The sequence below is a fragment of the Pseudomonas haemolytica genome, from assembly GCF_009659625.1.
Lineage (GTDB): Bacteria > Pseudomonadota > Gammaproteobacteria > Pseudomonadales > Pseudomonadaceae > Aquipseudomonas > Aquipseudomonas haemolytica.
Genome location: NZ_VOIW01000001.1, coordinates 170,805 through 227,685, shown reverse-complemented (window position 1 = coordinate 227,685; position 56,881 = coordinate 170,805). Strand labels below are relative to the sequence as shown.

Genomic DNA, 56,881 nt, shown 5'->3' with positions numbered 1-56,881 from the left:
CCCAGCAAAACCGCATCGTCCTGATCGACCAGGCCAAGGTCCTCAGTGCTGACGGCAACTCGACCGAAGGCGAGAAAATCGTCTACAACACCCAGACCCAGGTCGCACAGGCGGGTCGTGCCAACGGCAGCAAGGTCACCGCACCTCGCCCACGCATCGACATGGTTATCCAGCCGAAGAAGAAGGCCGAGTAATGGCAACCCTGAAAGCCCAGCATCTGGCCAAGGCCTATAAGAGCCGTCAGGTCGTACGTGATGTCAGCCTGTCGATCGACAGCGGCCAGATCGTCGGCTTGCTCGGCCCCAACGGCGCCGGCAAGACCACTTGCTTCTATATGATTGTCGGGCTGGTCCAGGCGGATCAGGGGCGCGTATTGATCGACGACCTGGACGTCAGCCACCAGCCGATGCACGGTCGTGCGCGCGCAGGTATCGGCTATCTTCCCCAGGAAGCGTCGATCTTCCGCAAACTGTCGGTTGCCGACAACATCATGGCGATTCTCGAGACCCGCAAGGAACTCGACCGCGATGGTCGCCGCAAAGAGCTGGAAAGCCTGCTGCAGGAATTCCATATCAACCATATTCGCGACAACCTCGGCATGAGCCTGTCCGGTGGCGAGCGTCGCCGCGTAGAAATCGCCCGCGCCCTGGCGACTGCGCCGAAGTTCATCTTGCTGGACGAACCGTTTGCAGGCGTCGACCCGATCTCGGTGGGCGACATCAAGCAGATCATCCACCACCTCAAGGCCAAGGGCATTGGTGTTCTGATCACCGACCACAACGTGCGCGAGACCCTCGATATCTGCGAAACCGCTTATATCGTCAATGATGGTCAGTTGATTGCTGAAGGCGATGCCGAGACGATCCTCGCTAACGAACTGGTCAAGGAAGTGTACCTGGGTCACGAGTTCCGCCTGTAGACACAGTGGTATCGCGCCTTTCCCCGGAGCGCGCAGGAGTCAATAGAAACCTTGGTTTTTTTATTGTTACCGCGCTCTAGGCAAAGGCCCCGAGATCAGGCATATAATTTGCTTATGTTTGGCGCTCACGCGCCCTGTCGTGGATGGCGCATTGCGCCGGCGAATAAGGTGTTAAGCCCCTGCCATGAAACCATCGCTAGTCCTGAGAATGGGCCAGCAGCTGACGATGACACCTCAGCTGCAACAGGCCATCCGCCTGCTCCAATTGTCGACCCTGGACCTGCAACAGGAAATCCAGGAGGCCCTGGAGTCCAATCCGATGCTCGAACGCCAGGAAGAAGGCGACGACTTCGATAATGCAGACCCGCTGGCTGACAACATCGAGCAAAAACCTAACCCCGACGTGCAGGAACCCTCCTATCAGGAAACCGCCCCTACGGTGGACAACCTGGAAGACGGCGAATGGAACGATCGCATTCCCAACGAACTCCCCGTGGACACAGCATGGGAGGACGTGTACCAGACCAGCGCCAGCAGCCTGCCAAGCAATGATGATGACGAGTGGGACTTCACCACCCGCACCTCCACGGGTGAGAACCTGCAGAGCCACTTGTTGTGGCAACTGAACCTGGCGCCCATGTCAGACACCGATCGCCTGATCGCAGTGACCCTGATCGATTGCATCAACAACCAGGGTTACCTGGACGAAACACTCGACGAGATCCTTGAAGCCTTCGACCCGGAACTGGATATCGAACTGGACGAAATCGAAGCCGTCCTGCACCGCATCCAGCAGTTCGAGCCCGCCGGGATTGGCGCCCGCACACTGGGTGAGTGCCTGCTGCTGCAACTGCGCCAACTGCCGGCCAAGACACCGTGGCTTATCGAAGCCCAACGCCTGGTCAACGATTACATCGACCTATTGGGCAGTCGCGACTACAGCCAACTGATGCGCCGCATGAAGCTCAAGGAAGACGACTTGCGCCAGGTCATCGAGCTGGTGCAGAGCCTCAACCCGCGTCCGGGTTCGCAGATCGAGTCCAGCGAAGCCGAATACGTGGTCCCCGACGTTATCGTGCGCAAAGACAACGAACGCTGGTTGGTGGAGTTGAACCAGGAATCGATGCCACGCCTGCGCGTCAATCCGCAATACGCCGGTTTTGTGCGCCGCGCCGATACCAGTGCCGACAACACCTTCATGCGCAACCAGTTGCAGGAAGCGCGCTGGTTCATCAAGAGCCTGCAAAGCCGCAACGAAACGCTGATGAAAGTGGCTACCCAGATCGTCGAGCACCAACGTGGCTTCCTGGAGTACGGCGATGAAGCGATGAAACCACTGGTACTGCATGACATCGCCGAAGCAGTCGGTATGCATGAGTCGACAATTTCCCGGGTGACCACGCAGAAATTCATGCATACCCCACGGGGTATTTATGAGCTGAAATACTTTTTCTCCAGCCACGTCAGCACCTCGGAAGGCGGCGAATGCTCGTCCACGGCGATCCGCGCGATCATCAAAAAACTGGTTGCCGCGGAAAATCAGAAAAAGCCGTTGAGTGACAGCAAGATCGCTGGTTTACTGGAAGCACAAGGCATTCAGGTCGCCCGTCGAACCGTCGCCAAGTACCGCGAGTCCCTCGGGATCGCGCCTTCCAGCGAGCGTAAGCGTTTGATGTGACGGGCAGGCCACAGCGTTCCAGTGGCAGGCGTCTTGCCTGCCGCTTTATGCACTGGCAACGAAGGAGAAGCTGTATGCAAGTCAACATCAGTGGACACCAGCTGGAAGTCACCAAACCCCTGCGTGAGTACACCGAGAGCAAGCTGAACAAGCTTGCGGGGCATTTTGACAAGATCACCAACGTGCAGGTCATCATGGAGGTCGATAAGCTCAAGCAGAAAATCGAGGCCACCCTGCACGTACCGAATGCCAAGCTCGTCGCCAATGCGGAACATGAAGACATGTACGCAGCGATTGACTCGCTCTACGACAAGCTCGACCGCCAACTCATAAAGCATAAGGAAAAGAATCTGCACCTGATGCAAGGTACAGGTCGTTAACTCTCCCCCCATGATCCGACTTGAAACCATCCTGACCCCCGGCCGTTCACTTGTGAACGCGCCGGGTGGCAGCAAGAAGAAAGCCCTCGAGCAAATTGCCAACCTGATCAGCAGCCAAGTGCCTGAACTGGAGATGCAAGATGTGTACGAGGCTCTGATTGCCCGTGAAAAACTCGGTTCGACCGGTTTTGGCAACGGCATTGCCATTCCTCACTGCCGCCTGCAAGGTTGCGAAACACCTGTCAGTGCGCTGCTGCACCTTGAAAAACCTATTGATTTCGACGCCATCGACGGTGCCCCGGTCGACCTGCTGTTCGTCCTGCTGGTCCCGCAAGCCGCCACCGATGCGCACCTGGAACTGCTCCGGCAGATCGCCAGCATGCTCGACCGCAAGGAAGTACGCGAAAAGCTGCGCAGCGCCGAGAGTAATGAGGCGCTCTATCAGGTCGTCCTGGATGAACAAAGCGGGCAGTAATCATGCGTTTGATCATCGTCAGCGGCCGTTCCGGCTCAGGTAAAAGCACTGCCCTCAACGTTCTTGAGGACAACGGTTTCTATTGCATCGACAACCTACCCGCCGGCCTGCTGCCCGAACTGGCGGAGCGTGCCCTGATCCACACCGAATTGGCACAACCGCTGGTTGCCGTGTCTATCGATGCCCGCAACCTGCCCAGCCACCTCTCGCGGTTCCCGGAACTGCTCGAAGAAGTGCGCGCCAAGCACATTCATTGCGATGTGCTGTATTTGGATGCCGACGAAGAAACCCTGCTCAAGCGTTTCTCCGAAACCCGTCGGCGTCACCCACTCAGCAGCGCCAACCGCTCCCTCGCCGAAGCCATCGAGGACGAAACCAAACTGCTGGGGCCGATCATTGATTTGGCCGACCTGAAAATCAACACCACCAATCTGAACCTGTATCAACTGCGCGATGCGATCAAGCTGCGCCTGTTGAACCAGCCAGAGCCTGGGACGGCGTTTCTGGTCGAGTCATTTGGCTTCAAGCGTGGCATGCCGGTAGATGCCGACCTGGTGTTCGACGTGCGCTGCCTGCCCAACCCCTATTGGAAGCCGGAGTTGCGCGATCAGTCCGGCCTGGACCAACCAGTGGTCGACTACCTGGCTGCACAAGCGGATGTGGAAGAGATGTTCCAGGACATCTCCAGCTACCTGCTCAAATGGTTGCCACGTTTTGCCGCGAGCAATCGGGCCTATGTCACCATTGCCATTGGCTGCACCGGTGGCCACCACCGCTCCGTCTATTTGACTGAGCGGCTGGGCCAGGTGCTGCAACAAACCCTCAAGAACGTCCAGGTCCGCCACCGCGACCTTAGCTGAAGGAACACCTGCGCGATGCCCGCTCTGGAAATTGAAATCATCAACAAGCTGGGCCTGCACGCCCGCGCCTCGGCCAAATTCGTCGGCGTGGCCGGGCAGTTCCCTTGCCAGATCCGGGCTGGGCGTACACCGGAATCCATGGTCGACGGCAAAAGCATCATGGCGATGATGATGCTGGCGGCGGGCAAAGGCACCACGATTCACCTGAAGACCGAAGGTGAACAAGAGCAAGAGGCGATGGACGCATTGGTTGCGCTGATCAATAACTACTTCGACGAAGGTGAATAACCGCTGGTGTAGGAATGAGCTTCATCCCAGCGCCGTATCCATCACCATCATCAGGCAAAACCCGATACACAGTCCCAGGCTGGCGAGCTTTTCGTGACCATTTCGGCGCGACTCGGGGATCACTTCGTGAGTGACCACCAACAGCATTGCGCCAGCCGCCAGCGCCAGGCCCAAGGGCAATAGAACTTCAGCCAGACTCACCAACCACGCACAAAGCACCGCAAATACTGGCTCGACCAAGCCTGACGCAGCGCCGATCAAGAACGCTTTGACCCGCGACATCCCCGCCCCAGCCAGCACCAACGCAATCACCAGGCCCTCTGGTACGTCCTGCAAGGCAATGCCCATGGCCAGGCTGTCAGCATCCGGCATACCGCCACCTGCGGAGACGCCTACGGCCATCCCTTCAGGAATGTTGTGAGCGATGATGGCAAACACAAATAGCCAAATACGTGGTGGGATTACGGGTTTATCCGGCGTACCCACCAACATTTCCGGGCTGGCACCGGAGACCTTGCGGTCCACAAGGTACAGACCGAACGCCCCCAGCATGATGCCGAAGCTGATCAGCCCCCCCGCGCCCCAGGGCGAAAGACCCAGGCTTTCAGCCGCGGTAATACCTGGCACGACCAGCGAAAAGGCGGTCGCCGCCAGCATCACACCACCGCCGAAGCCCAACAAGGTATCGCTCAACGCTATCGGCATCCGCCGGATCACCAAGACCGGCACGGCGCCCAGCGCCGTGCCGAGCGCGCAGATCGCACCGCCCTGCAAAGCGCGCAGAATGCGTGGCTCAAGGTTCAACCAGGCCAGCCCATGGGCCACCAGCAACGCAGTACCTGCCAATAGCAGCAGCGAACCAAACGCATAACGAAACATTCGCACGCTACTGATCGCCAGTGTTTCAGTGCCCATAGTCGGCCTTAGATCTTGTTATAGAGGAATATCAGGCCAAGGCGGCCTGGTAGCGTGCAGCGACTTCCGGCCAGTTGATGACACTGTAGAAGGCATTGATGTATTCGGGACGGCGGTTCTGGTACAGCAGGTAATAAGCGTGCTCCCAGACGTCCAGGCCGAGGATAGGCGTGTTACCGCTCATCAGTGGGCTGTCCTGGTTGCCGCTGCTTTCCACAACCAGTGTTTTTTGCGGGGTGACGCTCAGCCAGGCCCAGCCGCTGCCGAAACGGGTCAACGCGGCCTTGGTGAAAGCTTCCTTGAAACTGTCATAACCGCCCAGTTGCGCATCGATGGCCTCGCCCAGCGCTCCTTCCGGCTTACCGCCGCCTTTGGGCGACATGACGGCCCAGAACAATGAATGGTTCGCGTGCCCGCCGCCTTGGTTGATCACCGCAGCACGTAGCTTTTCCGGCAGTTGCTGGACGCTGGAAACCAGTTTTTCCACCGGCCAACCGGCGAACTCAGTGCCCTCTACCGCAGCATTGAGGTTGTTGATATAGGTCTGATGGTGCTTGGTGTAGTGAATCTCCATGGTTTGCGCATCGATATGCGGCTCAAGGGCGTCGTAAGCGTAAGGCAAAGCCGGCAAGGTGTAGGTCATATCAATGTGCTCCGTATTGAGACGTGGTCGATTGCGGCGCCGCAGCGCCCAGCAAGCGATGGGTGCGCGGGTACTCGCCGTGATCGCTGATGAAGTTCAACAACTCAACATAGGTCTTGCTGCTCTGACGCAACGCCGCCTCGCGCAGTTGCGGGCTTAGGCGCGGGTCCTGCATGGTCTGCAGCAGGCACTGGTGGATGGCGCAGAGGTATTCCGCGCTTTCCTCAGGCTGGTTCAGACGCAAGTGCAGGTCCGCCAGGTTGTGATGGGAAATGACACAAGCCGCCACTGCTTCGTCGGCATCCGCCCAGCGCTCGAACAACACTTGCGCCAGGGCCAGGGCTTGCAAATAGGCCTCGCGGGCGTCAACCAGCTCACCCGCCATAAAGCAGCGATTGGCCCGTTCGATCGTGCGTTTCCAGTGCTCCATGGTGAGCCTCCAAAGCAGGGTCGTTGATTACACGCCGCCTGCCGTGAGCTTTTCCGGGTCCAGCAGGACTTCCAGTTGGCTGCGCGGCAGGTCGGTGTGCTCGAGGGCGACATCGATTACCGGGCGGCCTTGCTGATAAGCCTTCTTGGCGATTTCAGCGGCCTTTTGGTAACCAATGATCGGGTTAAGTGCGGTGACCAGGATCGGGTTGCGCGAGAGCGCTTCCTTGAGCTTGGCTTCGTTAACCTTGAAGCTGGCAATCGCCTTGTCCGCCAGCAAACGGCTCGAGTTGGCGAGCAATTCAAGGCTACTGAGCAGGTTCTGGGCGATGATCGGCAGCATCACGTTCAACTCGAAGTTGCCTGATTGACCGGCCACGGTGATCACCGTGTCATTGCCGATGACCTGCGCGGCCACCATGGCCGTGGCTTCCGGGATCACCGGATTGACCTTGCCCGGCATGATCGACGAGCCCGGTTGCAAGCCTTCCAACTCGATTTCACCGAGGCCGGCGAGTGGGCCGGAGTTCATCCAGCGCAGGTCGTTGGCGATCTTCATCAGCGACACCGCGGTGGCTTTCAACTGGCCGGAGACTGCGACGGCAGTGTCCTGGGAGCCAATCAGCGCAAACAGATTGCTGCCTGGGGTGAACTTCACCCCGGTCAAGCTGCTCAGTTGCTGGCTGAAACGCCCGGCAAACTCGGGATGCGCGTTGATCCCGGTGCCAACCGCCGTGCCGCCCTGGGCCAGTGCCTGCAAGGCCGGAAGCAAATCTTGCAGATGCCCGATATTGGCCTTGAGCTGCTGCGCCCAGCCATTCAACACCTGGCTCATACGCACCGGCATGGCGTCCATCAGGTGCGTACGGCCGGTCTTGATGAATGGGTGCACCTCTTCGGCCTTCCGCTCGATCACCTGCACCAGGTGCAACAGCGCCGGCAGCGTTTGCTCATGCAGTACCAACGCGGCGCTGACATGAATGGTGGTGGGGATGATGTCATTGCTGCTTTGGCCGCAATTGACGTGATCGTTGGGATTGACGGCCTCGCCGAGCAAACGGCTGGCAAGGGTCGCAATCACTTCGTTGGCATTCATATTGGAGCTGGTGCCGGAGCCGGTCTGGAAGATGTCCACCGGGAAGTGCTGCATGTAGTCGCCTTCCAGCAGGCCTTGGGCGGCATCGACGATGGCTTTGCCCTGCCCTTCGCTGATTTGCTTGAGCTCAATGTTGACCCTGGCGGCGGCGGTCTTGGCCAGGATCAGGGCGCGAATGAATTGCGCCGGCATGCGTTGGCTGCTGATCGGGAAGTTGTTCACCGCACGCTGGGTTTGCGCGCCATACAAAGCGTCTGCGGGGACTTGCAGCTCGCCCATGCTGTCACGTTCGATACGGGTGTTACTCATCGGAAGATCCTTGCACCAAGTCGGAGTGAGAAATTGATGGCAGCAATTGGCAGGTCGCCAATTGCCAGGCAAAGGTCTGCCAGCGCTTGAGGCGGCAGGCACAGTGGGAAAGTTTTTCCAGGTCGCGTAATGGTCGCCAGGCTTGATCCAGGCACATCGAACGCCAATGCCAGGGCAGCGCGATATCGCTGGCGGTGTCGATCAGCAAGCGGAATGAAGTTTCGGCGATCGTCCACGGATGGGTCGCGGTACAACATGCCAGGTATCGACCTTCATTGAGGTAATGCTCGATGAGGCGCGGCTCATTGGGATCGAGGCCGCAGCGAATCTGGCGACTCATCCAACGCCAGCTCTCCAGGTAAGGATCCTCATGCAGGACAGAACTCATGATCCATACTCATTCGGTAATGATATTTATTATTAAATGATATTGAGAATCAAAACAAGTGCGCAGAGTTAATCCGCCTGTGACATGGCCATAAAAAAAGGCGCGCCATCCTGAGGATGGCGCGCCTTTTATTGAGTGCTGGAGAGGTTAGCTACCAGCGACAGTCATCCGCTCGATAAGCACGGAACCTGTACGGATGTTACTGCGCAGCTCCAAGTCATTACCCACGGCAACGATCTGCTTGAACATATCGCGCATATTGCCGGCGATCGTCACTTCCTGGACGGCGAATTGAATTTCGCCGTTTTCCACCCAGAATCCCGCCGCGCCACGGGAGTAATCACCCGTGACCATATTCAGGCCATGGCCCATCAATTCAGTCACCAGCAACCCACGTCCCATACGCCGCAACAACGCAGCCTGGTCTTCATCGCCATGGGTCACGAACAGGTTGTGCACGCCGCCGGAGTTGGCGGTACTTGGCAGGCCAAGCTTGCGACCTGCATAAGTGCCCAATACATAGGAGACCAACTCGCCCTTCTCGACAAACGGCTTGGCATAGGTCGCCAGGCCATCGCCGTCAAACGACGAACTGCCCATGGCACGCATCAGGTGCGGGCGCTCGTCAATGGTCAGCCACTCAGGAAACAGCTTCTGGCCGATTGCGCCTTCAAGGAACGAAGATTTGCGGTACAGGTTGCCACCGGAAATCGCCCCCAGGAAGCTGCCGAACAAACCACCGGCCAACTCTGCGGAAAACAGCACCGGCACTTCGCATGTTGGCACCGGGCGTGCGCCCAGGCGGCTGGCGGCTCGTTGCGCGGCACGCTGGCCAATGCTCACGGGGTCGGCCAACAAATCGCCCTGGCGATTCACGTCATACCAGTAATCACGCTGCATCTGGCCATTCGCCTCGGCGATCATCACGCAACTGAGGCTGTGACGCGTGGACGCAGAGCCGCCGATAAAACCATTGCTGTTGCCGTATACGCGACAACCCTGGTGGGTGCTCAGCGTGGTGCCGTCAGCATTCTTGATCCGGGAGTCGGCATCGAAGGCCGCCGCTTCGCAGATCAGCGCTTGCTCGATGGCTTGCTCAGGGGTGATGTCCCAGGCATGGAACAAATCGAAGTCCTGTACTTCCCTGGCCATCAGTGCCTTGTCGGCCAGCCCCGAACTTTCATCTTCGGAAGTGTGCTTGGCAATCGCCAATGCTGCGGCTACGGTCTCGCGAATGGCCTCCGGACCACTGGCCGAGGTGCTGGCCGAGCCCTTGCGCTGGCCTGCGTACAAGGTGATACCGAACCCCTGGTCGCGATTGAATTCAACCGTTTCCACTTCCCGCTGACGCACCGAAGTCGACAGGCCCTGCTCCAGCGACACCGCCACTTCACAGGCACTGGCTCCCTGGCGCTTGGCCTCGGCAAGGATCTGCTCGACTTGTTCCTGCAGTGCCGGTAACGCTTGCGGACCGACGCTTTGGGCTGCACTCATGGTTTTCTCCACTCAAATTCTGCTTTCGGTTAAGGCCATCGAGCGACCGGGCCGGACAAGCGGCCCCCGACTGGTTATCATGGCGGCGTTTCTTTGCGGACTGCCACCATGGTTGATTCTTACGACGACTCCCTCGATGGGGAGAAAAGCAAAACCCAGGTCAAACGCGAGCTGCATGCGCTGGTTGACCTCGGCGAGCGCCTTACAACGCTCAAGCCCGACTTGATTGCAAAACTGCCACTGACCGACGAAATGCGCCGGGCCCTGGCAGATGCGCCCAAGCACAGCGCGAATATCGCGCGTAAAAGGCACATCATGTTTATCGGCAAACTGATGCGCGATCAGGACACTGACGCCATTCTGGCCTTGCTTGATCAAACCGATGCCTCCACGCGCCAGTACAACGAACGCTTCCATAACCTGGAACGTTGGCGTGACCGCCTGATCGCGGGCGATGACGCCGTGCTGGAGAAATTCGTGATGGACTACCCGGATGCGGACCGCCAGCAACTGCGCTCCCTGATCCGTCAGGCCCAGCACGAACTGGCGCATAACAAAGCGCCGGCCACCAGCCGTAAAATCTTCAAGTACATCCGTGAGCTGGACGAGACTCAACGCGGTCTGCGCTGATCCTCTTCCCCGGGTGGCGGTCTTCGCCACCCGAAGCTCCCGGCCCTACGACCCCGTGCCACCCACGGTGATCGCATCAATTTTCAGGGTTGGCTGGCCTACGCCGACCGGCACCGACTGCCCATCCTTCCCGCACGTGCCTACACCGCTGTCCAGCGACAGGTCGTTACCGACCATCGACACCTTGCTCATGGCTTCCGGCCCGTTACCAATCAACGTCGCCCCTTTGACCGGCGCGGTAATCTTGCCGTCTTCGATCAGGTACGCCTCGCTGGTGGAGAACACGAACTTGCCACTGGTGATGTCCACCTGGCCACCGCCGAGGTTGGCGCAGTAGATGCCGCGCTTCACCGAGGCAATGATTTCCGCCGGATCGCTTTCGCCACCGAGCATGTAGGTGTTGGTCATACGCGGCATCGGCAGGTGCGCGTAGGATTCACGACGGCCGTTACCGGTACGCGCCACGCCCATCAGGCGGGCATTGAGCTTGTCTTGCATATAGCCCTTGAGCACGCCGTTTTCGATCAGGGTGGTGCACTCGGTCGGCGTGCCTTCGTCATCGATGCTCAACGAGCCACGGCGACCGGCCAAGGTGCCGTCATCGACAATGGTGCATAGCTTCGACGCAACCATCTCACCCATACGCCCACTGTAGGCAGAACTGCCCTTGCGGTTGAAGTCGCCTTCCAGACCATGGCCCACGGCTTCGTGGAGCAACACGCCGGACCAACCCGAGCCCAGCACCACCGGCAATGTACCGGCCGGCGCCGGGATCGCTTCCAGGTTGACCAACGCCTGGCGCAACGCCTCACGGGCATAGCCCATGGCACGGTCGTCAGCGAGGAAATAACGATAGTCAGTGCGCCCGCCGCCGCCATGGCCACCGCGCTCGCGGCGACCGTTCTGCTCAACGATCACACTCACATTGAAACGCACCAGCGGCCGCACATCCGCCGCCAGCCCGCCATCGGTTGAGGCAACGAGGATGCGCTCCCACACGCCGGCCATGCTCACGGTCACTTGCTGGATACGCGGGTCCAGGGCGCGGGTAGCCGCGTCGACACGCTTGAGCAGCTCGACCTTTTCGGCACGGCTGATCACTTCCAGCGGGTTATCCGGCGCATACAACTGCGCCACGTCCTGGGTGCTGAATGCCTGCACGGTACCGTTCTGGCCGGCACGGGAAATCGAGCGTGCAGCACGCGACGCCAGGCCCAGGGCTTCCAAGGTGATCGCATTGCTGTAGGCAAAGCCGGTTTTTTCACCGGATTGCGCACGCACGCCTACGCCTTGGTCAAGGTTGAAACTGCCTTCCTTGACGATGCCATCTTCCAGCGCCCAGGACTCGGAAATCTGCCCCTGGAAATACAGGTCGGCCGCGTCGATACCTGGCCCTGCCAGATCGCCCAGCACGGTTTGCAGATTTTCGATGGTCACGCCACCGGGTGCCAGGAGGTGTTCACTGACTGAGGACAACAACTCGCTCATAGGTTTGGCCTTAAATTCATCGTTCTGAAGCAGGCCGCTGCGCGCCCTGCGAGAAAAAGCGCCGATGGTTGACCACCGGCATGCGCGCCCGTATCGACGCCTGTTCACTGCTATCGCGTTCGGCCAGTAACACCGCTTCGCCTTGATCCTGTTGTGCCAGCACCCGACCCCAGGGGTCGACAATCGCCGCGTGGCCATGGGTTTCCCGTGGGCCTGGGTGCACGCCACCTTGAGCGGCCGCCAGCAGGTAGCACTGGGTTTCGATGGCCCGCGCCCGAATCAGCACATCCCAATGGGCGGCCCCGGTCACCGCCGTAAAGGCCGAGGGCGCGGTAATCAATTCAGCCCCCGCCGCGCGCAGTTCGCTGTACAGCTCGGGGAAACGCAAGTCGTAGCACACTGTCAGTCCCAAGCGGCCCACTGGCGTATCCGCCACCACCACATTGCTTCCGAAAGCATAGTCGTCAGATTCGCGATAACGACCACGAGCATCCGCTACGTCCACATCAAACAGGTGGAGTTTGTCGTAGCGAGCGACGATTTCACCCTGATTATTGATCAGCAGCGAGCAAGCGTTGGACTTGGCGTTCGGTTGGTCCCTGGGTGGCAACGGCAACGTGCCGGCCACTATCCATAAGGTGAGGTCGCGGGCGGCCCGTTTCAACCATGGCAGGATCGGACCTTCACCCGATGCCTCGGCGCGGCCGATATCGGCCACGTCACGGCGCCCCATGGCGGCGAAGTTCTCTGGCAGGACCACGAGTTTCGCGCCACCCGCCGCCGCTTGTTCCAGCAGGCGGCGTGCCTGGCTGAGATTAGCCAGCACGTCACTCTGGCTGACCATTTGAATTACCGCAAAGGACATGGGCCGACACTCCATACAGGGCATCGGGCCATGCTACTCCACAGGCTCTCAGTTTGGCTTTTCAAATGGCTTGTCGAAGGTGATTTTCGGATCCTTCCAGGGGCCTTGGACCTTGTATTGCACACTGGCGAAGCGTGAAACCCGGTCACCGATCAGTTTATCGATCAGGAACAGCGCACCACCAATGGCAGGAGCACCGACGATCAGCGCTGCGATCGGCAGGTTGTTGGTCACAGGCAACGTGACCAGCAACTTGGCGTCGACGCGATCAGCCACCAGGTCCAGGGTACCGTTGAGTTCCAGATTGGTGGAGGGCCCGGTCATGGTGATCGGCTCACGGGTCACGAACACCCCATTACTGGCGGCCAGCAAGCCCTTGACCCGGTCATAGCTCAAGCCCTTGCCCAGCAGGTCGGAAAAGTCCAAACGCAAACGCCGGCCAATGGAGTTGAAGTTGAGCAGGCCAAACACCCGCAACGCCTGGGCGCCGCCCTCCACTTCGACGAACTGACCTTTACGGAATGCCGCATCCAGGCTGCCGGAGAAACGCTTGGGTCCGACCCAGGCTGGCGAGCCCGGCCAACGGCCATCCACGTCCAGGTGGAAATCTTCGCTGGTCACCGTAGGCGCAAAGCCCCAACCCTTGAGCACGTCGGCAATGTTCTTGCCGTCCAGGCGGCCCTTGTACCAGCTGCTGCTGGCGCCCGGCGCACCTTCCCAACCGCCGGCGCCCTTGAGCTGCAGGCCCTTGAGGCCCAGGTCGAGGTTGTTGAAGGCCAGGCCCTTGGCGGTCGGACGGATCCTCAGCGACCACGCGCCTATCAGGTCCGGCCCCTGGAACAGTTGATCTACAGCGATATCCAGCGCCGGAATGCTTTTAGGGTCGATATCGGCCAGCGGGTCCGGCGCGTTTTCATCTGCCTGCACCGACGGGTCCACCGCGGGTAGCTTCACATACTTGAGGTTGACGGCTATCGGCGCGCCCTTGGCGTCCGGCAGATTCACCGTGCCCTTGGCTTGCTGGCTGTCCAATTGCAGGCCCCAGGCAGCGGGTTTGCGATTCAACTGCAAGCTGACCTGGTCAAACTGGGTACCAAACCCGGTCAGCTTGCCCACTTTGAAATCCGCACCACTGAGCAGTTGCTTGGCATTGCCGCCCGGGTCATTGCCCGCGTAGCGGTCCACGAGTTTTTTCCAGGGGTCGATATCCAGCTCCGACAGCACGCCACGAATGCGCAAGCCCTTTGCACCAGGCAGCAGGGCGTCACCATCGCCAAGAAACAGCTCGCCGCGGCCATCATTGAACTTGTCCGGCGGCGCAGCAAAGGTGAAGTTTGCCAGCTCACCGTAATCAAACCAGTAACGGCGCTCCGCGCCCTGCAAGGTCATGCGGTAGGTGCTGTCACGCCCCTGGCTGGCCGGCATGCCAAACGGCGCGGGCAGGTCCACCGTGACACCTTTGAGGTTGGAGTTGACCATCAGTTGACTGTCCGCACCGTCCAGGATGACTTGCAACTGATACGGGATATCGCCGGACACCGGCAGCGGCTGGCTGACGTTCAACCAATCCGTGAGGCGCTTGACCGTGACCTGGCCTTTGGCAGTCACGCGGGTGCTGATGTTGCCCGGCCTGCCCTCGGCAAAAATCTGCGCGGTGATCGGCCGGTCGAACGCCTGGGCCGAGATGTTCTGCCCACTCAGGCCCTTGGCGCTGTCAAAGCGGAAATCACCCTTGAGCTGATTCAGGTCCAGGCTCGGTTCGGCCAATTGCAGGCGTGCCTTGTCGGTCTTGAAGTCCACCACGATCTTGGGCTCGGTGCCTTTAGCCAGGGGAACGTCCAGGTCCAGGCTACCTTGCAGGTCGCCCTCGCCTTTCCAGCCGGCGAAAGTGGACGCGGTACCGATGGGCGCTTCCTGAAGGATTTTCAGGCCATCGCCCAAGCCGCCGGAAAACCCGCCGGTGAGCAGCAGGTGGCTGTCCTTGCCGGCCGGTGCGTGGGGAATATTGACGTAGACGTCCTTGACCTGGGTGTCGAGCAATTGCCCCTTGCTCGCCAGGATGCGCACACCGCTTTCCTCGACAAACACTTCGCCATTGACCTTGTTCACATGGGGCCAACCCGGCTGGAAGGCCAGCTCGGCATCATGCACCTTGAAGAACAGGCTGATATTGCGCGACGCCGGCAGCGCGTCGTGGTTCAGGGAACCTTGATACTGGAAGAAACCTTGATCCACCGCGCCTTTGAGAATCGCCGTGCGCAACCATTCATCCAGTGCGGGGCTCAGCACGGCCGGCAAATACTTGGGGGTAAAACGGCCATCGCCATCGACCATGCCGACCCGCAGGTCCATGTAGTCTTCCTGGCTATGATCGAAATGCAGGCGGATCAGGAAGTCCGCAGCCACCTTGCCCTCTTCGCCCAGCACCTTGATATAGGGGGCGATCAGGGTGAAACCTTGTTTATCCAGTTTCCAGGTCAGGCGCGCATTGGCCTGAATGTATTGCCACGGCTTGGCGAAGATCGGGAACAGATGCAGGGAAAAATCCTTGCTGTCCATGCGCAGCTCGCCATGGCCGAGGTCACCACTGATGCTCCCGGACACATTGCGCGCAGCCGGCGCGCCGAAATACGCGTCGAAACCGACACGCTCAAGGTTGGCGGCAAAACTGACTTTCTGGTCGGTAGTGTCCTGGGGCCGAAAGTCCACCAGCACATTGCGCAGCAGGCCAGTGGCCTTAAGGTGCTCGACGGCCTTGGCGAAACCATCCGGCAGCGGCGCCAAGGCGTTGAGCAGCGGTGTGATGGGCGTCAGGTCGAGTCGATCGGCCTGCAGCTTCCACACTTCCTGATCCTTGTCGGTCGCCAGGCTTTGCTGTAGTTGCAGACGAGACTCCCAGCGGGTTTCGCCGATGTTCATCGCCAGCGAATCAAACAGCACCTTAAGACCGCTGTCACTGCGTTGCAGGTAGGCGGTCAGGGCCAGGTTTTCCAGGTGCACGGGCTTGCGGTCGGCGTAGCTGCCCTTCACTTGCGGGGAATTGAGGCGCACCGCAGCGCTTTGCACGGTGCCTTTGGCCCAACTGAGCCAAAACTCGCCGCCGGCCTTGAACTGCGTGAGCTTCCATTGCTGGGTCAGCCTGGCGGGAATCCACTTGGCCCAGTCGCTTTGCGGTAGGCTCAAGTAGGCGTCGAACTCAGCGTCTTTCCACTGGCTGGCGCGAATACGGCTGCGCAGGTTTACCGCCAGCGGCTGGCCGTCGGGCAACGTCAGGCGCGCATCCAGGCGCTGCTGGCTCATGCCGGTGTGCAGGCTCAAGCCCACGTACGTCACGGTCACTGGCGCCTGGTCGAAGGGTTGCAAGGTGACCTGGCTGTCCAGCACCGATACGCGCTTGACCATTTGCATGCGCGTCAGCAGTTGTTGCGGGTCCAGCGGTTGGTCGTCCTGAACTGGCAAGCCTTGCAGCGTCCAGCGGCCGTCCTTGTCCTCCTTGACGCTCAGTTGCAGGCCACTGACTTGCAGGTGGGCGATGCGCACTTCTCGGGCCATCAAGCTGGCCCACATATCCGGCACCACTTCCACCTGGTCCAGGCGCAAGGCACTGCTGCCCTCGCCGACCATGACGTCGTGAGCCAGCAATACCGGGGCAAACCCGCTCCAGCGGCCCTCAAGGCTACCGATATGCAGGGGCGTATCCACAGCGGCCTGGGCCTTGGCTTCGATTTCAGCGCGGTATTCGGCCACCAATGGGGTCAATTCACGCCCCAGGCTCACGTACACTGCCGCCAATACCAGCAACAACGCACACAGGCCCAGGCCCCAACGGGTCAAAGCGGCAAAAAAGCGTATCAGACGCTCCATGTCAGGCGACCCTCAAAAAACAGTTAGCGGACGGCAGATCAAGGTTTGCCGGTCTCGAATACAACAAGCAATTGGGGATCAGAGCAGCACCACGTCGTATTGTTCCTGGGAATACATGGTTTCGACCTGGAAGCGAATCGTGCGACCGATAAAACTTTCCAGCTCGGCGACGTTGCCGGATTCTTCGTCCAGCAGCCGATCGACCACTTTCTGGTTGGCAAGCACTCTATAACCTTCGGCCTGGTAGGCGCGCGCCTCGCGCAGGATTTCGCGGAAAATCTCGTAGCAAACGGTTTCCGGCGTCTTCAATTTACCGCGCCCCTGGCAACTGCTGCACGGCTCGCACAGCACTTGCTCCAGGCTTTCGCGGGTGCGCTTGCGGGTCATCTGCACCAGGCCCAGTTCGGTGATACCGATGATGTTGGTCTTGGCGTGGTCGCGCTCCAGCTGCTTCTCGAGGGTACGCAGGACCTGGCGCTGGTGATCTTCATCCTCCATGTCGATGAAGTCGATGATGATGATGCCGCCGAGGTTGCGCAGGCGCAGTTGGCGGGCGATTGCCGTGGCGGCTTCAAGGTTGGTCTTGAAAATGGTCTCTTCGAGGTTGCGATGGCCCACGAATGCACCGGTGTTGACGTCGATGGTGGTCATGGCTTCCGCCGGATCCACTACCAGGTAGCCGCCGGATTTGAGCGGTACCTTGCGCTCCAGGGCTTTCTGGATTTCGTCTTCGACGCCATACAGGTCGAAGATTGGTCGCTCGCCGGGGTAATGCTCCAGGCGATCGGCAATTTCCGGCATCAACTCGGCAACAAATTGTGTGGTGCGCTGGAAGGTTTCCCGCGAGTCGATGCGAATTTTCTCAATCTTCGGGCTGACCAGGTCACGCAGCGTACGCAGCGCCAGGCCCAGGTCTTCATAGATGACGCTGGGCGCGCCAATGGTCTTGATCTGTGCGTCGATCTGGTCCCATAGGCGCCGCAGGTAGCGGATATCCATGAGGATTTCATCAGCACCAGCGCCCTCCGCAGCGGTACGCAGGATAAACCCGCCAGCCTCCTTGATACCCTCGGCAGCCACGCAGTCGCTGACCACCTTTTTCAGGCGCTCGCGCTCGGCTTCGTCTTCGATCTTCAGGGAAATGCCGACATGGGGGGTACGCGGCATGTACACCAGGTACCGCGAGGGGATCGACAGCTGAGTGGTCAAGCGTGCCCCCTTGGAACCGATGGGGTCCTTGGTGACTTGCACCACCAGGCTCTGCCCTTCGTGCACCAAAGCGCTGATGCTTTCCACCGCAGGCCCCTCACGCAGGGAAATTTCCGAAGCATGGATAAACGCGGCACGGTCCAGGCCGATGTCGACAAAAGCCGCCTGCATGCCCGGCAATACGCGCACCACCTTGCCTTTGTAGATATTGCCGACGATCCCGCGCTTCTGGGTGCGCTCAACATGCACTTCTTGCAGAACACCGTTCTCTACCACCGCCACGCGCGATTCCATCGGCGTGATATTGATCAGAATCTCTTCACTCATGGCTGGGTCTCGTTCAGGCGTTTTCACAATAGTGACCGGTCGCTCAAGGCTTGGCGCTGGAATACGGCGTTCAGCGCACGGTAAGGTTTTGCCAACAGGGTATGCCGAATTGGGCTAGCAGTTGCGCGGTTTCGCACACGGGCAGGCCAACCACGGCGGAATAGCTGCCATTGAGTCCCGCAACGAACACCGAACCCAGCCCCTGGATAGCATAGCCGCCAGCCTTGTCCTGCGGTTCGCCACTGTGCCAGTAGGTTGTAGCCTCTTCGACAGAAACCTGGCGAAAACGTACGCGACTGCTGACATGTCGGCATTCACAGCGTTGGCCGTCGGCAAGGGCGATGGCGGTAAGTACTTCATGCTCTCGACCGGACAGGGCCATCAGCATCGCCAGCGCATCGGCCTGGTCAACGGGCTTGCCAAGAATCTGGCCATCGACAATCACGGCCGTATCGGCACCCAATACGCAGGCGCCCGAGGTCTGGCCAAGCGCAACAAAACCCGCGGTCGCCTTGCCGCGCGCAAGGCGCTCGACATAGGCAACGGCAGGTTCGTGGGGAAGAGGTGTTCCATCAATAGCGGCGCTGACCACGGTGAATGGCACACCGATCTGGGTCAACAGCTCGCGTCGCCGCGGGGAGCCCGAGGCCAGATAAAGCGAATTCATTGCAGCCTCTCCCTGTTGGGTTCGATAACCAGGCAGAGCCTCGCAACCATTCAATTGATTTTATAGCGACGACGCAGCCCACGCAGGCCAAAACTGATCCAGGGCCACAGCAATGCACTGACCAGAGCCGGCAAGACTAACGCCAGGGTCGGCTGGCGATTACCGGTCAGGGCGCTGAGCCATAGCTGCACCAACTGCGCCAGGCCGAAGATCACCAGGATCACCAGGCACTGCTGCCACATCGGGAACATGCGCAAGCGCTGCTGCAACGACAGCACCAGGAAGGTAATCAGGGTCAGGATCAACGCATTCTGGCCTAGCAAGGTGCCATAGAGCACATCTTCCGCCAAGCCCAGGCACATTGCCGTGACCATGCCCACTTTGTGCGGCAGGTTCAACGACCAGAACGCCAACAGCAGGGCCAGCCAGAGCGGGCGCAGGATTTCCATGAATTGCGGCAGTGGCGAAACGCTGAGCAACAGACCAATGGCGAAGGTCAGCCAGACGATCCAGCCATTGCGCGAATAAGTACCGGCCATTATTCCTCCCTCTGCCGTGTGGTGGCCGGAGCGGCGGTCGGCGTCGTGGTCGGCGGTTTGGCCACAGCCGGCTTGGCTGGACGTGCGTTGTGCGCCGCCGGTTTGGCCGGCGTTGCCACAGGCGCCGCCGCTGCCGGTGCGGCCGCCGGTGCAGGCGGACCGACGAAAGCGGGTTTGGGCACCGTGGCCGGCACGACCGGCGCGGTGCCATTCTGCTTATCTTCCGCTTCCTGGGCCTGGGCGGCGTCGTTGGCGCGCTCTTCCGGGGTGCGGTTGTCGCTGAACACCAGCAATAGGTAGCGGCTGCGGTTCAAGGCGGCGGTAGGCACGGCACGGACAATGGCGAACGGCTGGCCGGAGTCGTGGATCACTTCCTTGACCGTCGCGACCGGGTAACCCGCCGGGAACCGCTGACCCAGGCCGGAGCTGACCAGCAGGTCGCCTTCCTTGATATCAGCGGTATCGGCCACATGGCGCAGTTCCAGCCGCTCAGGGTTACCGGTACCGCTGGCAATCGCGCGCAAGCCGTTGCGATTCACCTGCACCGGAATACTGTGGGTGGTGTCCGTCAGCAGCAATACCCGCGAGGTGTAGGGCATCAACTCCACTACCTGGCCCATCAGGCCACGGGCGTCGAGCACCGGCTGGCCAAGGACCACACCGTCACGCTCACCCTTGTTGATGATGATGCGGTGTGTAAAGGGGTTGGGGTCCATGCCGATCAACTCGGCCACTTCGACCTTTTCGTTGACCAGCGCAGAAGAATTGAGCAACTCGCGCAGCCGAACGTTCTGCTCGGTGAGGGCCGCCAGCTTTTGCATGCGCCCCTGCAGCAGCAGGTTTTCAGTCTTGAGTTTTTCGTTCTCGGCGACCAGCTCAGTGCGGCTGCCGAATTGGCTGGCCACGCCCTGGTAGAGCCGTTGCGGCAGGTCGGTGATCCAGTAGGTCTGCATCAACACCAGCGACATCTGGCTACGCACAGGCTTGAGCAGTGCAAAGCGGGCATCCACCACCATCAGCGCGACCGAAAGCACGACCAGCACCAATAAGCGCACGCCCAATGAGGGGCCTTTGGCGAAAAGCGGTTTAATAGGCCGCTCCTCCCAGGCAAATGTTCTCTTTATTCATACGGCATCAAACCGGCCTGGATGCAGATTGAAGAAGATAAACGCCAACAGGCAGCACTGCAAAGTGCTGCCTGCCGACCAAGCACGAACCATCCAGGCGATCTTATTCGCTGGAGAGCAGGTCCATGGTGTGTTTATCCATCATTTCCAGTGCACGACCACCGCCGCGGGCAACGCAGGTCAGCGGGTCTTCGGCGACGATCACCGGCAGGCCGGTTTCCTGGGCCAGCAACTTGTCGAGGTCGCGCAGCAAGGCGCCACCACCGGTCAGCACCAGGCCACGCTCGGCAATATCGGAAGCCAGCTCCGGCGGCGATTGCTCCAGGGCGCTCTTCACGGCCTGAACGATGGTGGCCAGGGACTCCTGCAGAGCCTCCAGCACTTCATTGGAGTTCAGGGTGAAGGCACGTGGAACGCCTTCGGCCAGGTTGCGACCGCGAACATCGACTTCGCGAACTTCGCCGCCCGGGTAAGCGGTGCCGATTTCCTGCTTGATGCGCTCGGCGGTGGATTCGCCGATCAGGCTGCCGTAGTTACGACGCACATACGTGATGATCGCTTCGTCGAAGCGGTCGCCGCCTACACGCACGGATTCGGCATACACCACACCGTTCAGGGAAATCAGGGCGATTTCGGTAGTACCACCACCGATATCCACCACCATCGAGCCGCGGGCTTCTTCCACCGGCAGGCCGGCACCGATCGCAGCCGCCATCGGCTCTTCGATCAGGAACACTTCGCGGGCACCGGCACCCAGGGCCGACTCACGTATGGCACGACGCTCCACCTGGGTGGACTTGCACGGAACGCAGATCAGCACACGAGGGCTGGGCTGCAGAAAACTGTTTTCGTGAACCTTGTTGATGAAGTACTGCAGCATCTTCTCGCAGACGCTGAAATCGGCGATCACGCCATCCTTCATCGGACGAATGGCAGCAATATTGCCTGGTGTACGGCCGAGCATGCGCTTGGCCTCGGTGCCAACGGCAACGACACTTTTCTGATTACCATGGGTCCGAATGGCCACAACCGATGGCTCATTCAGGACGATACCGCGCTCGCGCACGTAAATAAGGGTGTTGGCAGTGCCCAGGTCAATGGAAAGATCGCTGGAAAACATGCCACGCAGTTTCTTGAACATGGGAAAGGGACCCTAGGCAACGCGTGGGTAAAAAAGTGCGGCAAACTCTAACAACGACAGGGATTTTGGGCAAGGCGCCAATGTGCTAAATTGGCCGACTTTCTGTGCACCAACCCCCACAATCGCGGCCTTATGACCGTAGAAATGCGGTAGTGTTCCGACAATCTAACACACGGACGCCCTCCGTTCTGTTTTCCACTGGAGAATCCCATGGCGCTTGAACGCTCCGACGTGGAAAAAATCGCGCATCTGGCCTCGCTTGGCCTCAATGATGCCGATCTTCCACAGACCACCGCAGCCCTGAACAGCATTCTCGGGCTCGTTGACCAAATGCAGGCCGTGAATACCGACGGCATCGAGCCTCTGGCTCACCCACTGGAAGCCAGCCAGCGCCTGCGCGCAGACGTTGTGACCGAGCGAAATAACCGCGAGGCCTACCAGTCCATCGCGCCAGCGGTCGAAAACGGCCTGTACCTGGTTCCGAAAGTCATCGACTAAAGGGAAAGAGCCTTTCATGCATCACATGACTCTGGCCGAGATCGCCCGCGGTCTCGCCGACAAAACGTTTTCTTCCGAAGAGCTGACCCAGACCCTGCTGGCGCGTATCGCCGAGCACGATCCCAAGGTCAACAGCTTCATCAGCCTCACCGAAGAGCTGGCCCTGAGCCAGGCCAGGGCCGCCGACGCACGTCGCGCCAACGGTGAAAATGGCGCACTGCTGGGCGCACCGATTGCCCACAAAGACCTGTTCTGCACCCAGGGCATACGCACCAGTTGCGGCTCGAAGATGCTCGACAACTTCAAGGCGCCCTACGACGCCACCGTAGTGGCCAAGCTGGCTGCCGCCGGGGCCGTGACCCTGGGCAAGACCAACATGGACGAATTCGCCATGGGTTCGGCCAACGAATCGAGCTACTACGGCGCGGTAAAAAACCCGTGGAACCTGGAACACGTGCCCGGAGGTTCGTCCGGTGGCTCGGCCGCCGCCGTGGCCGCGCGTTTCCTGCCGGCCGCCACCGCCACCGACACCGGTGGTTCAATCCGCCAGCCAGCCGCCTTCACCAACCTTACCGGCCTGAAGCCGACCTACGGTCGTGTTTCCCGTTGGGGCATGATCGCCTACGCCTCCAGCCTGGATCAGGGCGGCCCATTGGCACGCACTGCCGAAGACTGCGCAATATTGTTACAAGGCATGGCAGGCTTCGATACACAGGACTCCACCAGCATCGATGAGCCGGTTCCGGACTACAGCGCCAGCCTGAATACGTCGATCAAGGGCTTGCGCATCGGCGTGCCAAAAGAGTATTTCAGCGCCGGCCTCGACCCGCGTATCGCCGACTTGGTGCAAAACAGCATTAAAGCGCTGGAAAAGCTGGGCGCCGTGATCAAGGAAATCAGCCTGCCGAACAACCAGCACGCGATTCCTGCGTACTACGTGATCGCTCCGGCAGAAGCCTCCTCCAACCTGTCGCGTTTCGACGGCGTACGCTTCGGCTATCGCTGCGAAAACCCGAAAGACCTGACCGACCTGTACAAACGCTCCCGTGGCGAAGGCTTCGGCAGTGAAGTCCAGCGCCGGATCATGGTCGGTGCCTACGCCCTGTCCGCTGGCTATTACGACGCGTACTACCTCAAGGCGCAGAAAATCCGTCGCTTGATCAAGAACGACTTCATGACCGCCTTCGAAGAAGTCGACGTGATCCTCGGCCCAACCACGCCGAACCCGGCCTGGAAGATCGGCGCCAAGACCGGCGACCCGATCGCCGAGTACCTGGAAGACCTCTACACCATCACCGCCAACCTCGCGGGCTTGCCGGGCTTGTCCATGCCCGCCGGTTTCGTCGATGGCCTGCCGGTTGGCGTGCAATTGCTCGCCCCGTATTTCCAGGAAGGCCGCCTGCTCAATGTGGCGCACCAGTACCAGTTGAACACCGACTGGCACACCCGCACCCCTACCGGCTTCTGAGGAGAACACTATGCAATGGGAAGTTGTGATCGGGCTGGAGATTCATACCCAGCTCGCCACCCAATCGAAGATTTTCTCCGGTAGCGCCACCACGTTCGGCTCCGAGCCCAACACCCAGGCCAGCCTGGTAGATCTGGGCATGCCCGGCGTGCTGCCAGTGCTGAACCAGGAAGCGGTGCGCATGGCGGTGATGTTCGGCTTGGCAATTGACGCCGAGATCGGCCAGCACAACGTGTTTGCACGCAAGAACTACTTCTACCCGGACCTGCCCAAGGGCTACCAGATCAGCCAGATGGAATTGCCGATTGTCGGCAAGGGCCACCTGGACATCGCGCTGGAAGACGGCACCATCAAGCGTGTCGGCGTAACCCGTGCGCACCTGGAAGAAGACGCCGGCAAGAGCCTGCACGAAGAATTTCCGGGCGCTACCGGTATCGACCTGAACCGTGCCGGCACGCCGCTGCTGGAAATCGTTTCCGAACCGGACATGCGCAGCGCCAAGGAAGCCGTGGCCTACGTCAAGACTATCCACGCGCTGGTGCGCTACCTGGGCATCTGCGACGGCAACATGGCCGAAGGTTCGCTGCGCTGCGACTGCAATGTGTCGATCCGTCCCAAGGGCCAAACCGAGTACGGCACCCGCTGCGAGATCAAGAACGTCAACTCGTTCCGTTTCATCGAGAAGGCGATCAACAGCGAAGTGCGTCGCCAGATCGAACTGATCGAGGACGGCGGTAAAGTGATCCAGCAAACCCGCCTGTACGATCCGAACAAAGACGAAACCCGCGCCATGCGCAGCAAAGAGGAAGCCAACGACTACCGTTACTTCCCCGACCCAGACCTGTTGCCGGTGGTGCTCGAGGATTCGTTCCTCAATGATATCCGCGCCACCCTGCCGGAATTGCCGCAGCAAAAACGCGAGCGCTTCCAGGAGCAGTTCGGCCTGTCGATCTACGATGCCAGCGTGCTGGCCTCCAGCCGTGAACAAGCCAACTACTTTGAAAAAGTCGTGAGCATCGCCGGCGACGCCAAGCTGGCGGCCAACTGGGTGATGGTTGAGCTGGGCAGCCTGTTGAACAAACAGGGCCTGGAAATCGACGAGGCACCGGTCAGCGCCGAGCAATTGGGCGGCATGCTGCTGCGCATCAAGGACAACACCATCTCCGGCAAGATCGCCAAGACCGTGTTCGAAGCCATGGCCAGCGGTGAAGGCAGCGCCGACGAGATCATCGACAAGCGCGGCCTCAAGCAAGTCACCGACAGCGGCGCCATCTCGGCCGTACTCGATGAAATGCTCGCGGCGAATGCAGAGCAGGTCGAGCAATACCGCGCCGCCGATGAAGCCAAGCGCGGCAAGATGTTCGGCTTCTTTGTCGGCCAGGCGATGAAAGCGTCCAAGGGCAAAGCCAACCCGCAACAGGTGAACGAACTGCTGAAAAGCAAGCTCGAAGGCTGATAGCGGTGAATGGTCCGAATGGGATTTCATATCCAACTCGGACCCCTTGTGGGAGGGGGCTTGCTCCCGATTGCGGTGTACCAGTCGCTATATCGGCCGGCTGATCAACCACTATCGGGAGCAAGCCCCCTCCCACATTCAAGTGGGGGATTTCCTGACAATGAAGCGTCTACTCGGCCTCCTGGCCTTGTCCTCCCTGCTGGCCGGTTGCGCCAGCGGCCTCATCGACCCCAAAGGTTACGACGAAACCGGCACCGCTTCCTATTACGGCGCCCAACACCATGGCAAGCGAACCGCCAGTGGTGAACCTTTCAACCAGAACGCTTTGACCGCCGCCCATCGGCGCTTGCCCTTCGGCACCCAGGTCAAGGTAACCAATCTCGACAACGACCGATCGGTGGTGGTACGCATCAATGACCGCGGCCCGCATACCCGTGGGCGCTTGATCGACCTTTCCCGCAAGGCTGCCGAGCAACTGCGTATGCTGGGCAGCGGCACCGCACGGGTTCGCGTGCAAGCCCTGAATAACTGACTGAGGCAGCCTTGAGCATTTTCGGATTGAACGCCCTCTCGCCCTGGAGCCTGCTCGAACTGGTCGGCGGCTTGCTGCTGCTGATCGTCGGCGCTGAAATCCTGGTACGCGCCGCCGTGCGCCTGGCGGCCAGCCTCAAGGTGCGGCCGTTGATCATCGGCTTGAGCATCGTCGCCTTCGGCAGCAGCGCGCCACAGATGACCGTCAGCCTGCAGGCCACGCTGGCCGGCAATACCGACATTGCCGTGGGCAGCGTCATTGGCAGCAGTATCTTCAATATCCTCGTTACCTTGGGCTTGTCCGCGCTGATCATTCCACTGCGGGTGTCGCGGCAACTGGTGCGCGTGGACATACCGGTGATGATCCTCGCCGGCCTGCTGGTGTTTACCCTGGCCGCCAATGAAGTGCTGACGCCATTCGATGGTGGGGTGCTGCTCGTGGCACTGGTGGCCTACCTGGGTGTGCTGCACTACCAGACGCGGCATTCGCGCCGCCCGCGAACCCTGGACACCGTGGCCAAGGCGCCGTGGCTGAGCAGTGTGTTGCTGATGCTCGTCGGATTGCTGGTGCTGGTGTTGGCCGGGCACTTACTGCTCGGCGCAGCGGTGGATGTGGCGGGCGACCTGGGCCTGTCGGAGCGCGTCATCGGCCTGACGCTGATCGGCGTCGGCACCTCGCTGCCCTGCCTCGCCACTTCGCTCATCGCCGCCTTGCGTGGTGAACGGGAGATTGCCGTGGGCAACGTGATCGGCAGCAACCTGTTCAACCTGCTGGGCGTGCTGGGCTTTACTGCCCTGGTGGCGCCGTCGCCGTTGTCGGTATCGCCTAACGCGCTGGATTTTGATCTGCCGGTCATGCTCGGCGCCATCATCCTGTGCCTGCCGGTGTTCTATACCGGCTACCGCGTGACGCGTATCGAAGGGCTGCTGCTGCTGGGGTTGTACCTGGCGTACGGGCTGCATGTGATGGCGTTCACCACCGGCATGCCCCTGGCCAACAAACTTGAACAGTTGATGCTGTATTACGTCCTGCCGGCGTTGGTGGTTATGCTGCTGTTCACCTCACTGCGCGCCTGGCACCGCCAACACAAGAGGGAATCGCAATGACCGATCAGAAAAAGCCCGGGGTTGAAGTGCGTCGCCAGGTCATGGGCGATGTGTTCGTCGACCGCGCCCTGGGCAACGCCACGGCGTTCACCCAGCCGCTGCAGGACTTCGTCAACGAACACGCATGGGGCAGCGTATGGAACCGCGAAGGCTTACCGCTCAAGACCCGCAGCCTGATCACCCTGGCCGCCCTGACCGCCCTCAAATGCCCGCAGGAACTCAAGGGTCACGTACGCGGTGCGCTTAATAATGGCTGCACGGTAGACGAGATTCGCGAAGCGCTATTGCATTGCGCGGTGTATGCCGGTGTGCCGGCGGCGATTGATGCCTTTCGAGCGGCGCAGGAAGTGATTGAGGCCTACCAGACAGATCAGCAGTGACTGTCCGATCGCTTTCGCGAGCAAGCCCGCTCCCACATTTGTCCGAGTTTCAGCATGAAAATGCGCTCGAATGTGGGAGCGGGCTTGCTCGCGAAGGCCCCTGAACACACTGCAAAACTCAAATCCAGCCACCAGCCTGCAATACGAAAATCCCGATATTGGTGGTCACCGCCGCCATCAGCGTGGTGATCACGATGATGGCCGCCGCCAACTCATGATTGCCTTGCGCCGCCCTGGCCATCACGAAGCTCGCGGCAGCCGTCGGCGCGCCGAAGTACAGGAACAGAATCCCCAACTCCGGCCCGCGGAACCCCAATAGCCAGGCGCCCAAGGTCGCGATCACCGGCAGCCAGACCATCTTCATCAAGCTCGCGCTCAATGCCATGTTGCCGCTCTTGCGCAGCGCGGCCATGGACAAAGTGCCGCCGATGCAAATCAACGCCAACGGCAGCGTGGTGTCCGACAGGTACTGCAAGGACTTTTCCAGCCAGCCGGGCAAACCGATCTGGAAGTAAGCGAACGGCGCGGCGACGATCACACTGATGATCAGCGGGTTAGCGACCACACTCTTGAAGATGCTCCACGGGTCAGACTTGATCACCGGGCTGTACACCGCCAGCACGATGGTCGACAGCGTGTTGTAGAACAGGATCACCAGCGCCGCCAGGATCGCGCCGAGGGAAATGCCATAGTCGCCGTACATACTGGCCGCCAGCGCCAGGCCAATCACGCCGTTGTTGCCACGAAACGCGCCCTGGGCGTAGATCCCACGATCCTCGCGCTTGCAGCGAAAAATCGCCCAGCCCCAGGCCAGGGCGAAACTCAGCAGCGTGGCCACGGCAAAATAGATCAACAACCCCGGCTTGAGCGCTGCGTGCAGATCGGCATGCAGGATGCCCAGGAACAGCAACGCCGGCATGGTGACGTTGAACACCAGGGAAGAGGCGGTGTGGATAAAGTTATCGTTGATCCAGTTGATGCGCCTGAGCAACACACCAAGGAACAGCATGGCAAACACCGGCGCGGTGATGGTGAGGGTGGTGAGGAAAATTGCCAGCATGCCGGGGAGAACCTTGGTGGGCGTCGTCAGTTGGCTAATGATAAGCCATGGAACCCCGGTCGTCTGGTCTACCGCTATCGGGAGCAAGCCCCCTCCCACATTTGATTGCATTACAAAGGTAATACTCGGTCAAATGTGGGAGGGGGCTTGCTCCCGATGCAGGCGACTCGGTCTCAGGTAATCGGCGCCGGATTGAAAAGCGTAATGTCGTTATGCAGCTTATGCCGCTCCGCCCACGTCTGCTTTCTGCCACTGGCCACGTCCAGGTAGAAGTGGAACAACTCCCAGCCCAGTTCCTCGATGCTCGCGCGCCCGGTAGCGATGCGCCCGGCGTCGATATCGATCAGGTCCGGCCAACGTTGGGCCAGCTCGGTGCGGGTCGAGACCTTCACCACTGGCGCCATTGCCAGCCCGTACGGTGTGCCGCGCCCAGTGGTGAACACATGCAGGTTCATCCCTGCCGCCAGTTGCAAGGTGCCACACACAAAATCACTGGCCGGTGTGGCACAGAAGATCAGGCCCTTGCTTTTGAAGCGCTCGCCCGGGCCAAGTACGCCGTTGATCGCACTGCTGCCGGATTTGACGATGGAACCCAAGGACTTCTCGACAATGTTCGACAACCCGCCCTTCTTGTTCCCCGGCGTGGTGTTGGCGCTGCGGTCCGCCTCGCCCTTGGCCAGGTAACGGTCGTACCAGTCCATTTCCCTGACCAGCTCGCGGGCAATTTCTTCGTTCTGTGCGCGTGAAGTCAGCAGGTAAATCGCATCGCGCACTTCAGTCACTTCGGAAAACATCACCGTCGCCCCGGCCCTCAGCAACAGATCCGAGGCATATCCCAGTGCCGGGTTGGCGGTGATGCCGGAAAACGCATCACTGCCACCGCACTGCATGCCCAGGATCAGCTCGGAAGCCGGCACGGTTTCCCGGCGGCGCTGGTCGAGTTTTTTCAAGCGCACTTCGGCCAGTTCCATGATCTGCTCGATCATCTCGGTAAAACCGTGGCTGGAATCCTGCAAGCGGTACAGCCACGGCTCGCTCAGGTCCACGGAGCTGTCGTTGTCGTGCATCACCTGCCCGGCCTGCAATTTCTCGCAGCCCAGGCTGATCACCAAGGCTTCACCGCCCAGGTTCGGGTTACGTGCCAGGTTGCGCACGGTACGGATCGGAATATAAGCATCCGTCGCCGTGATCGCCACGCCGCAGCCATAGCTGTGGGTCAGCGCCACCACATCATCGACGTGGGGGTATTTGGGCAGCAACTCGTCCTTGATGCGCTTGACTGCATGGTCCAGCACACCGGTAACGCACTGCACGGTGGTGGTGATGCCAAGGATATTGCGCGTGCCCACGGTGCCATCGGCATTGCGATAGCCCTCGAAGGTAAACCCCTCCAACGGCGCATGGGTTTCAGGCACTTCGGTGGACAGCGGCAAACTGTCCAGCGGTGGCGCGGTGGGCATGCGCAGTTGATCTTCCTGCACCCAACTGCCGCGTGGGATTGGCGCCAAGGCATAACCAATGGTCTGGCCGTAGCGAATAATCCGGCCACCCTCGGGGATATCTTCCAACGTCACCTTGTGGCTCTGGGGGATAAAGTCCACGGTGACCAGGCCGTCGGGGAATTCAGTCCCGGCCGGCACGCCCTGGTCGTTTACCACGATCACCACGTTGTCGCGCTCGTGCAAACGGATCGAGCGCGGCGAGTCGGCATGTTCAATCAACTGCATTACATCGCCCCTCGGGAGTGCGCTTGGGTAAGGTTGGTCAGCTCTGGCCCTTGGCTTGGCGGCTCTTTGAGCACCACGCGCTTGATCGGGCCGACAATCACCAGGTAGCTGAACACCGCCACCAGGGCATTGGCGCCGACGAATACCAGCGCCCATTTGAACGAGCCGGTGGTGCTGATGATGTAGCCGATGACGATCGGTGTGGTGATCGACGCCAGGTTACCGAAGGTGTTGAACAAGCCACCACTGAGGCCGGCGATTTGTTTCGGCGAGGTGTCGGACACCACCGCCCAACCCAGTGCGCCTACGCCTTTACCGAAGAAGGCCAAGGCCATGAACCCCACCACCATCCACTCAATATCCACATAGTTGCAGGCCACGATGCTGCTGGAAATCAGCAGGCCACCGATGATCGGCGCCTTGCGTGCGAAGGTCAGCGAGTGGCCCTTACGCAACAGGTAATCGGAAATCACCCCGCCGAGCACACCGCCGATAAAGCCGCAGATCGCCGGTAACGAGGCAATGAAGCCGGCCTTGAGAATGGTCATGCCACGGTCCTGCACCAGGTACACCGGGAACCAGGTCAGGAAGAAATAGGTGATGCCGTTAATGCAGTACTGGCCCAGGTACACGCCGAGCATCATGCGGTTGGTCAGCAGTTGACGGATGTAGTCCCACTTCGGCCCGTCGGTTTTCTTGCCTTTGCCCTTGTCCTGATCCATGTCGACCATCGCGCCATTGGCGGCGATGTGATTGAACTCGGCCTCGTTGATCATCGGATGCTGGCGCGGGCTGTGGATAACTTTCAGCCAGACCAGCGAGAAAATGATGCCGATCACCCCCATCACGATGAACACGTGCTGCCAGCCGAAGCGGTAGACAATCCAGCCCATCAATGGCGCAAACAACACCGTGGCGAAGTACTGCGCCGAGTTGAAGATCGCCGACGCGGTGCCCCTTTCCGCCGTAGGAAACCACGCCGCGACAATACGGGCATTTCCCGGAAACGACGGCGCCTCGGCCAGGCCCACCATGAAGCGCAGCATGAACAGCGCGACCACGGCCGTGGAGACACCAAACTCACCGACATAGCCTTGCAGCACGGTGAACAGCGACCAGGTGAAGATGCTCAGGGCATAGACTTTTTTCGAGCCGAAGCGGTCGAGCAGCCAGCCGCCGGGGATTTGCCCGGCTACGTAGGCCCAGCCGAAGGCGGAGAAGATATAACCGAGGGTGACCGCGTCGATGCCGAGGTCTTTTTGCAGGCTGGAGCCGGCAATGGCGATGGTGGCCCGGTCGGCGTAGTTGATCGTGGTCACCAGGAACAGCATGAGCAGGATCAAATAGCGGACATGGGTCGGCTTGGTCGCTTGCATGAAGAGATACTCCCACTAATTATTTTTTTTGCGGGTAATTGTCTAGTTGTCGGTGAGCACCGGGTTTATGTGGGAGCCGGGGTTGCCCGCTCCCACACAATGCAGGCGCCACAGGTGCTGCGTGTTACGAACCGATGTAGCTGGTCTTCACCACGGTGTAGAACTCTTGCGCATAGCGACCTTGCTCACGCGAACCGTAGGATGAACCCTTACGGCCACCGAACGGAACGTGGTAGTCCACACCCGCGGTCGGCAGGTTGACCATCACCATCCCGGCCTGGGAGTGGCGCTTGAAGTGGTTGGCGTATTTTAACGAGGTGGTGGCTATCCCCGCCGACAGCCCGAACTCGGTGTCGTTGGCCATGGCCAGCGCCGCCTCGTAGTCCGCCACGCGTACCACATTGGCGACTGGGCCGAAGATCTCTTCACGGCTGATACGCATAGCGGCTTCGCTGTCGGCAAACAGTGTAGGCGCCAGGTAGTAGCCTTCGGTGTCGCACGTCACCAGGCCGCCACCGCTCACCAGCCGAGCACCTTCGCTTTGGCCGATGTCGATGTATTTCATGTCCTGATCCAACTGGGCCTGGGACACGACCGGGCCAATGTCGGTGCCACTTTTCAACGCGTGGCCGACCTTGATCGACTTCATCCGCTCAGCCATCGCCGCCACAAATTGGTCGTGAATGCCCGCGGTGACGATCAAGCGGCTCGACGCAGTGCAACGCTGGCCGGTGGAGTAGAACGCGCTCTGCACCGACAGCTCGACGGCCTGCTTGAGGTCGGCGTCATCGAGAATGATCTGCGGGTTTTTGCCGCCCATTTCCAACTGCACCTTGGCCTGGCGCGATACACAACTGACGGCGATCTGACGGCCGACACCGACGGAACCGGTGAAGCTGATGCCATCGACTTTCGGGCTGTTGACCAACACGTCGCCGACCACGCGGCCGCTGCCCATCACCAGGTTGAACACACCGGCAGGGAAGCCGGCGCGGGAGATGATCTCCGCCAGGGCCCAGGCACAACCCGGCACGAGTTCTGCGGGCTTGATCACCACGCAATTGCCGTAGGCCAGGGCCGGCGCAATTTTCCAGGCGGGGATGGCAATCGGGAAGTTCCACGGGGTAATCAGGCCCACTACACCGAGGGCTTCGCGGGTCACTTCAACGTTGACGCCCGGGCGTACCGACGGCACGTAATCACCCGACAGGCGCAGGCATTCACCGGCGAAGAACTTGAAGATATTACCGGCACGGGTTACTTCACCGATGGCTTCGGGCAGGGTCTTGCCCTCTTCCCGGGCCAGCAGGGTGCCGAGTTCTTCGCGACGGGTGAGGATCTCGCTGCCGACTTTATCCAACGCATCGTGACGCGCCTGAATACCTGAAGTCGACCAGGCCGGGAAAGCGGCGCGGGCAGCATCGATGGCTGCGTTGACCTGGGCTACGTCTGCCTTGGCGTATTCGCCAATGGCATCGGACAGATCCGACGGGTTGATGTTGGTGCAGTAGTCGGCGCCGGTTACCCATTCGCCATTGATGTAGTTCTCGAAACGCTGTGCTTGGGACACGAATCTTCTCCTGACGCAAAAGGCCGCTGATTGCGCAGCGGCCTTGTAGATAATTTATTGCGCGCCTTGCTTGTCGATCAGCGCGGCCAGGGCTTCGTACTCTTCCGGCAGCAGATCGGTCAGCGGCGTGCGCACCGGGCCGGCGTCGTAACCGACGATTTTCGCACCGGCCTTGACGATGCTCACCGCGTAACCGGCTTTACGGTTGCGGATGTCCAGGTACGGCAGGAAGAAGTCGTCGATGATCTTGTCGACGGTGGCGTGATCTTCGCGGGCAATGGCGTGGTAGAAATCCATGGCGGTTTTCGGGATGAAGTTGAACACCGCCGAGGAGTACACCGGCACGCCCAGGGCCTTGTAGGCAGCGGCGTAAACCTCTGCAGTCGGCAAGCCGCCGAGGTAGCTGAAACGGTCGCCGAGACGACGGCGGATCGACACCATCAACTCGATATCACCCAGACCGTCCTTGTAGCCGATCAGGTTCGGGCAGCGCTCGGCCAAGCGTTCCAGCAGCGGCGCGGTCAGGCGGCAAACATTGCGGTTGTAGACCACCACACCAATCTTGACCGACTTGCACACCGCCTCAACGTGGGCGGCAACCCCGTCCTGGCTGGCTTCGGTGAGGTAGTGCGGCAGTAGCAGCAGGCCTTTGGCGCCGAGGCGTTCGGCCTCTTGAGCGTACTCGATGGCCTGGCGGGTCGAGCCGCCTACACCGGCCAGAATCGGCACGCTGGAAGCACAGGTATCGACGGCGGTTTTCACCACTTGGGAGTATTCGCTGGCAGCAAGGGAGAAGAACTCACCGGTGCCGCCCGCTGCGAACAAGGCGGTAGCGCCGTAAGGGGCGAGCCATTCCAGGCGCTTGATGTAGCCCGCCTGGTGGAAGTCACCCTGGGCGTTGAAATCGGTCACCGGGAAAGACAGCAAACCGTGGGAGAGGATGGACTTCAATTCTTGTGGATTCATTATTCGAACACCCTGGGCGAAGACTTTCTAAAGAAAGGTTGTGGTTGGTTTTGGCTATGTCGTACGTCATCGTACAACTATAAATGGATTCGTCAACTGCAATTCATCGGCGCTCATCGCAAAGCTGACACGTTGAACAATCCCTCTTGACGTAGGAAATTTCTCCTCTATGCTCACAACAACTGTATATACATACAGTTATCAAGGAAGATTCCTACGACATAGCAAGGAGCTAACATGTCAGGTCTAGAACTCGCTGCACCGCAAAAACAACCGCCTACCCTGCGCTTCGAAGGGGGTGAGCACACCGCCATCGGTGATGAAACCTTGTTGCGCTTCGTCAAGGACGCACCGGCGATTCCCGCACACCAAGTCGAGCTGCACCTACCCAACGGGCTGGCGCTGACCTACGGCCAAGTGATCGCCCTGGGTGGCGATTTTTATGGCGTTCCTGGGCAACCCATCAGCGATGGCACCTCCCCTGCCGACCGCGTGCAACGCTTCACCGCCGCTTTCAATTCCCTGGCAGTGCTACCCGCCTCGCGGGAAGAAGCACACAAGATCCTCGCGGTGATGCAAAAGGAGATCAACGCAGTCAAGCAGGCGATCAAAGACGGCAAGCAACCCCATGAAGCCTATGACGCCCTGGGTGATACGTTGTCCGAGGAATGGAACCGCATCACCGGGGGAGGCAGTGCTGTTTCGGCCCTAATTCCTCTGGGGCGCTACCTGAAGCTGGCAGCGGACAATGCCGACCACTTCGGAGAGTGGGCCCTGTCTGCCTACTTGGCCGGCCACACGGCGGCGCTGCAACAGGCCGTTGTCGCCCATCAAACCGGCACCGACCAGGCCCTGCAGTTGGCCTATGCGATGAACAGCTTTGCCGATCACTTCTTGACCGACCTATTTTCTGCTGGCCACCTGCGGGTACCGCGCAAACAACTGGCAGCGGTAGTGACACCGGGCGAGCTGGGCTCGCTGATCAGCCGCTTCATGCACGACGAAGACAGCAAGTTCGGGCTCAAGGTACGCAATGCCATGGGCGATCAATGGCACGCCTATGGCGACAAACGCTATTTCGACACTATCGACGCTGACAATCGCCTACAGGTCAAACGCGCGGTACAGGCTTCGGCAGACGAGATCTTCGAGGCGTTCATCAGCGGTGTCGCGCCCTCCCCGGCCAGCTTCAAGGCGCCGCTGTATGTGCCCGACCTGAACGCAGCGCAGAACCCGGCAAACAACTTCTCGCCGCTGTTCAAGATGGAGGGGGACAAGGTACTGCGGCGCAAGGACGTGAATGACCTGAACGACAAGCACTGGACCAATGATTGGTGGGGTTGGAGTACGTATTTGTTGCTTAAGGACTACAAGCCCAATCAACCCGTCAGCTGACGGCTGATAGTTTTTTGTAGGAGCGAGCTTGCTCGCGAAGAACCTGAGGCCAACGCACACATACTGAATAAACGCAGCGCCCTTGAATCTTTCGCGAGCAAGCTCGTTCCTACAGGGCAATGCTTTAACCGCGCTGCGCTTCTGCCTCTTCATGGGCATGGCGCAGCCGCTCGCGGCTGTTGGTCAAATGCAGACGCATGGCCGCACGCGCCGCATCCGAATCCTGGCGGGCAATCGCCTCATAAATCTCTTCATGTTCGCGGCTCAGTCGGCTCATGTAGTGCTGTTGGTCATCATGGGCCAAGCGTGCAGAGTTCAGGCGGGTACGTGGAATGATGCTGGTGCCCAGGTGGGTCATGATGTCGGTGAAGTAACGGTTGCCGGTAGACAGCGCAATTTCCAGGTGGAAGGCAAAGTCTGACGCCACCGCATCGCCGGCGTGGGCCGCGCTTTCATTCAAGGCATCGAGGGCCGCACGCATGGCGGCCAGCTGTGCATCGCTGCGACGCAAGGCGGCGAGCCCCGCTGATTCCACTTCCAGGCTGATACGCAGCTCCAGAATCGCCAGCACATCACGCAAGGTCACCACGGTGGCCGGATCAATGCGAAAACCGCTGGGGCTTGGCGTGTCCAGCACAAAGGTGCCGATACCATGGCGAGTCTCGACCTGCCCCGCCGCTTGCAGGCGTGAAATAGCCTCACGCACCACGGTACGGCTGACCCCATGGGCGTCCATGATCGCCGACTCGGTAGGCAGCTTGTCGCCGCGTTTGAGTTGGCCGTCGCGGATCTGCTCGGACAACACCGTGACCAATTCCTGGGCAAGGCTGCGGCGCTTGCGGGGAAGACGTGGAGCGGCGCTGGAGTTTTCCATGATGAACCATCTTTCTCGGCGAACTAAAGACCGCATCATAGCCCATGGTGGTTGTACGATCACCGTTCTGGCGCGACTTTCATCCATATCCTTCACGCAAAAAAAATGCCCCGACAGAGTCGAGGCATTTTTCAGCTGGGCCTGAAGGCGAAATCCGCCTACTTCACCACTTTCAAGCTTGGCCGACCGCTAGGGCGCGGCGGTTCGGCATCCGGTGGCGGCACATCATCACCGTCTTCGCCTTCGATCGTTTCGTCATCCTCCAAAGGCGACTCCAGATCGAACACCATGCCTTGGCCATTTTCCCGGGCATAGATCCCGAGAATCGCACCGATTGGCACGAACAGCGTATGAGGCACACCACCGAAACGCCCTTCGAAGCTCACCGCTTCGTTATCCATGTGCAGGTGACGCACGGCACTGGGCGATACGTTCAGCACGATTTGTCCGTCACTGGCAAAACCCTGGGGTACCTGAACCGCAGGAAATTCGGAATTGACCAGCATGTGCGGGGTGCAATCGTTGTCCACAATCCACTCATAGAGCGCGCGGACCAGGTAAGGTCGACTGGAGTTCATCAGCGGCTCCTTAAGCCTTAGCGCATATCGCGTTCGACACCAGACAGACTCGCCTGGAAAGCCTCACGCGCAAACTGGCGCTCCATGTAATCAAGCAACGGCTTGGCTGGCCGTGGCAGTTCAATGCCCAGAATCGGCAAGCGCCAGAGTATGGGTAATAGGCAGCAATCCACCAAGCTTTGTTCCTCACTAAGGAAAAAAGGTTTATCGGCGAACAACGGCGAAACGCCGGTCAGGCTCTCGCGCAATTCCTTGCGCGCCTGTACTCGAGCGGCTTCTTTGGAGCGCGAATCCAGAATCACATCCACCAACCCGCACCAGTCACGCTGGATCCGATGGATCAGCAGGCGGCTGTTGGCACGCGCCACCGGATACACCGGCAGCAAAGGCGGATGAGGGTAACGCTCATCCAAGTATTCCATCACCACGGTTGACTCCCACAACGCCAGGTCACGATCGACCAGGGTGGGCAAGCTGCCGTAAGGGTTCACTTCGATCAGCTTCGGCGGATGACGGCCCGCCTCCACACTGATGATCTCGGCGCTGACACCCTTCTCTGCGAGTACGATGCGTACTCGGTGGGAATAGTGGTCGGCGGGGTCGGAGTAACAGGCCAACCGATTGGTCACGCCCATGGCGGTCCTCCTCGCTTGTTGAAATTATCGAAAGCTCAAAAACGAGCGCGCCCAGGGATCATCTCTGTAACGTCCGGTTCAACCGGGCGCTACGTGTTCAGAGATGCCGCTGGGCGCGCAAGATTAACAGCAATTGCTTACGGTTGGATCAATGCACATCCTTCCAGTATTCGCGCTTGAGCAGATAAGCGAATACGAAGAAGAAAGCCAGGTACAGCAAGACGTACGTACCGATGCGCTGGTGCTGCAGTTTGACGGGGTTGGCCGAGTAGGCCAGGAAGGTCACCAGGTTCTTGACCTTCTCGTCGAACTGCTCTTCATTCAGCGTACCGGTCTTGGGCACGATGGTCAGTTGATCGCACGCTTCATGGGTCAGAGGCGTACCGGTCAACGGATCATATTGCTTCTTGCCGTCTTCAACGACCTGAACCTGCTTGCATCCTACCACTTGACGGCCCTGCAGGCCGACCAGAACGTTCGGCATACCGACATTCGGGAAGACTTTGTTGTTCACGCCATACGGGCGCGCAGGGTCTTCATAGAAGGATTTGAGGTAACCGTAGAGCCAGTCGGTGCCGCGCACGCGGGCCACCAGGGTCAGGTCGGGCGGCGCGGCGCCGAACCAGGTCTTGGCGTCGGCCGGTTGCATGCCGGAGTTCATGTGGTCGCCGATCTTCGCACCAGTGAACACCGCGTGACTGAGCATCACTTCATGAGGAATGCCCAAGTCATCGGCGACACGCTCGTAACGTTGGAACTTGGCGCTGTGGCAGCCCATGCAGTAGTTGGTGAATGTACGCAGCCCATCCTGCATGGCGGCTTTGTCAGACACATCGATATCGACTTTTTCCAGCTCCGCGCCATGCTCGGCGGCGAAGGACAGTAGCGGCAGGGCCGCAAGCACGAATGCAACGAATAACTTTTTCATCAGCCAGTCACCCTTTCCGGAACCGGTTTGGTCTTCTCGAGCCGGGTATAGAACGGCATCAGAATGAAGTAGGCGAAGTACAGGAAGGTGCAGACCTGCGACAGCAACGTACGCTCAGGGGTTGGCGCCAATACGCCGAGCACACCGAGGATCACGAAGGAGATGCAGAACACCCACAGCCAGATCTTGCTCAGCCAGCCTTTGTAGCGCATCGACTTGACCGGGCTACGGTCGAGCCATGGCAGCACGAACAGCACCGCGATGGCGGCGCCCATGGCGATCACGCCCATCAGCTTGTCGGGGATCGCCCGCAAGATCGCGTAGAACGGTGTGAAGTACCAGACCGGGGCGATGTGCTCAGGTGTCTTGAAGGCGTTGGCCTGCTCGAAGTTAGGCTTCTCCAGGAAATAACCACCCATCTCCGGGAAAAAGAACACGATCGAGCAGAACACGAACAGGAACACCACCACACCGACAATGTCTTTCACGGTGTAGTACGGGTGGAACGGAATGCCATCCAGCGGGATGCCGTTCTCGTCCTTGTGCTTCTTGATGTCCACACCATCCGGGTTGTTGGAACCCACCTCGTGCAGCGCCAGGATGTGCAGCACCACCAGGCCGAGAATCACGATCGGCAGGGCCACCACGTGCAAGGCGAAGAAGCGGTTCAGGGTGATGCCGGAAATCAGGTAGTCACCTCGAATCCACTGGGTCAGGTCGTTGCCGATCACCGGGATCGCGCCGAACAGCGAGATGATCACCTGGGCGCCCCAGTACGACATCTGGCCCCAAGGCAGCAGGTAACCCATGAAGGCTTCGGCCATCAGCGCCAGGTAGATCAACATGCCGAAGACCCATACCAGCTCACGGGGCTTCTGGTACGACCCGTAGAGCAGGCCGCGGAACATGTGCAGATAGACGACGATAAAGAACGCCGACGCGCCCGTGGAGTGCAGCAGGCGCAGGATCGAGCCGTACTCGACGTCACGCATGATGTATTCGACGGAAGCAAAGGCTTCTTCCGCAGAAGGCGTATAGCTCATTGTCAACCACACGCCGGTGACGATCTGGTTGACCAGCACCAACAAGGCCAGGGAGCCAAAGAAGTAGAAGAAGTTGAAGTTTTTTGGCGCGTAATATTTGCTGAGATGGTCTTCCCACATTTTGGTAGCGGGGAAGCGCGCATCCACCCAATCCATGAACTTGCTCATCACGCGTTCTCCTTGTCGAGGCCAATGACTATGAGGTCGTCAGTTTCGTAGGTATGCGGAGGCACGGGCAGGTTCAATGGAGCGGGCTGGGATTTGTAGACACGGCCAGCGAGGTCGTAGTGCGATCCGTGGCAGGGACAGAAATAACCACCGACCCAATCCTTGCCGAGATCGACAGGGGCCACTTCCGGGCGGAAGGTAGGCGAGCAACCCAGATGGGTACACAGACCAACCAGCAACAGGATCTCTGGCTTGATCGAACGCACTTCGTTCTTGGCGTAGGCGGGTTGGTCGGAATTCTCGGATTTCGGGTCAGACAACTGGCCTTCGATCTTCTTCAGATTCCCCAGGATTTCCTCGGTACGACGAACGATGAAAACCGGCTGGCCGCGCCACTCAGCAATCATCTGCTGGCCTGGCTCGATCTTGCTGACATTCACCTTCACCGGTGCACCTGCGGCTTTCGCCTTGGCACTGGGAAACCATGACCCCACGAACGGGACCGCAGCCCCCACCGCTCCTGCAGCACCCACCACGGATGTGGCTGCTACCAAGAAGCGACGCCGGCCTGCATTCACGCCGTCATTGCTCATTCAGTCCTCTCCCATCAGCTTTTTGGCCTGTTAAATCAGGCGTCTACTAAGTGTTGAATCTTTACTTATAAAAATTTTGACGGATGGTAATGAAAAGCCCCACGTATGACAAGGGAATTGCCCGGGCCTCCGCCCCCAGGCCTTGTAGTATAGGGGGTCTACGGATGTGGCAAGTTGTCACGCACAAATTTATGCATAAATCGCAGGCAATAAAAAACGCCCAGCTCCGTGAGGAGGCTGGGCGTTTTTGTGGAACGTAAAGCGAATTAACGCTTCGAGTACTGCGGACGCTTACGCGCTTTACGCAGACCGACTTTCTTACGTTCAACTTCACGAGCATCGCGAGTTACGAAACCAGCTTTGCGCAGAGCGCCACGCAGGGTTTCGTCGTACTGCATCAGAGCGCGAGTGATACCGTGGCGGATTGCGCCAGCTTGACCACTTACACCGCCACCGATAACAGTGACGTAGATGTCGAACTTTTCAACGGTCTCGGTCAATTCCAGCGGCTGACGAACTACCATGCGGGCAGTTTCGCGGCCGAAGAAGTTGTCCAGGGTGCGGTTGTTGATCGAGATGTTACCAGTGCCCGGACGCAGGAAAACGCGTGCGGTTGCGGTTTTGCGACGGCCAGTGCCGTAATTTTGAGTCGCCGACATAATGAACTATTCCGTTAAAACTTCAGTTCTTGGGGCTGCTGAGCAGCATGAGGGTGTACAGCGCCCGCATAGACTTTCAGCTTGCGAAACATATCGCGACCCAGTGGGCCCTTCGGCAGCATGCCTTTGACCGCGATTTCGATCGGGGCTTCAGGCTTCTTGGAGATCAGGCCTTCAAAGTTGGAAGACTTGATACCGCCTGGGAAACCGGAGTGACGGTAGTACATTTTGTCTTGCGCTTTGTTGCCGGTAACACGTACCTGCTCAGCGTTGATGATCACGATGTAGTCACCGGTGTCAACGTGAGGGGTGTACTCAGGCTTGTGCTTGCCACGCAGACGGCTGGCGACTTCAGTGGCCAGACGACCCAGGGTCTGACCAGCGGCGTCGACGACAAACCAGTCGCGCTGAACTGTTTCCGGTTTTGCAGTAAAAGTTGTCATTCTTTAATAGCCTCAGGGGCCGCCCTGTAAATTAGACGGCGGATCTTACTGAATAGTGCGTACTTTGACAAGTCAAAGGCAGCCGGATACAGACGCTATCGGGGGCTCGGGTCGGCGCGTCCGTTCAACGGCAAGATTCTTCGGCAGGCGGCGCATCACTTCCACTGCAGAAAGAGGTGGGCAATTATGCAGATTGCGAAAAAAAATTCAACCTGCTTTTATGATTGTTTTCCCCGAAGGAGTACCCGATGGATTACCGACAGCTGGGCCGCACCGATCTGAACGTCAGCGCGATCGCTTTGGGCACCATGACCTGGGGCGAGCAGAACAGCGAGGCAGAGGCCTTCGCGCAGATCGAACGGGCCAAGGCCGCAGGCATCAATTTCCTCGACACGGCGGAAATGTACCCGGTACCGCCCAAGGCCGACACCTATGCCACTACCGAGCGCTACATCGGCAACTATTTCAAAAGTCGTGGCGACCGTGCCGACTGGGTCCTGGGCAGCAAGATCGCCGGCCCCGGCAACACCATCGACTACATCCGCGATGGCTACCTGCGCCACAACCGCAAGCACATTGCCCTGGCGCTGGACGCCAGCCTCAAGCGCCTGCAGACCGACTGGATCGACCTCTACCAACTGCACTGGCCGGAGCGCAGCACCAACTTTTTCGGTCAGTTGAGCTACAAGCACAAGGACGAAGACGACCTCACCCCGCTGGAGGAAACCCTCGAAGCCCTGGATGAACAGGTGAAGGCCGGCAAGATCCGCCATATCGGCCTGTCCAACGAAACGCCATGGGGCACCATGAAGTTCCTCGCCCTGGCCGAAGCCCGCGGCTGGCCCCGCGCAGTGTCGATCCAGAACCCCTATAACCTGCTCAACCGCAGCTTTGAGGTGGGTCTGGCGGAAATCGCCATTCGTGAGCAGTGCGGCCTGCTAGCCTATTCGCCTCTGGCGTTCGGCATGCTCAGCGGCAAATACGAAAATGGCGCGCGTCCGGCCAAGGCACGCCTGACCGAGTACAGCCGCTTCAGCCGTTACTTCAACCCGCAATCGGAAGCGGCGTGCAGCCGGTATGTGGCACTGGCGCGCGAACACGGCCTGGACGCGGCGCAAATGGCGCTGGCGTTCGTCACACAACAACCCTTCGTGACCAGCAATATTATTGGTGCGACGACGCTTGCGCAGTTGGACAGCAACATTGCCAGTGCTGATCTGAAACTGTCCAAGGAGGTGCTGGAAGGGATCGAGGCGATTCAAAAGGATCATCCGAACCCTGCGCCTTGATTGATCTTTAGACCGCCTTCGCGAGCAAGCCCGCTCCCCCGTTTAACCGAGTACACCGATTTGGTATGCGGTTGAATGTGGGAGCGGGCTTGCTCGCGAAGGGGCCATCAGCAACACCGCAAGATCAAAGCGCCCGCGCAATAATCTCCTTCATGATCTCATTGGTCCCCGCATAAATCCGCTGCACCCGCGCATCAGCCCAGGCCCGGGCAATCGGGTATTCCCACATGAAGCCGTAGCCCCCGTGCAGCTGCACGCACTCATCGAGCACCTTGCATTGCAGGTCTGTGGCCCAATACTTGGCCATCGCAGCTGTAGGCACATCCAGCTTGCCTTCCAGGTGCAGCGCCATGCACTTATCGACGAACACACGACCGATCTGAATCTCGGTGGCCATCTCCGCCAGCTTGAAGCGGGTGTTCTGGAAGTCGGCAATCGCCTTGCCAAACGCCTTGCGCTCGCGGGTGTAGTCCAGGGTCCACTGCAACGCCGCTTCGGCGGATGACAAGGCGCCAATCGCCACGGTCAAGCGCTCCTGGGGCAGCTCCTGCATCAGGTAGGCGAACCCCATGCCGGCCTGGCCCAGCAGGTTTTCCTTGGGCACCCGCACATCCTGGAAGAACAGCTCCGAGGTGTCCTGGGCCTTCATGCCGACTTTCTCCAGGCGTTTGCCTTTGTCAAAGCCGGGCGTGCCAGCGTCCACCAGGAACAGGCTGGTGCCCTTGGCGCCGGCCTTGGGATCGGTCTTGGCCACCACAACCACCAGATCGGCCAGGTAGCCGTTGGTGATAAAGGTCTTGGACCCGTTGATCACATACTCATCGCCGTCCAGCACCGCTGTGGTCTTGACCCCTTGCAAGTCGGAACCGGCGCCTGGTTCGGTCATGGCAATGGCCGTGACCATCTCCCCGGAGATCAACTTGGGCAGGTACTTGTGCTTCAGCGCTTCACTGCCGTAATGCAGGATGTAGGGCGCGACGATATCCGAATGCAGGGAAAAACCGATGCCGGTCAAACCGAGGCGGCTGATTTCTTCGATCACCACCGCGCTGTAGAGAAAGTCCGCCCCCAGGCCACCGTATTCCTCCGGCAGATGGGAGCACAGCATGCCCGCCTCCCCCGCCTTGCTCCACAGGCTACGATCGATATAACCCTGCTTTTCCCATTGCCCATGAAAGGGCGCGGCGTGTTTTTCGAGAAAGGTACGCACGCTCTCGCGGAAGAGTTCGTGCTCCGAGCTGAACAAGGTTCTGGGGATCATGGGTCACCTGCGTGGATTGTCGGACAAGGACGAGCCCACAGAGCCTATGCCCCGATCGCGTGACAGGACACTGGACACATGCGACAAAAAATAAGACGATCCAGCCGTCTGGTGACCACTTTCCCCTATAAGAATAAATGAAATTATGTCTAACCAAATCTCCACGCCCTTGCGGCGCGTCAGCATTTTGGCCATTGATCGGGTATTTGCTTCAACCCTCATGCAAGCCAAGGATTTCTTCCATCTCGCTAGCCTGCGTTATGGCAAACAGCAAGGCCTGGGCCTGACCCCGGCGTTCGAAACGCGCCTGGTCAGCCCCGACGGGCAGTCAGTGCGCAGCTTCAGCGATGTGATCATGCCAGTGGATGGCGGCCTGGGAGACGCCGATATCATCGTGCTACCGGCCTTCTGGGACGACTTCGACGCCTTGTGCACCCGCTACCCGCAAGTGCTGCCGTGGCTGTGCCAACAACACGCTCGCGGCGCCGTGCTGTGCGGCGAAGCCACCGGCGTATTCTGGCTGGCCGAAGCCGGGCTGCTGGATGGCAAGGAAGCCACTACCTACTGGCGGTTTTTCACTGCGTTCAGCGAGCGCTTCCCCAAGGTCCAGCTCAACCAGGACAAACACCTCACCGACGCCGACAACCTGTATTGCGCAGGCGGCACCACCTCGGCGTGCGACCTCTACATCTACCTGATCGAGCGTTTTTGCGGTGCCACTATCGCCCAGGCCGTGGCCCGCGACATTCTCTATGAGGTGCAGCGCAGCTATTCACCAGGACGTATCGGTTTTGGCGGCCAGAAGCTGCACCAGGACGTGATCATCCTGCAGATCCAGCACTGGCTGGAAGAGCATTTCGCCGACAAGTTCCGCTTCGAAGACGTCGCCCGGGAACACGGCATGAGCATCCGCAACTTCATGCGGCGCTTCCAGACCGCCACCGGTGACAAGCCACTGCACTATCTGCAACGACTGCGCATCGAGACGGCAAAAGGCCTGCTCTCGGGCAGCCGCAAGAGCATCAAGACCATCAGTTATGAGGTGGGTTACGACGATGCGAGCTTCTTTGCGCGCTTGTTCAGGCAGCACACGGAGTTGTCGCCGAACCAGTATCGCCAGCAATTTCAGCAAGCCGCCTAACTGAAGGAACACAGAAAACAAAGTGGGAGGGGGCTTGCTCCCTCCCACATTGGATCTCCATTGTTCTGGAGGTCTTTTAGGGTTTGTGGCCGCGCGACAGGAACTCGTGGGACTGCATTTCCAGCAATCGGCTCAGCGTGCGCTGGAACTCGAAGTTCAAGCGACCACCGGTATACAGATCCTTGAGCTCGACTTCCGCCGAGATGATCAACTTGACGTTACGGTCGTAGAACTCGTCGACCATGTTGATAAAACGCCGGGCGATGTCGTCGGTGGTGACGCCCATCTGCTCAACGCCGCTCAAGATCACCGCATGGAAGATCTTGCCCAGCTCGATGTAGTCGTTCTGGCTGCGCGGGCCGTCGCACAGTTGGCGAAAGTCGAACCAAGCCACGTCATCGCAGGTACGCAGTGCGATTATTTCGCGGTTCTCGATCATCAACTTGTCGTTTTCCACCGCCTGGGTGCATTCCGGCGTCAGGGCGCGGAAGCTCTTTTTCAGACTCTGGTGGGCCGCTTCGTTCAGCGGGAAGTGGAACAATTCAGCCTGCTCCAGATGACGCAGGCGGTAGTCGACGCCGCTGTCGACGTTGACGATATCGGTGTTCTGCTTGATCAGTGCAATGGCCGGCAGGAAACGCGCACGTTGCAGGCCGTCCTTGTACAGGCCATCGGGCACGATGTTCGAGGTGGCGACCAGGGTCACGCCGTTCTTGAACAACTCTTCCATCAGGGTGCCGAGGATCATGGCGTCGGTGATGTCGGAGACGAAGAATTCATCGAAGCAGATCACCCGTGCTTCCTGGGAGAAACGCTTGGCGATGATGGTCAGCGGGTTTTTCTCGCCCGGCAGGGTCTTCATCTCTTCGTGCACGCGCTTCATGAAGCGGTGGAAGTGGGTACGGACCTTTTCCTTGAACGGCAGCGCTTCGAAGAAGGTATCTACCAGGTAGGTCTTGCCCCGACCCACGCCGCCCCAGAAATACAGGCCTTTGACCGGCGTGTGGTCTTTCTTGCCAAACAGCTTGCTGAATATCCCTGGCTTGCTTTGCGAGGCCGCGACCAAGTCGTCGTACAGGCGCTGCAAATGACGCACGGCATTTTCCTGGGCCGCGTCATGGAAGAATTCAGGGCGTTTCAGATCAGCTTGATATCGTTCTAGGGGCGTCATAATTTCGTTAGCAAGGCAACAAAAACGGGCCGTCACTGTAACGACGGCCCTGGATAATGGCAATCAACCCTTGGTCGGGTTAATCCTCGATTGGGGTTAACGCGACGCGCAGGGCTTCGATGGCGGCATCGCGGGATGCGTCGTCGGAGAACTCGGCGCTGTCAGCCACCGCAGCGCCGTCCAGCCATACGCTGAAGCTCAGGGCTTGAGTGCGTACGTCCAGCGCGTCACCGCTTTGCAATTGCTTGGTCGCCGCGCCAGCCGCCTTGCCATCGGCAAAGTTGCGCGACAGCAGCAGTTGCTCTCCGTCAGCCGCCAACAAGCGGAAACGGAAGCTGCCATCGTCTTCGCGAAAGCTCACGAAGCGCGCGGCTTTGGCGGCTTTTTTCTTGGTGGCGACCGGCGCCGCAGCCTGGTTGACGAACGAGCGCAGGCCCACCGCTTCACGCAGCTCGGCCAGGAACGGCGCGGCTACCGCACGGGCTTTTTTCGCGCCGACCAACAGCAAGTCTTCCATGTCCGACGGGCGCGACATCAGGTGATGGTAACGCTCGCGGGCTTCGCCCAGTTGGCCGTCCAGCAGTTGGAACAGACGGTTCTTCGCCTCGCCCCAGCCCAGGCCTTGCAGCAGTTCGTCACGGAACTCCTGTTCCTGGGCCTTGGTCGCGAACGCCTGATACAGGGTGAACAGGTGCGAATTGTCCGGGTCCTTGGCTTCGCCCGGCGCGCGGGAGTCGGTGACGATCCGCGAGATCGCGTCTTTCATGTCTTTGCCGCTGGTGAACAACGGGATGGTGTTGTCGTAGCTCTTGGACATCTTGCGGCCATCCAGGCCCGGCAAGGTGGCGACGCTTTCTTCGATCAGCGCCTCGGGCATGGTGAAGAATTCTTTACCGTTGCCAAACAGGTGGTTGAAACGCTGGCCGATGTCGCGGGCCATTTCCACGTGCTGGATCTGGTCACGACCCACCGGCACCTTGTGCGCGTTGAACATCAGGATGTCCGCCGCCATCAGCACCGGGTAGCTGTACAGGCCCATGCTGATACCCGCATCCGGGTCTTCGCCGTTTTCCACGTTCTTGTCCACCGACGCCTTGTAGGCGTGAGCGCGGTTGAGCAGACCCTTGGCGGCAACGCAGGTCAGCAGCCAGGTCAGCTCGGGGATTTCCGGGATGTCGGACTGGCGGTAGAAGGTCACCCGATTCACATCCAGGCCGCCGGCCAGCCAGGTCGCGGCGATTTCCATGCGCGAGCGCTGGATGCGCTGCGGGTCATCGCACTTGATCAGGGCGTGGTAGTCGGCCAGAAAGTAGAAGGAATCGGCATTGGCGTCTTCGCTGGCAAGGATCGCCGGGCGAATCGCACCGGCGTAGTTGCCCAGGTGCGGCGTGCCGGTGGTGGTGATGCCGGTGAGGATACGGGTACGGGTCGTCATGGGTGATCGCTTGTCATCAATTCGAAAGACGTGGCAGCACAAGATCCTTGAGATCGGTCAGCTTGCCATGAAAAAAGTGTCCGCATTCTGCCACTTTCAGCAGCTCATGGGGGCGTTTCAGGGCGGCGGACCAGTCGTAGACGGTCTGTGGGTCGACCACTTCGTCGGTTTCCGGCTGGATCAGGGTCAATGGGCAACCTTGGGGCAGCACATCGGTATCGCCCAGGCGCATCACCGCAGCGGCAACCATGAACAGGTGCGCGAGCTTCTCGCCCTTGGCTTCCAGGCGGCCACCAAGACTGGCCGCGACGTAGCCGCCGAAGGAAAAGCCCAGCAAGGTGATCGGCAGGTCCGGGTGTTTTTCCCGCAGCCAGGTGGCGGCTGCTTCGGCATCGTCCACTTCACCGGTGGCCATATCGTGAATACCGGCGCTGGCGCCGACGCCCCGATAATTGAAACGCAAAGTAATCAAACCCGCATCGCGGGCGGTGCGTTGCAGGGTCGAGACAACTTTATTGAGCATGGTCCCGCCCTGTACCGGGTTAGGGTGGCAGATCAGCGCCAGGCCACGTGGCTCGGGGTGATCCAGGTACAAGGCTTCCAATTGGCCTACCGGGCCATCGATCAAAACGGGGGTTTCACGCATGAGCAAGGAATGAACTCCGTGACCTCTCAAGGGGTCGACTCGTCTAGCTAAAAGTCTGTGCATGGCATCATTGCGAGCTTAATCGCGGTATACAGCGCAGGTCCGAGCCGTTAACGTAAAGCAAAGCCGTTTATAGAGGAAGGACTCGTGGAACACTCGCTCTTAGTTTGGTTGTTGCCGACTCTTGCCCTGGTTGCCGGTGTCGCCATTGGATTCCTGGTTGCCCGCCTGCTGCCGAATGCCGCGCCTAACCGCACGCAGCGTCAGTTGGATGACATTCAGGAACGTTTTGACAGTTATCAGAACGAGGTTGTTACCCACTTCAACAGCACCGCGACCCTGGTCAAGAAGCTCACCCAGAGCTACCAGGAAGTACAGGATCACCTCGCCGATGGCGCTAATCGCCTGGCCCTCGACGACATCACCCGCCAGCGCCTGCTGGCTGCGCTGCATTCCGATGCACCGCAAGCCCCACGGGAACGCCTGACCCCGCCACGGGAAAACCAGGAGCCACCACGGGACTACGCGCCAAAGACGCCGAACGCCCCAGGCATGCTGGATGAGCATTACGGCTTGAAGAAGTAAGTCATTTTCAAGCACTAAAAAAGCCCGGCTGATCGATGATCAGCCGGGCTTTTTTTGCCTCATTCTCCAAGACAAAGCAGAACCTCATGTGGGAGGGGGCTTGCTCCCGATAGCAGTCTGTCAGAGCCAAAGTAGGTGGCTGACACACCGCTATCGGGAGCAAGCCCCTCCCACATTGACCGAGTTTGACTTCAGGCCGGTTGTTGTTCCTGCAACCGCCCACCCTCGATCCGAACATGCCGCCCATGAAAACGCTTGAGGCTGCTGCGGTGGCCCACACTGACGATGCTCAACCCTGGCAACTCATCGATCAACGCTTGATACAAGGTCGCCTCATCTTCTTCATCCATGGCTGAGGTCGCTTCATCCATGTACAGCCATTGCGGCGCGAACAACAACGCACGGGCAAAGGCCAGGCGCTGTTGCTCGCCCGGTGAGAGCATGCGTTGCCAGTGGTTGGCTTCATCCAGGCGGTTGACCAGATGCGGCAGGCGGCAGGTTTCCAGCACCTGTGCATAACGTTCTGCCGGATAGATGCTGTCGTCCTGTGGGTAACTCAACACAGCCTTGAGCGTACCAATCGGCAGGTACGGCTTCTGCGGCAGGAACAGGTAACGCGCCGTCGGCAGGCGAATGCTGCCATGTCCAGCCGGCCATAGATGGCCCATCGCCCGCAGCAAAGTACTCTTGCCGCTACCGGAACGCCCACTCAGCATCACGCGCTGGCCAGGCTCCACGGTCATGTCGGCGTCGGTGAGCAAGTGACGGCCGTCGGCCAGGTCCATGCCCAGGTCTTTTAGCACCAAGCGCTCGCCTTCAGGGCGCACGTCGATGGCCGGGGGGCATTGCTCGTTGTCGCTCATGGCCTGCTGGAAGCTCAACAGACGGTCGCTGGTTGCACGCCATGTCGCCAGCTCCGAATAGGCATTGATAAACCAACTGAAATTCTCTTGCACGTTGCTGAACGCCGAGTTGATTTGCATCAGCTCACCCAGCTCGATCTTGCCGGTGAAGTAACGCGGTGCGGCGACGATAAACGGGAAAATGATCGCGATCTGGCCGTAGCCAGAGGTGAAAAAGGTCAGGCGCTTGGACACTTTCATGATGTCCCAGAAGTTGTGCCAGACCTTGCCGAAACGCGTGCTCAGGCGTTGTCTCTCATTCGGTTCGCCGTTGTACAGGGCGATACTCTCGGCATTCTCACGTACCCGCACCATGGAAAAACGCAGGTCCGCTTCGAAGCGTTGTTGCTGGTTGCTCAGGCCGATCAAGCGGCGGCCGATCAGGTGCGTCAGCCAACTGCCCACGGCGGCATACAGCAGCGCACACCAGAACATGTAGCCGGGGATGGTGATGCCAAATACTTCGATGCTGCCCGACACGCCCCACAGGATGATCGAGAACGACACCAGGCTGACCACATTGCGCAGCAACCCGAGGCCAAGGCTCAGGGTGCCGGAGGTGAAGTTATTGAGGTCTTCGGAAATCCGCTGGTCCGGGTTATCGGTGTAGCCGCCCTGCTCCAGCTGGTAGTAGTTCTTGTGGGCCAGCCAACGGCTGAAGTGTTTTTCGGTAAGCCAGGCACGCCAGCGGATCGTCAGCATCTGGGTCAGGTAGAGACGGTAGACCGCCCCGAGAATCGCCACCGCTGCGATCCCACCGAAGTAACCGATCAGTTGCCAGAAGGCGGCGGTGTCCTTCTTTTCCAGGGCGTTGTAGAAGTCCTTGTACCAGTGATTGATCCACACCGAGATCGCCACGCTGAACAGCGACAGGCCAATCACTGCCGCCAGCAGCAGCCACGCCCTGCCCTTTTCTTCGCTGCGCCAATAAGGTGTGATCATCGCCCAGGTTCGGCGAAAGAATTGCCCACGCACCGCGTCGTTGACCGCGGAGTACTCAGCGTTCTGGTTCATTGTTCAGGCTCGGCAGGAAAAACATCACAGGCGTTTGAACCGATCATAGGTGATCGGTTCGTGCATCCGTGCAGCCTGAAGCAGCTTGTTCAGGCTGTGTTCAGCGTCGTACCGGGCGCTTCTGCAGCTTGCGTTGCAGCGTGCGGCGGTGCATGCCCAGGGCGCGGGCAGTGGCGGAGATATTGCCTTCGTGTTCGGTCAGCACGCGCTGGATGTGCTCCCACTGCAGGCGGTCTACCGACATCGGGTTTTCCGGCACCAGAGTGTCGAGGTCGGCATGCTCGGACAGCAAGGCAGCGAGCACGTCGTCGGCATCCGCCGGCTTGCACAGGTAGTTGCAGGCGCCGCGCTTGATGGCCTCGACAGCGGTGGCGATGCTGGAGTAACCGGTAAGGATCACCACGCGCATTTCCGGGTCGAGCTCCAGCAGCTTGGGCAGCAGCACCAAGCCCGAGTCGCCGTCCATTTTCAGGTCGAGGGCGGCGTAGTCCGGCAGGTCGGCCTGGGCGATGGTAAAGCCCTCTTCGGCAGAACCTGCGGTACTGACGCGAAAACCACGCCGGCTCATGGCGCGCGCCATCACGCGGGTAAAGGTCGCATCGTCATCTACCAGCAACAGGTGCGGCAGTTCTTCGCCTTCGACTTGGATCTCGTCACTCATCGATATCTCCTCGTGCGACACGGGGCAGGCGCAGCTCGGTGAGCGTGCCACCTTCCTCATGACTATAGAGCTTCACTGAGCCGCCCGCGCGGGTCACGCTGGCCTTGCTCAAAAACAGGCCCAGGCCGAAGCCTTTGCCCTTGGTGGTAAAGAAAGGTTTGCCGATCTGCTCGGCAATGGCCAACGGCACGCCTGCACCGTGGTCACGAATGCTGATGGTGACGTGCTCCGCGTCCCAGTCCAACTGTACGCCGAGACCTTCGGGGCAGGCGTCAGCGGCGTTGTTGAGCAGGTTGAGCAGCGCCTGGGTCAGGTCCGGCGGTGGCGCCATGCGCGGCACGCTGCCCTGGCCTAATAGATTGAAACGGTAACTGGCCTCGGGGCGCATCAGGTGCCAACGGTTCAGGGCCTCATCGAGCCACTGGGTCACGTCCTGCATCTCAACTGCCAGGCGGCGGTTGGCCTCGGCGGCACGCACCAGTTGCTGCAACGTCAGTTTGCATTGCTTGACCTGTTCCTGCAGCACACTCAAGTCATCTTGCAGCGCCGGATCGTGATGGTCCTGGGTCATTTCCTTGAGCAATACGCTCATGGTTGCCAGCGGCGTGCCCAGCTCATGGGCGGCGCCGGCCGCTTGGGTGGCGACGGCGAGCAATTGCTGGTCACGCAACCCTTCTTCGCGGCGAATGGCGCGCAACTCTTCCTGGCGGCGCAGCTCTTCGGCCATGCGTGCAGCAAAGAAGGTAATGACGGCAGCAGACAGGGCAAAACTCAGCCACATCCCGTAGATCTGCAGGTTTTCACGGGCGATTGGGAAGGTTTGCAACGGATAGAACTGCGCCAGCAGCAAGGTATAGAGCGTCAGGGCGATGCCCGACAGCACCACCGAGTAGCGCCATGGCAGGGTGACGGCGGCAATGGTCAGTGGCACCAGATAATACGAAACGAAGGGGTTGGTAGAACCACCGGAGAAATACAGCAACACACTGTGGATAACCAGGTCACACGCCAACTGAAGCGCATATTCCAGCTCGGTTACCGGCCACGTGGTACGCAGTCGGATGGCGGTGAACGCACACAGCACGGTGGAAAACGCCAGGGTCACGCCCAGTTGCAGCCACGGCAGCGGTAATAGGTCGAACCAGTAGGCAAGCCCCACGGAACCGGCCTGTGCGGCCAATACCAGGGTACGAATGAACGTCAGGCGCCAGAGGTTCTGGCGGGTGGCGGAAGTCAGTTTTACGGCGGCGAGCATGAGCTCTCCCGGTGAGCGCTGCAGGCGGATCGGCACGAGTATAAACGAAGCAGACCGGCTGGCATGGTGTGTGTGGCTCTTTGACGCAGGGAGAACAAATGACCGTTCGTCGGCATCACCACAACGTGTAGGGAATGTGTAAACCCGAAGAACCCGATACCTGCGTCTACAGTCATACCGAACACGGCTATCCCAACACGATTATCCCAAGGAGCTTCCATGTCTCGTTTCACTCGCAGTGCAGCCATCATCACCTTCAGCGCCAGCGCAATCGCCAGCCTCCCGGCCATGGCCGCCGATGCACTGAACTACAACCAGATCTCCCTGCGTGCCGAAGTCAGCCAGGAAGTGGCCCGCGACAAGATGATCGTCACCCTCTACACCGAATCGCAAAACTCCGACCCGGCCAAGCTCGCCGCCGAAATCACTACCACCATGAACCAGGCCCTGGGCCAGGCCCGCGAAGTCAAAGGCGTAACCCTGCGCCAGGGCAGCCGCAACAGCTACCCGATCTACGACAGCAAGAACCAGAAGATCACCGGCTGGCGTGAGCGCGCTGAACTACGCCTGGAAAGCGCGGACTTCCCAGCGTTGTCCAAGCTCACCGGCGAACTGCTGAACACGCTGAAAATGGACAACATGGACTTCGCCATCGCCGACGCTACGCGCAAGGCCAGCGAAGATGCATTGCTCAAGGATGCGGTTGCCGCGTTCAAGGCACGCGCACAACTGGCCACCGATGCGCTGGGCGGCAAGGGTTACAAGATCGTCAACCTGAACTTCAACACCAATGGCTACCCGATGCCTTATGCCCGTGGCGGGATGATGATGAAAGCGGCCATGGCCGATTCAGCGCCAGCGCCCGCGCCGGAAGTCGAAGCAGGCACCAGCCAGGTCAACATGAGCGCCGATGGGGTGATTGAAGTTCTTCAGTAACGCTCTTCGAGACAAAAAACGGCGCAGCCTTGGAAAGCTGGCGCCGTTTTTTTTGATAAGCCGACCCGAATGCCTCTTAGCGCAAGTTCTTTTCGATCGCTGTAGGCTGCACTTTGTGAAACCACTGGTTGCACAGAACATACACTTAAAAGTGGAACCTTCTGTACGCCTGCTGCCACCCAATTGCATGTAACACCACACGAGTGCTACCGCGCAGGCACCGGCAAACCCAACTTAACAAAAGTGCCAGCAATATTAGTTTGGTTCGCCCTGCACATGCAGGCCGAGTTAAAAAATAACTGATGACACAGTGAAGTTCATCAACCTAATAATTAACTCATATCTCGGCGTGCATATTGCCTGCCCTATTACTTCGTGCCCAGACAATAACGTTAAGAACCTACGAATACAGCGAGCCGCTCATGAACATATCTGCGCCTTTGTTGCCAAACCCCATCATCACTGAACATTTAACTGCAAGTACACACAGCCGCAACACTCGGGCAGCTGACGCGCCGCCGCCATTGGAAAATAGGGAGCCAGGCACGCAGATCGGGTCAACGGGCAATGTTGGCCGGATGACTGCGCCCACCCCGGATAATGAGCTTGATTTCTCCAAAGGCGTTATTTACGGGGAGGCCGGTGTTTCTCCGCCCTCCACGAGTTATACGCTACGAGAGCGGATGCACCGCATTGAAGCCTATACCGAGCGAGTAGTGGCACAGATCAAGAACATAGAAACGGGTGAGGAAGGCGAAAGAAATGTCCGCTTCCAAAAGGTTCGCCAGTTTCTCGAGCCTGCGGGTTACTTCAGCGCCGGTTTATTGGCTGCCGGGCGCGACCCGCATGAACAATTCACCGTAAAGTTCGATTCTTACGTAGGGAAATGGCACCCCGAAATAAAGACCGACACCAGCGAGCGCACCTACTATGCATGGGAAATTGCAGCCGGTGCCCTTCAGCACGATAGAACACCGGAGGGCGGCTCACTCAACTTCCAAGAGACGAAAATAAACCCACAAGATCAGGACAAGATCAGCGATCTAGAAGCCTTGGGTGGACGACTTCAGGTGCATTGGGAAGTTCAGATAGCCGAGCCCATGCGGGACGTGCCCGGTGCATTGGCGAAGCGCTCGGGGAAAGCTGATGCCTATGTTGTGCGGGGAATCTTACACAGCCTGCGTAACGACAAGGGCAGTTATGAACAACTCACACCTGCCGGACAAGAAGCAATCAACCGTACACTTGAAAAAAACGGCAATGTGATTATCCCAAATATATACGGCTATCCACTGGGAGGGCATGCATTCATCCCTTACATCAACTATCACGGTGATTATGATCACAGGCCCAACAATGGCCTGATGATTGATTTGAAAACCGGCACGGTCAATGAACTGAATGGAGATAACGATTTCGCCCGTTGGGCTGAAACCAATCGTAATACGTTGCACAGTAGTTTCAATGCCCGCGACAGGCAAGGCGGCAAAGATGCTCATTGGACATCCGCCGAAAATGTGCTTGAAAACCTGATCGACTATCAACGAGCCACCTATCCAGGCTATGAAAACCTTTTCAAAGATAAACCTGTACCGGTGAGGGAGACGTTTAATTATACCCAATCGCGAAACAGCGACTATTTTTTGAGATACGGCAACCTGGACTCCGGTATCGCTACCGAGTACCAGGCAGTGAACGCCAAAAACGCAGAATGGGCCGACCAAACGCAGGTATTTGGTAACGAGCAGCAAGCGTGGAAGGGGGCGAAGGAATTATGGGGACGCACCTTCGGTTACGTGCCCATCCTTGGCAACGCGGGCAATATTTACTTCGGCATCCATGACGCCATTTATGGCATGACCGCCGACGATCGCGTTGGCGGCACTGCCGCGGCAGTGATATCGAGCCTGCAACTGGTGCACGAACTCGCACCCTATGGGGTAGAGGTGGGGTTGGGGGAACCTCAACTGCCTTCCAGCACCCGGAATTACAGCTGGAGGTTCAATTCCGAGACACGCGAGTTTGAATTCGTACGCGCACCAAAAGCGCCGAACGAGAGCGATACCCCCACACGCGTCAACATCGAGACAGACGACGCCAATCGTTCGGCGCCTGCTGATAGTGCAGGCATCCCTCTGCCCGTCGACGGCACAGACGTGAAACTTCCACCGCTGAGGTCCATAGAAAACTTACCCACGGGTGAGTCACTTTTTTCTACCGGTGAAAAAGCCGTTATCCTCAGTGGAGAGGTCAATAATCTGAATGTGATCAACGAAAAACTGTATACCTTTATCGACACTAATAAAAAAGGCACAGAGCAACGATTGAATATACTCGTCCACGGCAGTTTCAACCCTGAAACCGGCGTAGCAAAAGTGGTATACGATGGACAACTTAATACGCCAGGAGAATTGCTTCATACCCTGCATGCAAAAGGTATAAACCCGGAAGACTTTGACAACGTACGCCTGTTATCCTGCAATTCTGCAAGCGGTGGAGACAGTTCCTTTGCTGCTCAATTTCAAAGATTGATAAGGCGCCCTGTAAAAGGCTATACCGGCACCCTCACCGCGAACCTTTCGCCGGAAGTTATAACCAGCGCCATTGGTAAAGTAGAAACCGCGTATCACCAAAACCTGCAAAGCAACGGCATCACCCTTGATCCCACTATAACAAAATTGGCTAGAGGCCAAGCTGAGCAATATGTCAGCGATGAAATGAAGAGAATTTCACGATTCAGACCGTCAAAGACAAACCCCTATTGGAACCCGCTCAAGTGGTGGGCGTTCACCTATAAGCCCGTCACATTCCCCACTCAACCTTGAAGCGTCCATTTATCGGTAGAGTGAACGGCCACGGCATTGCCTTGAGCGCCAATGCCGTGGCCGCCGATGCACTGGGCGCCCTATACAACTCGACTATGTAGAAAATAATTACGTAACTTACACTTTTAATGAAGGGATGTGGAACGCCTCCTGCGTAAACAGCCACACATTTGACACGAACCTATTCTAATTATCTAATCAGGTAGTCGAACGTGACAGACTCAACTCGATTTAATATTGTCCGTTACTCAACACCAACGCCTGGATCTACTCAAGAAGAACACACCCAGGCGCAGGAACAGCAACCGCCCACACCGTTGAACAATAACGAAGTCTATAACACCGACAACACTGCCTCTACTGCCCAGCGCCAATCCGATATCTATAAGGCAACCCTTTATGGATCCGGCCCTGTTCAAGCGCTCGGAGGCAGGTATACGTTAAATGAGCGCGAGGGTCTTATTGATGCCTATGCCACTCGTGTAAGTACGCAGATCAAAAACATCGAAAGTGGCAGTGAAGGCGAGCGAAACGTTAAGCCTCTGCCAGATACAAACTAAACAATCCCGATACA

55 protein-coding genes (1 of these 55 running past the window's edge) are annotated in these 56,881 nt (G+C 59.2%); 21 read left to right on the top strand and 34 right to left on the bottom strand.

The annotated features are described in order from the left end of the window. The 7 genes from lptA to FRT59_RS01075 form a co-directional block, all read left to right on the top strand. Positions 1–194, top strand: the 3' end of a protein-coding gene (gene lptA, locus FRT59_RS01105) for a lipopolysaccharide transport periplasmic protein LptA (RefSeq protein ID WP_034118121.1). The gene continues 340 nt to the left of window position 1, outside the view; the window shows 194 of its 534 coding nt (coding positions 341–534); the start codon falls outside the window, past its left edge; it ends in the stop codon at positions 192–194. After that, entirely contained in the window at positions 194–919 is a 726-nt protein-coding gene (lptB, locus tag FRT59_RS01100; RefSeq protein ID WP_005784841.1) for an LPS export ABC transporter ATP-binding protein, read from the top strand. The genes lptA and lptB overlap by 1 nt, the downstream gene beginning before the upstream one ends. A gap of 184 nt (positions 920–1,103) precedes the next feature. Further along, positions 1,104–2,597 (top strand): RNA polymerase factor sigma-54, encoded by a 1,494-nt coding sequence (locus FRT59_RS01095; protein WP_153870191.1) that lies wholly within the window; start codon positions 1,104–1,106, stop codon positions 2,595–2,597. 74 nt (positions 2,598–2,671) lie between these two features. Then, positions 2,672–2,977: a ribosome hibernation-promoting factor, HPF/YfiA family gene (gene hpf, locus FRT59_RS01090; protein WP_003171804.1), complete on the top strand. Its 306-nt coding sequence runs from the start codon at positions 2,672–2,674 to the stop codon at positions 2,975–2,977. A gap of 10 nt (positions 2,978–2,987) precedes the next feature. After that, a complete protein-coding gene (gene ptsN, locus FRT59_RS01085; protein ID WP_034118118.1) occupies positions 2,988–3,452 on the top strand; it encodes a PTS IIA-like nitrogen regulatory protein PtsN in 465 nt (154 codons plus the stop codon). A 2-nt stretch (positions 3,453–3,454) separates the two neighbouring features. Next, complete coding sequence (gene rapZ, locus FRT59_RS01080; RefSeq protein WP_153870190.1) at positions 3,455–4,312, top strand: RNase adapter RapZ; 858 nt, start codon at positions 3,455–3,457, stop codon at positions 4,310–4,312. A gap of 15 nt (positions 4,313–4,327) precedes the next feature. Next, positions 4,328–4,600, top strand: coding sequence for an HPr family phosphocarrier protein (locus tag FRT59_RS01075; RefSeq protein ID WP_034118117.1), 273 nt, complete (start codon positions 4,328–4,330; stop codon positions 4,598–4,600). A 21-nt stretch (positions 4,601–4,621) separates the two neighbouring features. Here the strand turns inward: FRT59_RS01075 and FRT59_RS01070 are convergent, their stop codons facing one another. The 6 genes from FRT59_RS01070 to pmbA form a co-directional block, all read right to left on the bottom strand. Beyond that, positions 4,622–5,515, bottom strand: a complete 894-nt coding sequence (locus tag FRT59_RS01070; protein ID WP_153870189.1) for a ZIP family metal transporter — start codon at positions 5,513–5,515, stop codon at positions 4,622–4,624. 31 nt (positions 5,516–5,546) lie between these two features. Continuing rightward, positions 5,547–6,158, bottom strand: coding sequence for a superoxide dismutase (locus tag FRT59_RS01065; RefSeq protein WP_034118115.1), 612 nt, complete (start codon positions 6,156–6,158; stop codon positions 5,547–5,549). 1 nt (position 6,159) lies between these two features. Beyond that, the gene (locus FRT59_RS01060) at positions 6,160–6,588 is read right to left on the bottom strand and encodes a hypothetical protein (RefSeq protein ID WP_153870188.1); all 429 of its coding nucleotides are present in this window, start codon (positions 6,586–6,588) and stop codon (positions 6,160–6,162) included. 27 nt (positions 6,589–6,615) lie between these two features. Continuing rightward, positions 6,616–7,992 (bottom strand): class II fumarate hydratase, encoded by a 1,377-nt coding sequence (locus FRT59_RS01055; protein WP_153870187.1) that lies wholly within the window; start codon positions 7,990–7,992, stop codon positions 6,616–6,618. Next, on the bottom strand, positions 7,985–8,380 hold the full coding sequence (locus FRT59_RS01050) for a hypothetical protein (protein WP_034118112.1): 396 nt from the start codon (positions 8,378–8,380) through the stop codon (positions 7,985–7,987). The genes FRT59_RS01055 and FRT59_RS01050 overlap by 8 nt, the downstream gene beginning before the upstream one ends. A gap of 147 nt (positions 8,381–8,527) precedes the next feature. Continuing rightward, a complete protein-coding gene (pmbA, locus tag FRT59_RS01045; protein ID WP_153870186.1) occupies positions 8,528–9,874 on the bottom strand; it encodes a metalloprotease PmbA in 1,347 nt (448 codons plus the stop codon). Positions 9,875–9,982: 108 nt separating this feature from the next. On the opposite strand from pmbA, the gene yjgA reads away from it, so the two are divergent. Continuing rightward, a complete protein-coding gene (yjgA, locus tag FRT59_RS01040; protein ID WP_034118110.1) occupies positions 9,983–10,504 on the top strand; it encodes a ribosome biogenesis factor YjgA in 522 nt (173 codons plus the stop codon). Positions 10,505–10,549: 45 nt separating this feature from the next. On the opposite strand, the gene tldD is transcribed toward yjgA, so the two are convergent. The 8 genes from tldD to mreB all read right to left on the bottom strand — a co-directional run bounded on the left by tldD (position 10,550) and on the right by mreB (position 21,731). Then, positions 10,550–11,992, bottom strand: a complete 1,443-nt coding sequence (gene tldD / locus FRT59_RS01035; protein WP_034118109.1) for a metalloprotease TldD — start codon at positions 11,990–11,992, stop codon at positions 10,550–10,552. Between the two features lie 16 nt (positions 11,993–12,008). After that, positions 12,009–12,857, bottom strand: coding sequence for a carbon-nitrogen hydrolase family protein (locus FRT59_RS01030; protein WP_153870185.1), 849 nt, complete (start codon positions 12,855–12,857; stop codon positions 12,009–12,011). A gap of 48 nt (positions 12,858–12,905) precedes the next feature. Beyond that, on the bottom strand, positions 12,906–16,721 hold the full coding sequence (locus FRT59_RS01025) for a YhdP family protein (protein WP_153870184.1): 3,816 nt from the start codon (positions 16,719–16,721) through the stop codon (positions 12,906–12,908). A gap of 78 nt (positions 16,722–16,799) precedes the next feature. Next, positions 16,800–18,257 carry a ribonuclease G gene (gene rng, locus FRT59_RS01020; RefSeq protein ID WP_034118106.1) on the bottom strand — a complete coding sequence of 486 codons (1,458 nt, stop codon included), beginning with the start codon at positions 18,255–18,257 and terminating at the stop codon, positions 16,800–16,802. Between the two features lie 70 nt (positions 18,258–18,327). Then, on the bottom strand, positions 18,328–18,924 hold the full coding sequence (locus FRT59_RS01015) for a Maf family protein (protein WP_153870183.1): 597 nt from the start codon (positions 18,922–18,924) through the stop codon (positions 18,328–18,330). 50 nt (positions 18,925–18,974) lie between these two features. Further along, the gene (mreD, locus tag FRT59_RS01010; protein WP_153870182.1) at positions 18,975–19,463 is read right to left on the bottom strand and encodes a rod shape-determining protein MreD; all 489 of its coding nucleotides are present in this window, start codon (positions 19,461–19,463) and stop codon (positions 18,975–18,977) included. After that, entirely contained in the window at positions 19,463–20,554 is a 1,092-nt protein-coding gene (gene mreC / locus FRT59_RS01005; protein ID WP_198809599.1) for a rod shape-determining protein MreC, read from the bottom strand. The genes mreD and mreC overlap by 1 nt, the downstream gene beginning before the upstream one ends. Positions 20,555–20,693: 139 nt before the next feature. After that, entirely contained in the window at positions 20,694–21,731 is a 1,038-nt protein-coding gene (gene mreB / locus FRT59_RS01000) for a rod shape-determining protein MreB (protein ID WP_002555108.1), read from the bottom strand. 210 nt (positions 21,732–21,941) lie between these two features. Here mreB and gatC point away from each other — a divergent pair, with 210 nt between their 5' ends. From gatC to FRT59_RS00970, 6 genes are all read left to right on the top strand, one after another. After that, positions 21,942–22,229 carry an Asp-tRNA(Asn)/Glu-tRNA(Gln) amidotransferase subunit GatC gene (gene gatC, locus FRT59_RS00995; RefSeq protein WP_003188556.1) on the top strand — a complete coding sequence of 96 codons (288 nt, stop codon included), beginning with the start codon at positions 21,942–21,944 and terminating at the stop codon, positions 22,227–22,229. A 16-nt stretch (positions 22,230–22,245) separates the two neighbouring features. Continuing rightward, positions 22,246–23,697, top strand: a complete 1,452-nt coding sequence (gene gatA / locus FRT59_RS00990) for an Asp-tRNA(Asn)/Glu-tRNA(Gln) amidotransferase subunit GatA (protein WP_153870180.1) — start codon at positions 22,246–22,248, stop codon at positions 23,695–23,697. A 10-nt stretch (positions 23,698–23,707) separates the two neighbouring features. Next, positions 23,708–25,153 (top strand): Asp-tRNA(Asn)/Glu-tRNA(Gln) amidotransferase subunit GatB, encoded by a 1,446-nt coding sequence (gene gatB / locus FRT59_RS00985; RefSeq protein ID WP_034118101.1) that lies wholly within the window; start codon positions 23,708–23,710, stop codon positions 25,151–25,153. Positions 25,154–25,313: 160 nt separating this feature from the next. Beyond that, complete coding sequence (locus FRT59_RS00980) at positions 25,314–25,685, top strand: septal ring lytic transglycosylase RlpA family protein (protein ID WP_153838896.1); 372 nt, start codon at positions 25,314–25,316, stop codon at positions 25,683–25,685. 26 nt (positions 25,686–25,711) lie between these two features. Then, complete coding sequence (locus tag FRT59_RS00975; protein ID WP_153870676.1) at positions 25,712–26,791, top strand: calcium/sodium antiporter; 1,080 nt, start codon at positions 25,712–25,714, stop codon at positions 26,789–26,791. Next, on the top strand, positions 26,788–27,171 hold the full coding sequence (locus FRT59_RS00970) for a carboxymuconolactone decarboxylase family protein (RefSeq protein WP_034118098.1): 384 nt from the start codon (positions 26,788–26,790) through the stop codon (positions 27,169–27,171). Before FRT59_RS00975 ends, FRT59_RS00970 begins: the two co-directional genes overlap by 4 nt. 118 nt (positions 27,172–27,289) lie before the next feature. Here FRT59_RS00970 and FRT59_RS00965 read toward each other — a convergent pair whose 3' ends face one another. From FRT59_RS00965 to kdgD, 5 genes are all read right to left on the bottom strand, one after another. Then, positions 27,290–28,231 carry an AEC family transporter gene (locus FRT59_RS00965; protein ID WP_034118097.1) on the bottom strand — a complete coding sequence of 314 codons (942 nt, stop codon included), beginning with the start codon at positions 28,229–28,231 and terminating at the stop codon, positions 27,290–27,292. 173 nt (positions 28,232–28,404) lie between these two features. Continuing rightward, positions 28,405–29,958 carry a galactarate dehydratase gene (garD, locus tag FRT59_RS00960; protein ID WP_153870179.1) on the bottom strand — a complete coding sequence of 518 codons (1,554 nt, stop codon included), beginning with the start codon at positions 29,956–29,958 and terminating at the stop codon, positions 28,405–28,407. Next, on the bottom strand, positions 29,958–31,334 hold the full coding sequence (locus FRT59_RS00955; protein WP_034118095.1) for an MFS transporter: 1,377 nt from the start codon (positions 31,332–31,334) through the stop codon (positions 29,958–29,960). Before FRT59_RS00955 ends, garD begins: the two co-directional genes overlap by 1 nt. A 124-nt stretch (positions 31,335–31,458) precedes the next feature. Continuing rightward, on the bottom strand, positions 31,459–32,904 hold the full coding sequence (locus FRT59_RS00950) for an aldehyde dehydrogenase family protein (RefSeq protein ID WP_198809556.1): 1,446 nt from the start codon (positions 32,902–32,904) through the stop codon (positions 31,459–31,461). Positions 32,905–32,958: 54 nt separating this feature from the next. Continuing rightward, the gene (gene kdgD / locus FRT59_RS00945) at positions 32,959–33,870 is read right to left on the bottom strand and encodes a 5-dehydro-4-deoxyglucarate dehydratase (protein WP_034118093.1); all 912 of its coding nucleotides are present in this window, start codon (positions 33,868–33,870) and stop codon (positions 32,959–32,961) included. A 237-nt stretch (positions 33,871–34,107) separates the two neighbouring features. On the opposite strand from kdgD, the gene FRT59_RS00940 reads away from it, so the two are divergent. Then, a complete protein-coding gene (locus tag FRT59_RS00940; protein ID WP_153870178.1) occupies positions 34,108–35,265 on the top strand; it encodes a phospholipase in 1,158 nt (385 codons plus the stop codon). A 124-nt stretch (positions 35,266–35,389) separates the two neighbouring features. On the opposite strand, the gene FRT59_RS00935 is transcribed toward FRT59_RS00940, so the two are convergent. The 8 genes from FRT59_RS00935 to rplM all read right to left on the bottom strand — a co-directional run bounded on the left by FRT59_RS00935 (position 35,390) and on the right by rplM (position 41,186). Further along, complete coding sequence (locus FRT59_RS00935) at positions 35,390–36,139, bottom strand: FadR/GntR family transcriptional regulator (RefSeq protein WP_043048554.1); 750 nt, start codon at positions 36,137–36,139, stop codon at positions 35,390–35,392. A 158-nt stretch (positions 36,140–36,297) separates the two neighbouring features. Continuing rightward, a complete protein-coding gene (locus tag FRT59_RS00930; RefSeq protein WP_003188531.1) occupies positions 36,298–36,717 on the bottom strand; it encodes a ClpXP protease specificity-enhancing factor in 420 nt (139 codons plus the stop codon). A gap of 17 nt (positions 36,718–36,734) precedes the next feature. Continuing rightward, positions 36,735–37,352, bottom strand: a complete 618-nt coding sequence (locus FRT59_RS00925) for a glutathione S-transferase N-terminal domain-containing protein (protein WP_005784778.1) — start codon at positions 37,350–37,352, stop codon at positions 36,735–36,737. A 148-nt stretch (positions 37,353–37,500) separates the two neighbouring features. After that, positions 37,501–38,280, bottom strand: coding sequence for a cytochrome c1 (locus FRT59_RS00920; protein ID WP_034118090.1), 780 nt, complete (start codon positions 38,278–38,280; stop codon positions 37,501–37,503). Beyond that, on the bottom strand, positions 38,280–39,491 hold the full coding sequence (locus FRT59_RS00915; RefSeq protein ID WP_003188526.1) for a cytochrome b: 1,212 nt from the start codon (positions 39,489–39,491) through the stop codon (positions 38,280–38,282). Before FRT59_RS00915 ends, FRT59_RS00920 begins: the two co-directional genes overlap by 1 nt. After that, positions 39,491–40,084: a ubiquinol-cytochrome c reductase iron-sulfur subunit gene (gene petA, locus FRT59_RS00910; protein WP_034118089.1), complete on the bottom strand. Its 594-nt coding sequence runs from the start codon at positions 40,082–40,084 to the stop codon at positions 39,491–39,493. Before petA ends, FRT59_RS00915 begins: the two co-directional genes overlap by 1 nt. Before the next feature lie 266 nt (positions 40,085–40,350). After that, entirely contained in the window at positions 40,351–40,743 is a 393-nt protein-coding gene (rpsI, locus tag FRT59_RS00905) for a 30S ribosomal protein S9 (protein ID WP_003171743.1), read from the bottom strand. A gap of 14 nt (positions 40,744–40,757) precedes the next feature. Further along, positions 40,758–41,186, bottom strand: a complete 429-nt coding sequence (rplM, locus tag FRT59_RS00900) for a 50S ribosomal protein L13 (protein WP_003171742.1) — start codon at positions 41,184–41,186, stop codon at positions 40,758–40,760. A 248-nt stretch (positions 41,187–41,434) separates the two neighbouring features. Here rplM and FRT59_RS00895 point away from each other — a divergent pair, with 248 nt between their 5' ends. Further along, positions 41,435–42,475 carry an NADP(H)-dependent aldo-keto reductase gene (locus tag FRT59_RS00895; protein ID WP_153870177.1) on the top strand — a complete coding sequence of 347 codons (1,041 nt, stop codon included), beginning with the start codon at positions 41,435–41,437 and terminating at the stop codon, positions 42,473–42,475. A 124-nt stretch (positions 42,476–42,599) separates the two neighbouring features. Here the strand turns inward: FRT59_RS00895 and FRT59_RS00890 are convergent, their stop codons facing one another. After that, complete coding sequence (locus FRT59_RS00890) at positions 42,600–43,736, bottom strand: acyl-CoA dehydrogenase family protein (RefSeq protein WP_153870176.1); 1,137 nt, start codon at positions 43,734–43,736, stop codon at positions 42,600–42,602. 220 nt (positions 43,737–43,956) lie between these two features. On the opposite strand from FRT59_RS00890, the gene FRT59_RS00885 reads away from it, so the two are divergent. Then, positions 43,957–44,877, top strand: coding sequence for a GlxA family transcriptional regulator (locus FRT59_RS00885; RefSeq protein ID WP_198809598.1), 921 nt, complete (start codon positions 43,957–43,959; stop codon positions 44,875–44,877). A gap of 76 nt (positions 44,878–44,953) precedes the next feature. On the opposite strand, the gene zapE is transcribed toward FRT59_RS00885, so the two are convergent. From zapE to FRT59_RS00870, 3 genes are all read right to left on the bottom strand, one after another. After that, positions 44,954–46,048 carry a cell division protein ZapE gene (gene zapE / locus FRT59_RS00880; RefSeq protein WP_034118085.1) on the bottom strand — a complete coding sequence of 365 codons (1,095 nt, stop codon included), beginning with the start codon at positions 46,046–46,048 and terminating at the stop codon, positions 44,954–44,956. 79 nt (positions 46,049–46,127) lie between these two features. Further along, positions 46,128–47,483, bottom strand: a complete 1,356-nt coding sequence (locus FRT59_RS00875) for a tryptophan--tRNA ligase (RefSeq protein ID WP_153870175.1) — start codon at positions 47,481–47,483, stop codon at positions 46,128–46,130. Positions 47,484–47,499: 16 nt separating this feature from the next. Further along, complete coding sequence (locus tag FRT59_RS00870) at positions 47,500–48,129, bottom strand: alpha/beta hydrolase (protein WP_153870174.1); 630 nt, start codon at positions 48,127–48,129, stop codon at positions 47,500–47,502. 147 nt (positions 48,130–48,276) lie between these two features. Between FRT59_RS00870 and FRT59_RS00865 the strand changes: the two genes are divergently transcribed. Continuing rightward, positions 48,277–48,714 (top strand): Z-ring associated ZapG family protein, encoded by a 438-nt coding sequence (locus FRT59_RS00865; protein WP_017138275.1) that lies wholly within the window; start codon positions 48,277–48,279, stop codon positions 48,712–48,714. Between the two features lie 191 nt (positions 48,715–48,905). Here the strand turns inward: FRT59_RS00865 and FRT59_RS00860 are convergent, their stop codons facing one another. From FRT59_RS00860 to FRT59_RS00850, 3 genes are all read right to left on the bottom strand, one after another. Continuing rightward, positions 48,906–50,630, bottom strand: coding sequence for an ABC transporter ATP-binding protein/permease (locus FRT59_RS00860; RefSeq protein ID WP_153870173.1), 1,725 nt, complete (start codon positions 50,628–50,630; stop codon positions 48,906–48,908). 100 nt (positions 50,631–50,730) lie between these two features. Beyond that, positions 50,731–51,291, bottom strand: coding sequence for a response regulator transcription factor (locus FRT59_RS00855; protein WP_010213178.1), 561 nt, complete (start codon positions 51,289–51,291; stop codon positions 50,731–50,733). After that, positions 51,284–52,546, bottom strand: coding sequence for an ATP-binding protein (locus tag FRT59_RS00850; protein ID WP_153870172.1), 1,263 nt, complete (start codon positions 52,544–52,546; stop codon positions 51,284–51,286). The genes FRT59_RS00855 and FRT59_RS00850 overlap by 8 nt, the downstream gene beginning before the upstream one ends. 219 nt (positions 52,547–52,765) lie before the next feature. Between FRT59_RS00850 and FRT59_RS00845 the strand changes: the two genes are divergently transcribed. The 3 genes from FRT59_RS00845 (at position 52,766) to FRT59_RS00835 (ending at position 56,867) form a co-directional block, all read left to right on the top strand. Beyond that, entirely contained in the window at positions 52,766–53,482 is a 717-nt protein-coding gene (locus FRT59_RS00845) for an SIMPL domain-containing protein (RefSeq protein ID WP_153870171.1), read from the top strand. 422 nt (positions 53,483–53,904) lie between these two features. Next, positions 53,905–56,307 (top strand): hypothetical protein, encoded by a 2,403-nt coding sequence (locus FRT59_RS00840; protein WP_153870170.1) that lies wholly within the window; start codon positions 53,905–53,907, stop codon positions 56,305–56,307. Positions 56,308–56,519: 212 nt separating this feature from the next. Next, the gene (locus FRT59_RS00835) at positions 56,520–56,867 is read left to right on the top strand and encodes a hypothetical protein (RefSeq protein ID WP_153870169.1); all 348 of its coding nucleotides are present in this window, start codon (positions 56,520–56,522) and stop codon (positions 56,865–56,867) included. The last annotated feature ends 14 nt before the right edge of the window (positions 56,868–56,881 follow it).

What these genes read in the sequence shown, in the direction of transcription:
- lptB (WP_005784841.1), top strand. Translation starts at nt 194, where the DNA reads ATGGCAACCCTGAAAGCCCAGCATCTGGCCAAGGCCTATAAGAGCCGT.
- FRT59_RS01095 (WP_153870191.1), top strand. Translation starts at nt 1,104, where the DNA reads ATGAAACCATCGCTAGTCCTGAGAATGGGCCAGCAGCTGACGATGACA.
- hpf (WP_003171804.1), top strand. Translation starts at nt 2,672, where the DNA reads ATGCAAGTCAACATCAGTGGACACCAGCTGGAAGTCACCAAACCCCTG.
- ptsN (WP_034118118.1), top strand. Translation starts at nt 2,988, where the DNA reads ATGATCCGACTTGAAACCATCCTGACCCCCGGCCGTTCACTTGTGAAC.
- rapZ (WP_153870190.1), top strand. Translation starts at nt 3,455, where the DNA reads ATGCGTTTGATCATCGTCAGCGGCCGTTCCGGCTCAGGTAAAAGCACT.
- FRT59_RS01075 (WP_034118117.1), top strand. Translation starts at nt 4,328, where the DNA reads ATGCCCGCTCTGGAAATTGAAATCATCAACAAGCTGGGCCTGCACGCC.
- FRT59_RS01070 (WP_153870189.1), bottom strand. Translation starts at nt 5,515, where the DNA reads ATGGGCACTGAAACACTGGCGATCAGTAGCGTGCGAATGTTTCGTTAT.
- FRT59_RS01065 (WP_034118115.1), bottom strand. Translation starts at nt 6,158, where the DNA reads ATGACCTACACCTTGCCGGCTTTGCCTTACGCTTACGACGCCCTTGAG.
- FRT59_RS01060 (WP_153870188.1), bottom strand. Translation starts at nt 6,588, where the DNA reads ATGGAGCACTGGAAACGCACGATCGAACGGGCCAATCGCTGCTTTATG.
- FRT59_RS01055 (WP_153870187.1), bottom strand. Translation starts at nt 7,992, where the DNA reads ATGAGTAACACCCGTATCGAACGTGACAGCATGGGCGAGCTGCAAGTC.
- FRT59_RS01050 (WP_034118112.1), bottom strand. Translation starts at nt 8,380, where the DNA reads ATGAGTTCTGTCCTGCATGAGGATCCTTACCTGGAGAGCTGGCGTTGG.
- pmbA (WP_153870186.1), bottom strand. Translation starts at nt 9,874, where the DNA reads ATGAGTGCAGCCCAAAGCGTCGGTCCGCAAGCGTTACCGGCACTGCAG.
- yjgA (WP_034118110.1), top strand. Translation starts at nt 9,983, where the DNA reads ATGGTTGATTCTTACGACGACTCCCTCGATGGGGAGAAAAGCAAAACC.
- tldD (WP_034118109.1), bottom strand. Translation starts at nt 11,992, where the DNA reads ATGAGCGAGTTGTTGTCCTCAGTCAGTGAACACCTCCTGGCACCCGGT.
- FRT59_RS01030 (WP_153870185.1), bottom strand. Translation starts at nt 12,857, where the DNA reads ATGTCCTTTGCGGTAATTCAAATGGTCAGCCAGAGTGACGTGCTGGCT.
- FRT59_RS01025 (WP_153870184.1), bottom strand. Translation starts at nt 16,721, where the DNA reads ATGGAGCGTCTGATACGCTTTTTTGCCGCTTTGACCCGTTGGGGCCTG.
- rng (WP_034118106.1), bottom strand. Translation starts at nt 18,257, where the DNA reads ATGAGTGAAGAGATTCTGATCAATATCACGCCGATGGAATCGCGCGTG.
- FRT59_RS01015 (WP_153870183.1), bottom strand. Translation starts at nt 18,924, where the DNA reads ATGAATTCGCTTTATCTGGCCTCGGGCTCCCCGCGGCGACGCGAGCTG.
- mreD (WP_153870182.1), bottom strand. Translation starts at nt 19,463, where the DNA reads ATGGCCGGTACTTATTCGCGCAATGGCTGGATCGTCTGGCTGACCTTC.
- mreB (WP_002555108.1), bottom strand. Translation starts at nt 21,731, where the DNA reads ATGTTCAAGAAACTGCGTGGCATGTTTTCCAGCGATCTTTCCATTGAC.
- gatC (WP_003188556.1), top strand. Translation starts at nt 21,942, where the DNA reads ATGGCGCTTGAACGCTCCGACGTGGAAAAAATCGCGCATCTGGCCTCG.
- gatA (WP_153870180.1), top strand. Translation starts at nt 22,246, where the DNA reads ATGCATCACATGACTCTGGCCGAGATCGCCCGCGGTCTCGCCGACAAA.
- gatB (WP_034118101.1), top strand. Translation starts at nt 23,708, where the DNA reads ATGCAATGGGAAGTTGTGATCGGGCTGGAGATTCATACCCAGCTCGCC.
- FRT59_RS00980 (WP_153838896.1), top strand. Translation starts at nt 25,314, where the DNA reads ATGAAGCGTCTACTCGGCCTCCTGGCCTTGTCCTCCCTGCTGGCCGGT.
- FRT59_RS00970 (WP_034118098.1), top strand. Translation starts at nt 26,788, where the DNA reads ATGACCGATCAGAAAAAGCCCGGGGTTGAAGTGCGTCGCCAGGTCATG.
- FRT59_RS00965 (WP_034118097.1), bottom strand. Translation starts at nt 28,231, where the DNA reads ATGCTGGCAATTTTCCTCACCACCCTCACCATCACCGCGCCGGTGTTT.
- garD (WP_153870179.1), bottom strand. Translation starts at nt 29,958, where the DNA reads ATGCAGTTGATTGAACATGCCGACTCGCCGCGCTCGATCCGTTTGCAC.
- FRT59_RS00955 (WP_034118095.1), bottom strand. Translation starts at nt 31,334, where the DNA reads ATGCAAGCGACCAAGCCGACCCATGTCCGCTATTTGATCCTGCTCATG.
- kdgD (WP_034118093.1), bottom strand. Translation starts at nt 33,870, where the DNA reads ATGAATCCACAAGAATTGAAGTCCATCCTCTCCCACGGTTTGCTGTCT.
- FRT59_RS00940 (WP_153870178.1), top strand. Translation starts at nt 34,108, where the DNA reads ATGTCAGGTCTAGAACTCGCTGCACCGCAAAAACAACCGCCTACCCTG.
- FRT59_RS00935 (WP_043048554.1), bottom strand. Translation starts at nt 36,139, where the DNA reads ATGGAAAACTCCAGCGCCGCTCCACGTCTTCCCCGCAAGCGCCGCAGC.
- FRT59_RS00930 (WP_003188531.1), bottom strand. Translation starts at nt 36,717, where the DNA reads ATGAACTCCAGTCGACCTTACCTGGTCCGCGCGCTCTATGAGTGGATT.
- FRT59_RS00925 (WP_005784778.1), bottom strand. Translation starts at nt 37,352, where the DNA reads ATGGGCGTGACCAATCGGTTGGCCTGTTACTCCGACCCCGCCGACCAC.
- FRT59_RS00920 (WP_034118090.1), bottom strand. Translation starts at nt 38,280, where the DNA reads ATGAAAAAGTTATTCGTTGCATTCGTGCTTGCGGCCCTGCCGCTACTG.
- FRT59_RS00915 (WP_003188526.1), bottom strand. Translation starts at nt 39,491, where the DNA reads ATGAGCAAGTTCATGGATTGGGTGGATGCGCGCTTCCCCGCTACCAAA.
- petA (WP_034118089.1), bottom strand. Translation starts at nt 40,084, where the DNA reads ATGAGCAATGACGGCGTGAATGCAGGCCGGCGTCGCTTCTTGGTAGCA.
- rpsI (WP_003171743.1), bottom strand. Translation starts at nt 40,743, where the DNA reads ATGTCGGCGACTCAAAATTACGGCACTGGCCGTCGCAAAACCGCAACC.
- rplM (WP_003171742.1), bottom strand. Translation starts at nt 41,186, where the DNA reads ATGACAACTTTTACTGCAAAACCGGAAACAGTTCAGCGCGACTGGTTT.
- FRT59_RS00895 (WP_153870177.1), top strand. Translation starts at nt 41,435, where the DNA reads ATGGATTACCGACAGCTGGGCCGCACCGATCTGAACGTCAGCGCGATC.
- FRT59_RS00890 (WP_153870176.1), bottom strand. Translation starts at nt 43,736, where the DNA reads ATGATCCCCAGAACCTTGTTCAGCTCGGAGCACGAACTCTTCCGCGAG.
- FRT59_RS00885 (WP_198809598.1), top strand. Translation starts at nt 43,957, where the DNA reads ATGCAAGCCAAGGATTTCTTCCATCTCGCTAGCCTGCGTTATGGCAAA.
- zapE (WP_034118085.1), bottom strand. Translation starts at nt 46,048, where the DNA reads ATGACGCCCCTAGAACGATATCAAGCTGATCTGAAACGCCCTGAATTC.
- FRT59_RS00875 (WP_153870175.1), bottom strand. Translation starts at nt 47,483, where the DNA reads ATGACGACCCGTACCCGTATCCTCACCGGCATCACCACCACCGGCACG.
- FRT59_RS00870 (WP_153870174.1), bottom strand. Translation starts at nt 48,129, where the DNA reads ATGCGTGAAACCCCCGTTTTGATCGATGGCCCGGTAGGCCAATTGGAA.
- FRT59_RS00860 (WP_153870173.1), bottom strand. Translation starts at nt 50,630, where the DNA reads ATGAACCAGAACGCTGAGTACTCCGCGGTCAACGACGCGGTGCGTGGG.
- FRT59_RS00855 (WP_010213178.1), bottom strand. Translation starts at nt 51,291, where the DNA reads ATGAGTGACGAGATCCAAGTCGAAGGCGAAGAACTGCCGCACCTGTTG.
- FRT59_RS00850 (WP_153870172.1), bottom strand. Translation starts at nt 52,546, where the DNA reads ATGCTCGCCGCCGTAAAACTGACTTCCGCCACCCGCCAGAACCTCTGG.
- FRT59_RS00845 (WP_153870171.1), top strand. Translation starts at nt 52,766, where the DNA reads ATGTCTCGTTTCACTCGCAGTGCAGCCATCATCACCTTCAGCGCCAGC.
- FRT59_RS00840 (WP_153870170.1), top strand. Translation starts at nt 53,905, where the DNA reads ATGAACATATCTGCGCCTTTGTTGCCAAACCCCATCATCACTGAACAT.